Source organism: Pseudodesulfovibrio tunisiensis, assembly GCF_022809775.1.
Classification (GTDB): Bacteria; Desulfobacterota; Desulfovibrionia; order Desulfovibrionales; family Desulfovibrionaceae; genus Pseudodesulfovibrio; species Pseudodesulfovibrio tunisiensis.
The window spans coordinates 113,415-167,609 of the sequence record NZ_CP094380.1 but is presented as its reverse complement, the minus strand read 5'-3'; the positions used below and the strand labels follow the sequence as shown (position 1 = coordinate 167,609).

The window sequence follows — 54,195 nt, the reverse complement described above, 5'->3', positions numbered from 1 at the left end:
CGAACAGCAGATTGGCCGTGGTGCGCTTTCCGGGAATGGCAACGGTACTGCCGTCCAGTTCATCCAGACTCCGAACGTCGCGCGTCACCAGAATCGGGCCGACACCGTACCCCATGGCCCCGCCTGCCCGCAGCAGAATGTAGTCGTCCAGAATTCGCGCAGCCGCAGCCACGGACACCTTGACCACGTCCAAGGTACCGGCCTCCGCCTGACCGTTGAGTTCCTCGACATCGGCCAAAGTCACGTCGAGACCACCGGGCCAATCCACCATGCCGCAGGCCAGCGCACCGAAAATGAACGTGTCGTTGGGGCAGGGGGAAAAACCTATCTTCATGGATTTGGTCATGATAATACTCTGATATACTGATATTTTTTAAGCATGTTGACACAAACATCCGTGGCCCGTACAAGAAGTGACCACCTGGTCACCATACAGGGAACCCATGGAAAAACGCAAGGCAAGACAATGAGCCATTCCAATACGACATTTGATAACCTGCCCGACGAAAAACAACAACGCATCATTGATGAAGCCACGCGCGAATTCGCGGAATACGGCTACCATCAGGCCAGCGTCAACCGCATCGTGACGCGGCTGGGCATCGCCAAGGGCTCGCTGTTCAAGTATTTCGGCACGAAACAGGGATTGTTCGAGCACCTTTTCGACCGCGCAGTCGCCCAGTTCAAGGGGCCGCTCAAGGCGGCCCGGGGCGCCTCCCCGGACCGGGATGTCTTCAGGGGCATTGAGCAAAGCCTGCTGGCCGGAGTGAATTTCATCGAATCCCATCCCATGATCTACCGCATCTACCTGAAGATGCTGTTTCAGGAAAACTTTCCCATGCGCGAAAAATTCCTGACCGAAGTGCGCAAGGCATCGGCAAAATACCTGCGTCCCATGGTGGAACAGGGCATTGCCTCGGGCCAGCTTCGGCCCGATCTCGACACGGACATGGCGATTCACCTTCTGGATTCGGTCATGGACCGGTTCCTTCAATCCTGGTCCGTACCGCATCTGGACGGTGGTATCGGGCTGTATCAGGCCTCGCGCGAGGACGTCATCAACAAGGCCGCAGCCGTGACCGACATGCTCCGTTGCGGCCTGGGCAATACCGCCTCAGCAGGAGACAAGGCATGACAATTCTGAACACGGACTATTACGACACGCTTGATCTTGGCGACATCCGGGACAAGGTGCTGGCCGGGGAACGGCTTTCCTTCGAGGACGGCATGCGCCTTTTCCACTGCCCTGAGCCACTGGCCGTGGGCGCGCTGGCCCATCAGCGCAAGCAGGCCCTGCACGGAGACAAGGCGTACTATGTCCTGAACCAGCATATCAACTACACCAACATCTGCGTGAACGGCTGCACCTTCTGCGCCTACCAGCGCGAGGAAGGTCAGGAAGGCGGCTTCGTGCTCACCCGGGAAGACGTGCTGGCGCGCATCGACGCGAATCCGGTCACACCCCGGGAAATCCACATTGTTGGGGGCTGCCATCCCCGACTTGGCCTGAGCTACTTCGAGGATGTTCTGATCGCAATCCGGGAACGTCTGCCCCACGCCGTACTCAAATGTTTCACGGCCGTTGAAATTGCACATTTTGCCAATATCGAAGGCATCTCCCCCCGCGAAGTGCTCACCCGCCTGCAAAAGGCCGGACTGGCCATGCTGCCCGGCGGCGGCGCGGAAATATTCGATCAGGCAATCCGCCAGCAGGTCTGCCCGCGCAAATCCACGGCCGAAGAATGACTGGCCGTACACGAGGAAGCGCATGCACTGGGCATGAAAACCAACTGCACCATGCTCTACGGCCATATCGAATCCCTTGAGCAGCGACTGGACCACCTGATCCGACTGCGGGAAAGTCAGGACCGCGCTCCGGGCTATACCTGCTTCATTCCTCTGCCCTTTCTCCCGGAAAACAGCGCTCTCAGGATCGACAATCCCCTGACCGGGCTGGACAAGCTTCGCACCACGGCCATCTGCCGCCTCATGCTGGACAACATCCCGCACATCAAGGCCTACTGGGTCATGCTCGGAGTCAAGGAAGCTCAGGCCGCGCTCAAGTTCGGTGCGGACGATTTCGACGGCACCGTAATCGAGGAAAAAATCGGGCACGAGGCAGGAGCCACCTCCCAGCAGGCTCTGGCACGCGCCGACCTTGAAGCCATGCTTCGCGGCTGCGGCTGCACGCCCGTGGAGCGCGACGCGTTCTTCAACGAAATCAACGACCGGGACGCGTCCTAGATTTCCGGACGACAAGGACATATCCATGAATTCCGTCAATTCCGTTTTGGACAAGGTTCTCGCCGGAGAACGCATCGACTTTGCCGAGGCAGAACTTCTGTATGCCAAAGCCGACTTCCATGATCTCGGCCGCGTTGCCCATGCCGTGCGCATGCGCAAGCATCCGGAACGCGTGGTCACCTACGTGGTGGACCGCAACATCAACTATTCCAACATCTGCGTCTGCTGCTGCAAGTTCTGCGCGTTCTACCGCGAACCGGATCAGGACGGCGGCTACGTGCTCTCCTTCGAGGAAATCGGCAGGAAAATCGATGAGACGCTGGCCTTGGGTGGCACGCAGATTCTCATGCAGGGCGGGCACCACCCCGACCTGCCCCTGTCGTGGTACGAGGACATGCTCCGCTACATCAAGACCAGCCATCCGGTCCACATCCATGCATTCTCGCCACCGGAAATCGTGTTTTTCAGCGAACTGTTCAAACTGCCCGTTGCCGAAGTGATCCGCAGACTGCGACAGGCCGGACTCGACTCCATCCCGGGCGGAGGCGCGGAAATTCTCGTGGACGAGGTCCGCTCCAGAGTCGCGCCGAACAAATGCCCGGCCGGGCAGTGGCTGGACGTGATGAAAGAAGCCCACAATCAGGGCATGCGCACCACGGCCACCATGATGTTCGGACACGTGGAAACCCCGGCGCAACGGCTGGAACACCTGTTCGCGGTGCGCGAGGTGCAGGACCGCACCCATGGATTCACCGCGTTCATCCCCTGGACCTTCCAGCCCGACCACACGCAGCTTTCCCACTGCCGCAAGCAGACCAGCGTGGAATACCTGCGGCTTCTGGCCATGTCGCGCATCGTGCTCGACAACGTGGACAACGTGCAGGTCTCCTGGGTCACCATGGGACCAGACATCGCCCAGCTCGCCCTGTATTTCGGCGGCAACGACTTCGGCTCCACCATGATCGAGGAAAACGTGGTCCGGGCCGCAGGCGTGTCATTCCGCTTATCGCGCAAGGAAATCAATCGGCTGGTTTCCGCTGCCGGATTCCAGCCCAGACAGCGTCTCATGGACTACACACTCGTGGAGGGAAAATAATGTCGATCCGTCTTGGAAAAATCGGGTATCTCAATGTCCTGCCCATCTACCATCCTCTGGAACAGAAGCTGATCGACAATGATTTCGAGATCGTTTCCGGCCCTCCGGCGGCGCTGAACCGGCTCATGGACAATGACGAGCTCGCCCTTTCTGCCGCGTCCAGCATCGAATACGCCCGGCACCCGGAAAAATACTATCTGATCCCGAACCTCTCGATCGGCAGTTGCGGCCCGGTGCAAAGCGTGCTCCTGCTGTCCCGATATCCGGTGGAAGAACTCGGAGGCAAGACCATTCTCGTCAGCTCCCAGTCCCATACATCGGCAGCATTGCTCAAGGTGCTGCTCTCCGAGCATTGGCGTGTTGATGTCGAATTCAGAACCGGAGACGCGACCAGCATGCTCGAATCCGGAAAACGCCCGGCCGCAATTCTGGCCATCGGCGACGAAGCCCTGAATCTGCGCCGTCATCCGGACTACCCCATACGCATCGACATGGGCGAGGCATGGCGAAATCTCACGGGCCTGCCCTTCATCTTCGGCGTCTGGATCGTGCAGCGAAACAAGGCCGAAAGCCTCGGTCCCGTCATGCTCGACGCATGCGCAAAGCTCATTCAGGCCAAGGTGTGGGGTGTGCAAAACATGCCCAAGATGTGCGCGCTCGCCGCCGCGTCCAGTATTCTCAATCCCAAGGAAATGTGTTCGTATTTCGGCGGTCTGGTCTATGACCTCGGGCCGGAGGAGCAGAAGGGGCTTCACCTTTTCTACGAAAACCTGCACAAGACCGGCATGATCCCGGCCGTGCCGGAGCTGAAGTTTGTCCCGGGATGCGGTGAATAGCCTCAGCCCTCGTCAATGAGAAAAAGGCCGCCCGGTTTTACCCGGACGGCCTTTTTCTCAGACATTTCGAAGTATTCGTTCACTGTGCTTTATTGCGAATTCCACGAAGGATCGCAATGCCGGAAGCATTTGTCGCGCTTCATTGTACACGAGGTAGAAGGAGCGCTTGGAAACCAGCTCGGGCACGTCGAGAAGCACCACATCGCCGGATTCCAATGCCTTGCGAACGGCCAACCGCGAGGTCATTGTCAGGCCAAGACCGTTGGCAACGGATGAGACCGCGGCTCCGGTATCCGCCACGAGTGCCCGGACAAAGACATCGTGGAGCCCGAGTCCGCATTGCTCCAGAACCGCATTGAAATGCTTGCGGGTCGCGGAACCAGGCCTGCGCAATATCCACGGCAGCCCGGCCAATTCGCTGAACGAAAACTTGCCGGTTCGCCGCTTGAGAAACGAAGCCTTGGCCGGAGCGGCCACAACAACGTCATCCTCGAGTAGACGAATGGCAGCCAGCCCGGGCTCCGAAGGTTCGGTCCCGACTATTCCCACGCTGAGCACACCGTCATGAACCCCTTCGACTATGCGGGACGTATCGCCTTCACTCAAGGCATACGTGACCTGAGGATGCCGTTCGCTGAAGGCGGCCAGTACTGGCGGCAGAATGTGCAAGGCCGGAATGGTACTCGCGCCAACAGACAGCTCGCCAACAACCTGATCGCGGATCATTTCGATACTGGCCTTGGCATTCTGCAACTCGCGAAAAATGGTTTCCGTCGACCGAAACAGAACATTCCCGGCCTCAGTGGGCATAATGGTACGCCCGAGACGATCGAAAAGCTTCACGCCCAACCGATCCTCAAGGGTCGCCACATGCGCACTTACCGTGGGCTGGGAAAGATACAGCGCCTCTCCGGCCTTGGAAAAACTCCGCAATTCATAAACCTTGGCAAAGGCTTCCAGCTTGCGTAAATCCATTTTTTCTCTCTCAGCAATCGAAAAAATCTATATTACCGAACAAAAAAGAGGCAGGCCAAAAGCCTGCCTCTTTTTACTATCTATTCAGCCGCGGATTCCTCGGCGGGCTTTTCAGCCTCGACCGGCTTTTCCTCAACCTTTGCGGGCTTGGCTTCCGGCTTGCTTTCAGCAGCCGGAGCAGCCTGAGCAGTCAGTTCGATCACGACCATGGGGGCGCAATCGCCCTTGCGGGGCTGAGCGAGCTTCAGGATGCGGGTGTATCCGCCCTTGCCACCCTCGAAACGGGGGCCGATCTCGTCGAACAGCCTCTGCACCATCTGGTGGCTGCCGAGCACCTTGTAGGCTTCACGGCGAGCGTGCAGGTCATTCTTGAGAGCCAGAGTGATCATCTTTTCAACGATCTTCCTGAGCTCCTTGGCCTTGGCCTCGGTGGTCCGGATGCGCTCGTACGTCAGCAGAGCGCGCGCCATGTTCTTGAACATGGCCTTGCGGTGAGACGCGGACCGATTGAGCTTTCTACCAGCCTTCTTATGCCTCATTTTTCTCTTTCCTCTTCAGCCATTCCTGATATTTCTTGTCAAAATCGTCGATAGTCATACCGAACTTCAAGTTCATCCCATCCAGGACTCGGCGAATTTCGTCCAGAGACTTCCGACCAAAGTTCTTGGTCTTCAGCATCTGATTCTCGGAACGCTGGACGAGTTCACCCACAAGCTGGATGTTGGCGGCCTTGAGGCAATTGGTGGCGCGTACCGACAATTCAAGTTCATCAATGCTCTTGAACATGTTGGGATTCAGGTCGAGACCTTCATCCTCTTCCTCGGGAGCCTCGGAAGACAGTTCGTCGAAATTGATGAACACGGAGAGCTGATCCTTGAGGATTTTGGCACTGTAGGCCACGGCATCCTCGGGCGAAACCGAACCATCGGTCCAGACTTCAAGGAGAAGCTTGTCGTAGTTGGTCATCTGGCCGACACGGGCCTGCTCGACATTGTACGCAACCTTCTTGACGGGCGAAAAGCTGGAATCGAGGATGATCACGCCGATTTCATCGGTGAGCCCCTCGTGCATGTCGGCAGGAACGTAGCCCTTGCCCATGCGAATTTCCAACTCCATCCTCAGAGGCCTGTCCTCGGTCAGGGTGGCAATATGCGAATCCGTGTTCAGAACCGTGACGTTCTGGTTTTCCTGGATCATGCCAGCAGTGACCGGGCCCTTCTTGTCTGCCTCGAGAATGAGCTTCTGCGGCTCGTCTGTGGTCATGGCCAGGCGGACCTGCTTGAGGTTCAGGACGACCTCGGTCATGTCCTCCAAAATGCCGGGCACCGTAGTGAACTCGTGCTGCACGCCTTCAATCTTGGCGGCCACGACCGCACATCCCTGCAGGGAGGAAAGCAGAACCCGACGCATGGCGTTGCCGATGGTAGTGGCATAGCCGCGCTCAAGGGGCTCACAAATGAACTTCCCGTAGTTGGCAGAGGATTTGGGATCGCGCACGAGCCTCTCGGGCTTGACCAGAACACCCCAGTTGCGGGTGTTGATGAGCTTGTCGCCGTTCTCGATAAGCATGAAGTTCACCTACTTACTTGGAGTACAACTCGACGATGAGCTGCTCGTTGATCGGGAACTGAATGTCCTCGCGGGTCGGCATGGCCTTGACAACGCCCTTGAAATTGGCGCCGTCGGATTCCAGCCACTCGGGGCAGCCGCGACGGGCGATCACTTCCTGGGCCTCGTTGATGACGGGAATCTTGCGGCTCTCTTCGCGAACCACGATCTCGTCACCCTCATGCACCTGCATGGACGGCACGTTCACGCGACGGCCATTGAGCATGAACACGCCATGACGAACGAGCTGCCGGGCCTGATCGCGGGAATTCGCGTAACCAAGGCGGTAGATAACGTTGTCCAGGCGGCGCTCAAGCAGGAAAAGCAGATTGTGACCCGCAACGCCCTTCATGCCTTCAGCACGCTGGTAATACATGCGGAACTGGCCTTCGAGGACGCCATACATGCGGCGGACCTTCTGCTTTTCACGGAGCTGAATAGCGTAATCGCTCATCTTGCGGCGCAGACGACCGGCCATTCCCGGAGGATAGGGCCGTTTCTCGTACGCGCACTTGTCGGTGTAGCAGCGATCACCCTTCAGGAACAGCTTGGTCCCCTCACGGCGGCACAGCTTGCACTTAGCTTCTGTATATCTTGCCACGACTATTCTCCTTAATTAGACACGGCGGCGCTTGGGCGGACGGCAGCCGTTATGCGGAATGGGAGTGATGTCACGAATGAAGGTGACCTTGAAACCGGCAGCGTTGATGGCGCGCATGGCGGCCTCACGCCCGGAACCGGGGCCCTTCACGTAGATACCCACTGTGCGCATACCATGGTCCTGGGCGCGCTTGGCAGCGGCCTCGGCAGCAACCTGGGCAGCGAACGGGGTGCTCTTGCGGGAGCCCTTGAAATGGGCGCCAGCACTGGCCCAGCTCACGACATTTCCCTTTACGTCGGTAAAGGTAATTATCGTGTTGTTGAAGGTAGCCTTCACGTGGGCAAGACCTACAGGAATACTTTTCTTTTCCTTCTTTTTCCCGATGCGACGGGGTCTAGCCATTGCCTTGATCTCCGTTGTAAATTTCAGTTATCGCACGAAAGGCCGGTGCTGTAACACCTGCCTCCCTGCGTCAATATCTTTGCGGGGAAGAAGCTATTTCTTCTTCTTGCGACCCATCACGGACCGACGCGGACCCTTGCGGGTACGAGCGTTGGTCTTGGTCTTCTGTCCACGGACAGTGAGACCACGACGATGGCGCAGGCCGCGGTAGCAGCCAATATCCATCAGACGCTTGATATTCTGGGTCACATCACGGCGCAGGTCGCCCTCAACCTTGTGATTCTGTTCGATCTCGATACGAATCTTGTTCACTTCTTCCGCATCGAGGTCATCAGAACTCTTCTGCCAATCGATATTGACAGATTCCAGGATCTGGAGGGCCGTGGTGCGGCCAATGCCGTAAATATACGTCAGCGCGATATCCATGCGCTTGCTTTTCGGCAGGTCAACGCCAGCTATACGAGCCACTTTGATACCCCTTGTTTATCCTTGACGCTGCTTGTGGCGAGGATTCTCACAAATCACCCGCAACACGCCGTTACGCCTAATGATTTTGCACTTAGAACACATCTTCTTAACAGAAGGTCTAACTTTCATGACCGTTCTCCAACTGTCTAATTGACATGACGGCAAGACCCTATTCGGGTCGGCCATTTAACGAAGCTGTGATTTCTACAGCTTTTTGCGACAAAGAGCAAGCCCTTAATTCATGGGTTCCTGGCTCAGTCGGACAAGCTCAATATCATGGGTCCATCCGAGGTCACGGCCACGGTATGCTCGAAGTGAGCTGAAAGCTTACGGTCTTTCGTTACCGAGGTCCATTTGTCCTCCAGGACTTCGACTTCGTGGGTTCCAAGGGTGACCATCGGCTCGATGGCCAGGGCCATTCCGGCTTTGAGAGGAACGCCGGGCAGACCTTTGGGCACGAAGTTGGGGACTTCGGGCTTCTCATGGAGATGGCTCCCGATCCCGTGTCCGACGAAACGCCGAACGATGCCAAAGCCAAACCCTTCGACATATTTCTCAATTGCCGCGGAAATGTCGTAAAGGTTGTTACCGGGTCTGGCTTGTTCGATGCCCTTGTGCAGCGCCTCTCTGGTGACATCCATGAGCCGCCGGGCATCCTCGGACACCTGCCCCACACCGAAGGTCCGGGCAGAATCTCCGAAAAATCCCTGGTACACGACGCCCATGTCGAAACTGACAATGTCTCCTTCTTCCAGAAAACGCTCGGAAGAGGGAAAGCCGTGCACAATTTCGTCATTGACGGAGCAACAAAGAGCATAGGGAAATCCCTGGTACCCCTGGAAGGCCGGACGAACGCCGTATTCCTTGCACCGTTTCTGACAAATTTCCTCAAAGAGCATGGTGGGAACGCCGGGTTTGACGTTCTCACCAAGCTCATCGAGAATTCTCGAGACAATGCGATTGGCCTCACGCATGAGGCCAATCTCCTTATCATTCTTGAGGAATACTCCTCTGAATTTCTTCAAAACCTAACGCCTGCCTTTCAGTTTGCCGGCCTTGCCCATCAAGCCTTCGTACTGACGCGAAATCAGGTGAGACTCGATCTGGCTCATGAAGTCCATGGCAACGCCCACGACGATCAGCAGAGAAGTGCCGCCGAAATAGAACGGCACGTTGAACTGCGCAATCAGGAACATGGGCAGCACGCAGACCGCCGACACGTACAGGGAACCCCAGAGCGTGATCCTGGTCAGGACCCGATCAATGTATTCGCAGGTGCGAGCACCGGGACGAATACCGGGGATAAAACCGCCCTGTTTCTGAATGTTCTCGGCAATCCCCTTGGGATCAAACATGATCGCCGTATAGAAGTAGCAGAAAAATATGATAATTCCAACATAAAGAATGTTATAAATGATGGAATCCGGACTCAGGAAAGTCGACACATCTTTCAGCCACTGGACATTCGAGAACTGGGCAATGGTCGCAGGGAACATCAGAATGGAGGACGCGAAGATCGGGGGAATGACACCCGCGGTATTCACGCGCAACGGCAGATGCGTAGTCTGGCCGCCAACCATTCTGCGTCCCATCTGACGCTTGGCATAATGGATCGGAATCCTTCTCTGGCCGCGCTCCATGAACACGATGAACGCCAAGGTGACGATCATCACGGCAGCAATGACCAGAAGAAGGAAAAGGGTGATCTCGCCCACGGTCATGAGCTGCACGGTATTGACCACAGCGGCCGGAAGGCCTGCGATGATACCGGCATAGATAATGAGCGAGATGCCGTTTCCGATACCCTTTTCAGTCATTTTTTCGCCCAGCCACATCAGGAACACCGTTCCCGCGGTCAGGGTCAGGACGGTCATCATCCTGAATCCCCAACCCGAAAACAGCACCACGGGAGCCCCGGTGGGACTGCTCATGGTTTCCAGGCCCACGGCAATGCCAAAGCCCTGGACAAAAGTGATGAGCACGGTCCCGTATCGAGTGTACTGGGTGATCTTCTTTCTGCCGGCCTCCCCTTCCTCCTTCTGCAAACGCTTCAGCTCCGGGCTGACAACGGTAAGCAGCTGCAGGATGATGGATGCCGAGATGTAGGGCATGATGCCCAAGGCGAAGATGGAAAGGTTCTTGAGACCTCCACCCGAGAACATGTCAAAGAGCCCGAACAAGGTGTTCTGCGCATTGGCGAAAAAATCGGCCAATGCGGCACTGTCAACGCCGGGAACCGGGATATGAATACCCATGCGGTAAACAGCCAACAGTGCGAACGTCCAGAGCAGTTTTTTCTTCAGCTCTGGGAGACGGGCAAGATTTTCAACTCCAGAAAGCGCCACGGTATTCCTTCCGATGCTGGTCAGTTACCCTTCAATGGCCTTGGCGGTTCCGCCGGCCTTCGCGATCTTCTCGGCAGCAGACGCGCTGAAGCGGTGCGCCTCGATAGTCACGGCCTTGGTCACGTCGCCCATGCCGAGCACCTTGATGGGCTCGCCATTCTTGGCGAGACCGCGATCATAGATGTCGACCAGGGTGATTTCGTCCTTGTCCGCAAACACGGCAAGAAGCTGTCCGACGTTAACCGGAGCATAGACTTCGCGGAAGGGATAGTTCTTGAAGCCGCGCTTGGGCAGACGGCGGGCCAGAGGCATCTGGCCGCCCTCGAAGCCGGGACGAACACCACCGCCGGAGCGGCTGTTCTGTCCCTTGTGGCCCTTGCCGGAGGTCTTGCCCCAGCCCGAGCCGGAACCGCGCCCAATACGCTTGCGGTTCTTGTATTCTTCCGGGAACGGATAGAGTTCGTGAAGCCTCATGATTCAGTCACCTCCACCAGGTGATTAACACGCTTGATCATGCCCCGGACAACCGGGGTGTCCTCAAAGGTCTTTTCCTGGCGGATCTTGCGCAATCCCAGAGCCACAAGCGTCTTGCGCTGGGCGGGATTGCACCCGATCTTGCTTTTGATGAGCTTAACCTTCAACACGGCCGGTCCTCCTTACTTTCTGGGCGTGGACACCTGGACACCGCGCATCTCGGAAACTTCCTTGGAGCTACGCAGGGAGGCCAAGCCAGCCATGGTCGCGCGCAGGACGTTGTGCGGGTTGTTGGTGCCGATAGCCTTGGTCAGGATGTCGTTGACACCCAGGGCTTCCATGATGGCGCGGACAGGACCGCCGGCGATGATGCCGGTACCACGGCTGGCGGGCTTGAGCATAACGCGGCCCGCGCCGAAGCGACCCAGAACCTCGTACGGCAGAGTGCCGTCAAGGATGGGAATTGCAATCATGTCCTTCTTGGCCCGTTCCGATGCCTTGCGAATGGCTTCGGGAACTTCATTGGCCTTGCCCAGTCCATAACCGACCTTACCCTCACCGTCGCCGACTACCACGAGGCAGCTAAAGCTGAAGCGGCGGCCGCCCTTAACGACCTTGGCGACTCGGTTGAGGTAGACGATCTTTTCAATCAGTCCAGATTCATTCTGTTCCATGGTCTTTCCTCAAACCTAGAATTTCAGGCCGCCTTCGCGAGCGCCGTCGGCGAGGGCCTTGATTTTACCATGATAGATATAACCGTTGCGGTCGAAAACGACAGCTTCGATTTTCTTCTCCAGCGCCTTGGCCGCGATGTCCTTGCCCACGACGGTGGCGGACTCGCAATTGGCCTTCAGACTCTGACCAGCCTTGTTCAGCACCAGGGTGCTGGAGCTGGCCAGGGTGACGCCGTTCACATCATCCACAATCTGAGCGTACAGATGCAAATTGGAACGGAACACCACGAGCCTGGGACGGCTTTCGGTACCGGAGACCTTTTTGCGTATGCGAGGCTTTCTGCGAAGCCGCGCTTCGTTCTTGCTTACTTTCATGACTCTTATACCCCGCTATTTGGCGCCGGACTTACCAGCCTTGCGCCGGATATGCTCGTCAATGTACTTGATTCCCTTGCCCTTGTACGGTTCCGGCGGACGGACGCGGCGAATCTTGGCCGCAACCTCGCCGACAAGCTGCTTGTCGGAGCCGGAAATGATCAGCTTGGAGCCTTCGTTCTTGGCTTCAATGCCAGCGGGCAGCTCGAACTCGACGGGATGGGAGAACCCAACCGTGAGAACGACCTTCTTGCCCTGGACCGAAACCTTGTAACCAACGCCGATGACCTCGAGGGTCTTTTCATAGCCCTTCTCAACGCCTTCAATGCAGTTGGCGAGAAGGGTGCGGCGAAGGCCGTGCTGGCTACGGGCTTCACGGGAGTCGTCGGTACGGTTGACGACAACCTGGTTGCCTTCAACAGCATAAACAACGGCGGGGTGAACAGGAGTCTTCAAGGTGCCCTTGGGACCCTTGACCTGGATCTCGGAGGCTCCGACTGTCACCTCTACACCGGAGGGGATATCGATAGGTTTTTTACCAATTCGAGACATTTTGGAACCTCACTACCAGATTTCGCAGACGAGTTCGCCACCAACGTTGGCGTCCTTGGCCTTGGAGCCTTCAAGGACCCCCTTGGACGTGGACATGATGCAGATGCCGAGGCCGTTCTGCACACGAGGGATATCATGAACGCCCACGTACACGCGGCGGCCGGGCTTGCTGATCTTCTTGAGACCGGCGATCAGGCCCTTGCCGTCGTGGTACTTGAGGGTGATTTTGATGTCCCTGTCCTCGACAGCGTAGTCAGTGATATAACCTTCCTCTTTGAGGATACCCGCAATGGCCGTCTTCATTTTGGAGACGGGAACGACGACACCCTGGTGGTACGCCTGGTGAGCGTTCCGAATACGGGTCAACATGTCGGCTACAGGATCAACCATTTTCTTATTCTCCTTGAATTACCAGCTCGCCTTGCGCACACCGGGCAGTTCGCCGGCCAAAGCCTTATTGCGGAAGCAGACACGGCAGATGCCGTAGCGCCGCAGGAAAGCCCTGGGGCGGCCGCAGATGGGGCAGCGATTGTAGGCGCGAACCTTAAACTTGGGTTTGCGGCGGGCCTTTACTCGTAAACTCGTTCTGGCCATGTTGTAACTCCTACTTCTTGAAGGGCATGCCAAGGAGGTCAAGAAGCATCTTGCCTTCCTTGTCGGTTTTGGCAGAGGTGCAAATAGTCACGTTCATGCCCTTCACCTTTTCGACTTTGTCGATTTCCAGCTCAGGGAAGATCGTGTGCTCCTTGATGCCCATGGTGAAGTTGCCACGGCCGTCGAAACCACGGTCAGGAATGCCGCGGAAGTCGCGCACACGCGGGAGCGCGAAGCTCACGAGCTTGTCGAAGAAATCCCACATGTCGTCGTGGCGCAGCGTGACGCGGATGCCGACAGGCATGCCTTCACGCAGCTTGAACGCGGCGATGGATTTCTTGGCCCGAGTCACCACGGCCTTGCGGCCGGAGATCTTGGTCAGTTCGTTGACGGCGTCCTCAATGAGCTTGTTGTTCTGGGAACCTTCGCCGAGACCGATGTTCAGCGAGATTTTTTCCAGGCTGGGAAGCTCCATGGGGCTCTTGTACCCGAATTCCTTCTGCAGGGCCGGGACAACCTTTTCCTCATATATTTTCTGGAGACGAGTCATAGCATCCACCTACTTGAAGATCTCGTTGCATTTCTTGCAGTAGCGGACCTTCTTCCCGTCGTCCGTCTTCTTGTAGCCGACCCTGGTGGGCTTGGTGCAGGCATCGCACACAATGGCCACGTTGGAGACATGGATCGGGGCTTCCTTCTCGATGATACCGCCCGGCTGGTTGGCATAGGGGTTGGCCTTGGTGTGGCGCTTGACCATGTTCACCTTTTCGACCAGGACCTTGTCGTGCTTCTTCAGAATCTTCAGCACTTTGCCGATCTTACCCTTATCCTTCCCGGACAGCACCATGACTTTATCGTCTTTACGGATTTTAGTCTTCATGGCACACCTCTTTAGAGGACCTCGGGAGCGAGGGATACGATCTTCATGAACCCGGCTGCACGAAGCTCACGGGCAACTGGTCCGAAGATACGGGTGCCCACGGGCTCCATCGAGTTGTTGAGCAGCACGGCGGAGTTGTTGTCGAACTTGATGAAGGAACCGTCGGGACGACCGATTTCCTTCTTGGTGCGAACAACAACCGCCTTCATAACAGCACCCTTCTTCACCTTGGAATGGGGCATTGCTTCCTTAACCGTGACGACGATGATGTCGCCGACGCTGGCGTACCGGCGCTTCGAGCCTCCCAGCACCTTAATGCAGGAGACTTTCTTGGCCCCGGAGTTGTCCGCCACGTCAAGATTGGATTCAACCTGAATCATTTCTGCAATTCCTCAGATTAAACGTTAGACGGCTTTCTCGAGGACCTTCACCAGATGCCAGCTTGCTTGCGGCGGCTGATGGGCCTGGACTCAACAATCTGTACCTTGTCACCGACACCGCATTCGTTGGCCGGATCATGGGCCATGAACTTTTTGCGGCGACGAACGTACTTCTTCAGCAACGGATGCTTGACCAGAGTCTCGACGCGGACGACGATGGTCTTGTCGGCCTTGTCGGAGATGACCAAACCGGTCAGCACACGGCGATTGCCTTCGTATTTGAACTCAGCCATGAGTTACGCTCCCTGTCTTTCCCGCTGGATGGTCAAGATGCGGGCGATGGTCTTCTTGACGCCGCCGAGCTTACGCACGTCTTCCAGCTGCGCGGTGGCATGCTGGAAACGCAGTTTGAAGAGTTCCTGACGGGACTCGTTCAGCTTTTCGGACAGCTCGGCATCATTCATTTCACGAAGTTCCTTGGCAGTCACTTACATACCCTCCTTGACCACGATGGCGGTCTTGATGGGCAGCTTGTAGGCAGCCCTCTTCAGGGCTTCCTTCATGAGCTCCATGTCTGCGCCCTTGACTTCGTACATGATACGACCCGGTCTCACCGGAGCCACCCAACCTTCGGGGGCGCCTTTACCCTTACCCATGCGGACTTCCGCGGGCTTGGAGGTGACGGGATAATCAGGGAAGATGCGAATCCAGACCTTGCCGCCGCGCTTGATGTGACGCATGATCGCGACACGGGCGGCTTCAATCTGCTGGCTGGTGATCTTTCCGTGCTCCAAGGCTTTCAGACCAATTTCTCCGAAAGCCACGCTGTTACCCCGTTGGGCCTTGCCTCTGACGCGGCCTTTCTGCCGCTTCCTGTACTTAACTTTCTTTGGAGCAAGCATTACTGTTCTACCTCTTTGTCCAGAATCTCACCCTTGAAGATCCAGACCTTGACACCGATCACGCCGTAGGTCGTACGAGCAACCGCGTAACCGTAGTCAATGTCGGCACGAAGCGTGTGAAGAGGCACACGGCCATCGCGGTACCACTCGCTGCGGGCGATTTCAGCCCCGGCCAGACGGCCAGCGCAGCTGACCTTGATACCCTCGGCGCCGAATTTCCTGGCAAGGCCCACCGTGCGTTTCATGGCACGGCGGAAGGCAACGCGGCGTTCGAGTTGTTGAGCGATGTTCTCAGCTACGAGCTGAGCTTCAGTTTCAGGCCGACGGATTTCGTTGACCTCAATGGCGAATTCGGTTTGGAACTTTTTCCTCAGCTCCTCACGAAGCTTTTCGATCTCCACGCCCTTGCGGCCGATCACGATGCCCGGACGCGCAGTGTGGATGATCAGACGAAGCTTGCCACCGGCACGCTCGATCTCGATGCGAGCAACGCCAGCCTGGTAAAGCCTCTTCTTGACAAACTTCCGAACCTGGTCGTCCTGCAGCACAAAGGCAGGATAATCCTTCTTGCTGTACCAGCGGGAAAGCCAGTTCTTGTTGTATCCCAGACGAAAACCGTAAGGATGTACTTTCTGACCCATATCTACATCTCCTTCACAACGACGGTGATGTGGCTGGTACGTTTCCGGATGCGATAGGCGCGGCCCATTGCGCGCGGCTGAATCCGTTTCCAGGTCGGACCCTCGTTCACGATGATATTATCGACGATCAAGGAATCCACATCCACTCCGGGCATCTGTTCCGCGTTGGAAACAGCGGAGAACAGAACCTTGCTCAGAATCTTGGCAGGTTTCTTCGGGGTGAACCGAAGAATGTTGAGAGCTTCCTCAACAGGCTTGCCCTTCACGTTCTGGGCAACAAGGCGCGTCTTGCGCGGAGAAACCCGTATGAACTTGGCTACTGCTTTAGCTTCCATTGTCATCACCCCTATTTGCCCTTGCTCTTCTTGTCGGCAGCGTGACCGAAGTAGGTACGAGTGGGAGAAAACTCACCCAGCTTGTGGCCTACCATGTTCTCGGTAACGAACACCGGGATGAACTTGCGGCCATTGTGAACCGCGAAGGTCATTCCCACCATTTCAGGGATGATGGTAGAGCGGCGGGACCAGGTCTTGATGACCCTGCGGTCCTGGGATTCCGAGGCTCTTTCCACCTTCTTCACCAGATGGTCGTCGAGAAACGGACCTTTTTTCAGCGATCTAGGCATTTCTTAAACTCCTACTTCTGTCCGCGACGTTTGACGATAAGCTTGGAAGAAGCCTTCTTCCTGTTGCGGGTCTTGTAACCCTTCGCAGGCATACCCCACGGGGAACAAGGATGACGGCCTCCAGAGCTGCGACCTTCACCACCACCGAGCGGATGATCGATGGGGTTCATGGCCACGCCACGGACCTGGGGACGGCGACCCAGCCAGCGATTGCGGCCAGCTTTGCCCAAAGTGATACCTTCGTGATGCACGTTGCCAACCTGGCCGATGGTGGCGCAGCAGCTGGCAAGCACCTTGCGCACTTCGCCGGAGGGCATGCGCAGAAGCGCGTACTTGCCTTCCTTGGCCACGAGCTGGGCATAAGTGCCGGCGGCGCGGCAAAACTGACCGCCCTTGCCGGGATACAGCTCGATATTGTGCACGACGGTACCGGTCGGAATCTTTGCAAGCAGCAGAGCGTTGCCGGGTTTGATGTCGGCACCCTCGCCAGCCATGATGGAGTCGCCCTGGTTCAGGCCGACAGGCGCGAGGATGTAACGCTTTTCGCCGTCCGCATAATGCAGGAGCGCAATGCGGGCGCTGCGGTTCGGATCATATTCAATATGGGCGACCTTGGCCGGAACACCGACCTTGTCGCGCCTGAAGTCAATTATACGGTAAAGGCGCTTCACACCACCGCCGCGGCGGCGGGAGGTGACACGACCGTTGTTGTTACGGCCAGCCTTCTTGGTCAAACCTTTGGTCAGAGACTTCTCGGAAGTGGTTCTGGTGATCTCGGCGAAATCGGAGACCGTCTGGAACCGGCGGCCCGGAGAAGTCGGCTTCAGCTTACGGGTAGCCATTGTTACACTCCCTCGAAGAACTCGATTTTGTCGCCAGCGGCCAGCTTGACGTAGGCCTTCTTGTACCCGGAGATTCTCCCACCGGTAGTACGGCCGAAACGCTTGCGGGCCAGAGGTTTCCTTTTCACGATATTGACGGACTCAACCTTGACGTCAAACGCTGCCTCGACGGCCTTTTTCACTTCGATCTTGTTGGCATCGCAGTGAACGTAGAAGGAGACGTGATTCGCCTGCTCCTTGATGTCGTTGGCCTTTTCGGAGACAACGGGCTTGAGCAAAATCTTGGAATAATCCATGGCTATTTCAACCTCTCCTGAACGTCATTGGCCGCACCTTCGAGCAGAATCAGCTCGGGGTACAGCAGCACGTCGTAAACATTGAGCCTGTCAGCCTCAAGAACCTTGACGCCCGGAATGTTACGGGCAGAGAGCAGCAGGTTCTTATCAGCATCCTTGGCAACAATCAAGGTCTTGCCACCCATGCCGAGCTTGTCGGCAACGTCGGCGAAGGCCTTGGTCTTGATCTCGGAGAGCTCAATGCCCTTGACGACCCGCAGTTTGTCCTCGCTCAACCGGGAGGACAGAGCCATCTTCAGAGCCAGACGGCGAATCTTCTTGTTCACCTTGAAGGAGTAGTCACGGGGCTGGGGACCGAAAACGATCGCACCGCCGCGCCACAGAGGCGAACGCATGGAACCGGCGCGAGCGCGACCGGTGCCCTTCTGGCGCCAGGGCTTGCGGCCACCACCACGAACGGTGGTACGAGTCTTGGTGGCATGGGTGCCACTGCGACGGGCCGCGAGCTGAGACCGGACAACGAGCTGCAGGATTTCGGGACGAATCTCGACCTCGAAAATCTCCGGAGCGAGCTCGATGTCGCCCACTTTCGTATTATTCTGGTCAACAACTTGTATCTTTGCCATGATCTTAACCTCTCGTCGGCCTAGCTGTTCTTGCGAATCATCACCAGGCCGTTCTTGGGGCCGGGCACCTGACCCTTAACGATGATGACGTTGTCCTCGGGACGAACGTCAACGATTTCCACGTTGTTGTAGGTCACACGCTCATTGCCCATCTGGCCGGGCATCTTCTTGCCCTTCCAGACGCGGCCCGGGAAGGTGGCATTACCGACGGAACCGGGAACACGGTGAACCTTTTCAGCACCGTGGGAGGCACGCTGACCGGAAAAGTTCCAGCGCTTCATGACGCCCTGGAAACCTTTACCCTTGCTCGTGCCAGTCACCTTGATGGAGTCGCCGGTGGCGAACATGTCGACGGTGAGCTCCTGGCCCAACTCGAACTCTTCCACTGCATCAAGGGGAAATTCCTTGAGGTGGCGGAAGCAGCCCTTGCCGATCTTGGCAAAGTGGCCCTTCATGGGCTTGTTGACTTTGCGTTCAGCAATTTCGTCGTAGCCGACCTGGAGGGCGTTGTAGCCTTCCTTTTCAACAGTCTTGATCTGAGTAACAGGGCACGGACCGGCTTCAATAACAGTCACGGGGCACACAGTGCCGTCGTCCTGGAATATCCGGGTCATACCCAGCTTCTTTCCGAGAAGTCCAAGCGTTTTAGCCATGATGACACCTCTCGCTTAAAGCTTGATTTCAACGTCAACGCCGGCGGGAAGCGACAGCTTGCCCAAGGAGTCGACGGTCTGCTGGGTCGGCTCGAGAATGTCCAGCAAACGTTTATGGATGCGCATTTCGAACTGTTCACGGGACTTCTTGTCCACGTGAACCGACTTCTGTACCGTGGTACGGTGCATTTCAGTCGGAAGCGGGATGGGACCGGCAATCGCCGCACCGGTATTCCGGGCAGTATCGACGATCTCAGTCACCGCTTTGTCGAGAATGCGGTAGTCATAAGCCTTCAGTTTAATTCTGATGCGATCACTCGCCATCGAAGTAGCAGTCATTATGCTCTCCTCAGCAGAATTTCCCTTCGGGTGGATTCCGCAAGTTAATAATAATACGCCGAAATGAAGCGGTCCGAGGGTTTACTCCCTCGGGACCACTTCTGTCAAGTGAGATTCCCCAAATGAGAATCGGCGAAGCCCTACTTCTTTTTCACAATCTCTTCAGCCAAGCTGGCGGGAACCTGTTCGTAATGGTCGAACTGCATGGTGAAGGTTGCCCTGCCCTGGGTCTTGGAACGAAGATCCGTGGCATAACCGAACATCTCGGACAGCGGCACAAAGGCGCGGATGGCCTGGACGCCCACGCGGGCTTCCATTTCGCCAACCCGGCCACGACGGCCGTTCAGGTCGCCCATGACGTCGCCGAGATAATCCTCGGGGGTAACAACTTCAACAGACATGATCGGCTCGAGCAGAACCGCTTTTGCCTGACGGCAGGCTTCCTTGACCGCCATGGAACCGGCGATGTAGAAGGCCTGCTCGCTGGAGTCGACTTCGTGATAGGAGCCGAAGACCAGCTTCACTTTGAGGTCCACGATCGGGTATCCGGCCATGACGCCGTTCTTCATGGCGTCCTGGATGCCCTTGTCAACGGAGGGAATGTATTCCTTGGGAATAACTCCGCCCTTGATCTCGTCGTCGAACTCGTAACCCTTTTCCGGGTTGGGTTCGACTTCCAGAACCACGTGGCCGTACTGGCCACGGCCACCGGACTGCTTGGCGTGCTTGACGTCAACCTTGGTCGCCTGGGTGATGGTTTCCCGGTACGCAACGCGGGGAGCGCCCACGTTGGCGTTCACGTTGAACTCGCGCAGAAGGCGGTCAACGATGATTTCGAGATGCAACTCTCCCATACCCGCGATCAGGGTCTGGCCGGTCTCGTCGTCGGACTTGACACGGAAGGAGGGATCCTCCTTGGCCAGCTTGGTCAGCGCGTTGGTCAGCGTGTCGCGGTCAGCCTTGGTCTTGGGCTCGATGGCCACTTCAATGACCGGCTCCGGAATATCCAGGGACTCGAGAACCACCGGGTTCTTGAGTTCGGCCATGGTATCACCGGTGGACACGTTCTTGAGGCCGACGGCGGCAACGATGTCGCCGGCAAAAGCCTCTTTTATTTCTTCACGCTTGTTGGCGTGCATTTTCAACAGACGGCCGATGCGTTCCTTTTTCCCGGTGGCACCGTTCATCACGGTGGCACCACTTTCGATCTTGCCGGAGTAGATGCGAAGGAAGGTCAGGTGACCCACAAAGGGATCGGTGGCAAGCTTGAACGCGAGAGCAGCCAGGGGCATGTCGTCGTCGCAGGGGCAGGGAACCTCTTCGCCGTTGTCGGGATTCATGCCCTTCATCACCTCGATGTCGAGGGGGGAAGGCAGGTAGTCCACGACAGCGTCGAGCAGAGGCTGAATGCCCTTGTTGCGGAACGCAGTGCCGCACATGACCGGGCAGAGGGTCAGGTTGTTGGTGGCCTTGCGGACACCGGCCCGAAGCTCGTCAGCGGTCAGCTCTTCGCCGCCCAGGTACTTTTCCAAAAGCGTTTCGTCTTCCTCGGCAACGGCTTCGATCATTTCGGCGCGCATTTCCTCATACTTGTCCATGAGGTCGGCCGGCACTTCTTCAACCCGAAGGTTGGTGCCAGCGTCCTGCGAATCGAAATAATAGGCCTTGCCCTCGATGAGGTCGACCATACCCTGGAATTCGTCTTCCGCGCCGATGGGCAGCTGAAGGGGCACGGGCTTGGCGCCCAGCCGGGTCCTCATCATGTCCACGCAACGGAAGAAGTTGGCGCCCACGCGGTCCATCTTGTTGACGAACGCAATGCGAGGCACGCTATACCTGTCGGCCTGCCGCCACACGGTCTCGGACTGGGGCTCAACGCCGGCGACAGAGTCGAAAACGGCTACGGCACCGTCGAGCACGCGCAGGGCACGCTCGACTTCCATGGTGAAGTCGACGTGGCCGGGCGTATCGATGATGTTGACACGAAAATCGCGCCAGAAGCACGTGGTTGCCGCAGAGGTAATGGTGATACCGCGTTCCTGCTCCTGAACCATCCAGTCCATGGTGGCTTCGCCGTCATGAACTTCACCAATCTTGTGGGACACGCCCGTGTAAAAGAGGATACGCTCGGTAGTGGTAGTCTTGCCCGCATCAATGTGGGCCATGATACCAATATTGCGCTGTCTCTCTCTAGGAACCATTCTTGGCACAGCTCTACTCCGGTACTACCAACGGTAGTGAGCGAAGGCCTTGTTGGCCTCAGCCATCTTGTGGGTATCTTCCCGTTTCTTCACGGCGCCGCCACGATTGTTGTAGGCGTCAAGCAGCTCACCGGTGAGACGGGCAACCATGCCCTTCTCGCCGCGGCCGCGAGCATAAGCAATGACCCAGCGAATCGCCAGAGCGAGCTGACGGTCGGGGCGGACTTCCATGGGCACCTGGTAGGTGGCGCCGCCAACGCGCCTGGACTTGACTTCCAGGGCGGGCTTCACATTGTCCAGGCATTTCTCGAAAGCCTTCAAGGGCTCTTCCTTGGTCTTTTCGGCCAAGGTCTCGAGAGCCTGATAAAAAATTCTTTCGGCAGTGCTCTTCTTACCGTCGAGCATCAGCCTGTTGATGAATCTGGTGATGAGCTTGCTGCCGTACACCGGATCCGGCAGAATCTGCCGCTTGGCAACAGGACCTTTACGAGGCATTTTCTTCTCCTTGTTCTGGCCGGGGGGACATTATTTCAGGCAGCCTCCGCGCCCTACTTTGTCATCACACCCAGGCATTAAGAAACGGTCAACCTATTTGGGACGCTTGGCGCCGTACTTGGAACGAGCCTGACGACGATCGTCGACACCGGCGGTATCCAGGGTGCCACGGATGATGTGATAACGCACACCGGGCAAGTCCTTGACACGGCCGCCGCGAATCAGAACGACGGAGTGTTCCTGCAGGTTGTGACCTTCACCGGGAATGTAGGAAGTTACCTCAATCCCATTGGTCAGACGAACACGAGCGACCTTGCGGAGCGCGGAGTTCGGCTTTTTCGGAGTGGTGGTGTACACTCTGGTGCACACGCCGCGACGCTGCGGGCACTCATGCAAAGCCGGAGTCTTCTTCCGCTTCAGGACAGCCTTCCTCCGTTTCCGGATCAGCTGGTTGATGGTAGGCATGAATCCTCCAATTGTTTGGTTCAGCCCCAATAGAACAATCTAAATAGGGCAAAGAGGGCAGGGTGTAGTCTGAAACGCCGATGCTTGTCAAGATTTTTCCCTGACAGCCCCGGCTCCCCTGCCCTGACCTTTCCGGCAAAAAATTGGAGAGGGAGCTCCCTCTCCAATTTTTTCAATATGTTAAACTCCGGCACAACCGGGGTTCATTACATTATATTATTCCTGCACCAGCAGAGGGCTGTCCTCAAGTTCCTCAAGAAACTTGTCGGCGCGCTCCTCTTGCTCAGGCACCACGATATCGGATTCCTCGTACTTGCGGAAACCGGTACCGGCAGGTACCAGACGCCCCACGATGACGTTCTCCTTGAGGCCGTGCAGCCCGTCGATCTTGCCGCGCATGGAGGCTTCAGTCAGAACCTTGGTGGTTTCCTGAAAGCTCGCCGCGGAGATGAAGGAGTCCGTGGACAGGGATGCCTGAGTGATGCCCAGAACCAGCGGTTCGGCAACAGCCGGGGTCAAGCCCTCGGCAATGGCCTTGCGGTTTTCATCCATGAACCGCAGCTTGTCCACCTGCTCGCCGATGAGAAACGTGGTTTCGCCCGGGTCCACGATGGTGATCTTCTTGAGCATCTGACGAACAATGACTTCGATGTGCTTGTCATTGATGTTGACGCCCTGGAACCGGTACACGTCCTGAATTTCTTCGACCAGATAGCGGGCAAGGAACTTCTCGCCCTTGATCTTGAGCATCTGCTGCAACTCGGGGTTGCCTTCGGTGAGCAGGTCGCCCGCTTCCACGAAGTCGGCTTCCTGCACCGTGATGTGGCGGCCCTTGGGAATGAGGTATTCCCTGGTTTCGCCCACTTCCGGAGTCACGATGACCTTCCGCTTGCCCTTGGTGTCCGGACCGTAGGAAACGATGCCGTCAATCTCGGAAACAACGCCGAGATCCTTGGGCTTGCGCACTTCGAAGAGCTCGGCGACTCGCGGCAGACCACCGACGATATCCTTGGTCTTGGAGGATTCACGCGGCTTACGGGCGAGAACGTCGCCTGCGGTAACCACGGTGCCTTCCTTGACCATGAGAATCGCGCCCACCGGCATGGGGAAGGTGGCCGGGATGCTGGTACCCGGACGCATGACCGGGTTGCCGTTCTCGTCCACGATGGAGATGGCGGGCTTGTAGTTGGTGGTGCGGTATTCCATGATCGTGTAGGACGCCTTCGAAGAACGATCCTCCTGCACGGTCTGGCCTTCAATGATGTCATGGAAGACGACAGTACCACTGACGTCAACGATGAAGGGCTCGATGAACGGTTCCCATTCGGCAAGAACGGTTCCCTTCTTGATGTCCACGTTTTCGTCAACCAGCAGTCGGGCACCGGAAGGCAGAACGTACTTTTCACGCTCGCGCCCCTGTTCGTCCACGATTCCCACCTGGCAGCTCTTGCCGAGCACCATGGTGTTGCCTTCCTTGTTCACGACGGTACGCATGCGCGAGAACACAGTGCAACCATTGTGCTGGGCTTCGATGGACGACTGCTCGATTTCCTTGGATGCAGTACCGCCGATGTGGAAGGTACGCATGGTCAGCTGGGTGCCGGGCTCGCCAATGGACTGGGCAGCGATGATGCCGACGGTTTCGCCCACGTTGACCAGATGACCGCGGGCAAGGTCGCGACCGTAACAGGTCGCGCAAATGCCGTGCGGGCTTTTGCAGGTCAATGCGGAACGGATGGTAAGCGTGTTGATGCCAGCCTTGTCGATCTTGGCCGCGCCGGCCTCGTCGATCAGGGTATTGGCCGGAACCAGCAGTTCGCCAGTGTCCTCATCGTGGACGTCAAACATGGTCACGCGGCCGAGAACACGCTCGGCAAGACGCTGCTTGATTTCGCCGCCCTTGATGTAATGGCCGATCTCCAGACCGTCCACAGTGCCGCAATCGATATCGCCCACGGTCACGTCCTGGACTACGTCCACGAGACGACGAGTCAGATAACCGGAGTTTGCGGTCTTCAACGCGGTATCGGCGAGACCCTTACGAGCGCCGTGCGTGGAGATGAAGTACTGGAGCACGGACAGACCTTCACGGAAGCTCGCGGTGATCGGCGTCTCGATGATCTCGCCGGAAGGCTTGGCCATGAGGCCGCGCATGCCCGCGAGCTGACGCATCTGATCCTGGTTGCCTCGAGCGCCCGAGGTGGCCATCATGTAGATGGAGTTGAAGCTGGAGTTGACCTCGGTCTTACCGGTCCTGGGATCGGTCAGCACGTCAACGGAAATCTCCTGCATCATCTGATTGGAGATATCGTTGGTGGTCTTGGTCCAGACGTCAACGACCTTGTTGTATTTCTCGGTGCGGGTAATGATGCCGTCCTCGAACTGCTGCTCGATGTTCTCGACTTCCGCATACGCGGTTTCGAGCATCTTGGGCTTGCTGTCGGGAAGCTTCAGGTCCTTGACCGCAATGGTCACGCCCGCACGGGTGGCATATTCGTAACCAAGGTTCTTGATCCTGTCGCACAGAATGACGGTGGCCTTGGTACCGGCCGAACGGTATGTGCCGCTGACCAGCTTGGAGATGTTCTTCTTGTTCAGAACGCAGTTGACCAGTTCAAAGGGCACGCCCTCGGGCAGAAGCTGGCTCACGATGACGCGACCGCAGGTGGTCTCCACCATATCACCATTCATGCGGACCTTGCAGCGCGCATGAAGACCGGCAACACCGGCATCAATGGCGGCCACGACCTCGTCCGGATCGGAGAAGATCATGCCCTCGCCCGCCTCGAAGGAACGCGGCGTGGTCAGGTAGTACAGACCAAGCACCATGTCCTGCGACGGGTTGATGATGGGCGAGCCGTTGGACGGGCTCAGAATGTTGTTGGAGCTCATCATGAGCACGCGGCACTCGATCTGCGCCTCCACGGAAAGGGGCACGTGCACGGCCATCTGGTCACCGTCAAAGTCCGCGTTGTATGCGGAGCAGACCAGAGGATGCAGCTGAAGAGCCTTGCCCTCGATCAGCAACGGCTCGAAGGCCTGAATGCCGAGACGGTGCAGCGTGGGAGCGCGGTTGAGCATGATGGGATATTCCTGGACAACGTTTTCCAGAATGTCCCACACCACCAGTTCCTCACGTTCCACCATTTTCTTGGCGGACTTGATGGTGGTGGCCAGACCGCGCTTTTCCAGTTCGGAATAGATGAACGGCTTGAACAGCTCCAGAGCCATCTTCTTGGGCAGACCGCACTGGTGCAGCTTGAGCTTGGGACCAACTGTGATGACCGAACGGCCGGAGTAGTCCACGCGCTTGCCCAGCAGGTTCTGACGGAAGCGGCCCTGCTTGCCCTTGATCATGTCGGACAAGGACTTGAGCGGACGACCGTTGGTGCCGGTAATGGCCCGGCCACGGCGGCCGTTGTCGAACAGGGCGTCAACCGATTCCTGCAACATGCGCTTTTCGTTGCGGATGATGATCTCGGGAGCGCCGAGTTCCAGCAGCCGCTTCAGGCGGTTGTTGCGATTGATGACGCGGCGGTACAGGTCGTTGAGGTCGGAAGTGGCAAAACGGCCGCCGTCCAGAGGGACGAGCGGACGCAGTTCGGGCGGAATGACCGGAACAACTTCCATGATCATCCACTCGGGCTTGTTGCCGGACTCCAGAAAAGCCTCGACGATCTTGAGTCGCTTGGTAAGCTTTTTCTTCTTGGTCTGGGAACGGGTGCTCTGGGATTCCTCGCGCAGTTCCACGCGAAGGGTGTCCAGATCAAGCGCTTCCAGCAGCTTGCGGATGGTCTCCGCGCCCATGCCCACTTCCACGGCGCTTTCGCCGAAATGGTCGATGACCTGAAGGTACTGGTCCTCGGAAACGATCTGCAAGCGCTTGAGCGGAGTATCGCCCGGATCAAGCACGATGTAGGAATCGAAGTACAGGACCTTTTCCAGGTCGGCCATGGTGATATCAAGCAAGGTGCCGATCTTGGACGGCAGCGTCTTCAGAAACCAGATATGCGCAACCGGCGCGGCCAGCTCGATGTGTCCCATGCGCTCGCGGCGAACCTTGGAGGCAATGACCTCGACACCGCACTTTTCGCAGACGATGCCGCGATGCTTCATGCGCTTGTACTTGCCGCAATTGCACTCGTAGTCCTTGACCGGGCCGAAGATCTTGGCGCAGAAAAGGCCGTCACGTTCAGGCTTGAACGTGCGGTAGTTGATGGTTTCCGGTTTCTTCACCTCGCCGTAAGACCACTCGCGGATCTTCTCGGGCGAAGCGATGGATATCTGGATGGCCTTGAGGCCGCGCCCCTGAACGGCGGCATTCGGGGCTCCACGCAGGGTGAACAGATCGTCCAACGTCATGGATGATATCCTCGTAAGTAAAAAGTTATCTGATGCCCGACCGGCCTACGGACCGGCCGGGCTTTTCAACATTTTGATCGAACCTAGGCCTGAACGAACGTCGGCTTGCCCACAGGACGTTTCTTCTCGTCCTGATGCAAGGTCACGTCGAGGCCAAGGGACATGAGTTCCTTGACGAGAACGTTGAACGACTCGGGAAGACCGGCTTCCAGGAAGTTGTCGCCCTTGACGATCTTCTCGTACATCTTGACGCGGCCCTGAACATCGTCGGACTTGACGGTCAGGAACTCCTGCAGGAGATAGGCTGCGCCGTAGGCCTCAAGGGCCCAGACTTCCATCTCGCCCAGACGCTGGCCGCCGAACTGGGCCTTACCGCCCAGAGGCTGCTGCGTGACCAGGGAGTAGGGGCCGGTGGAACGGGCGTGGATCTTTTCGTCAACCAGGTGGTGCAGCTTCAGGTAGTACATGATGCCCACCGTGACCCGGTTGTGGAAAGGTTCGCCGGTACGGCCGTCGTACAGGATGACCTTGCCGTCGTTCGGAACCTCGGCCTTGTCCAGCCAATCCCAGATTTCCTCTTCCTCGGCACCGTCAAAGACCGGAGTCTTGGCCACGATGCCCCGCTTCACCTTGCGTACGGCATCGGCCAGTTCCTCGTCGGACAGACTGTCCACGAGCTGGTCGATTTCGGGGGAGGTAAACACGTTCTTGACACCGGCACGCAATTGCTCGAACGGCTTCTGCTCCTCAACCATCTGATTGAGGCGCTCGCCAAGGTTGCGGCAGGCCCAGCCCAGATGGACTTCCATGATCTGCCCGATGTTCATTCGGGAGGGAACGCCCAGCGGGTTGAGCACGATGTCCATGGGCGTACCGTTGGCAAAGAACGGCATGTCCTCTTCAGGCAGGATGCAGGACACGACACCCTTGTTGCCGTGGCGACCCGCCATCTTATCGCCCACCGAGAGCTTGCGCTTCACGGCGATATATACTTTCACCATCTTGATGACACCCGGAGGCAGATCGTCTCCCTCGGTCACCTTTTCGCGTTTCACGTCGTAAACATTCTTGATGAACCGAATCTGGTCCTCGTAACCGGCCAGAACCAGCTTGATCTGGTCGTTGACCTCGCGGTCCCAGATGCCGAGCAGCTTCTTGACCGGAACATCGCCCAGCGCCTCGCGCGTCGCAATGCTTCCGGCCTCGGCCACGACTTCCCTTTTGGAATTGATCAGGTCCCTCTTGAGCGGAGCCTCGCCCGCAACAGCGAAGACCTGGTCGCGAATCGTGTCGCCCAGAGCCGCGATGTGACGCTGCTCCTTCAGATCGAAAGCGCTCAGTTCGAAGTCCTCGATGGCCCGGGTACGATCATCCTTGTCACCGGAGCGGCGGTTGAAGACCTTGACGTCCACGACCGTTCCCTCGATTCCCGGTGGAACCTTGAGGGAGGTATTCTTCACGTCGCGGGCCTTGTCGCCGAAGATGGCGCGCAGCAGCTTTTCTTCCGGAGTCAGCTGGGTCTCGCCCTTGGGCGTGATCTTGCCGACCATGATGTCGTCCGGCTTGACGCGCGCACCGAGGCGGATGATGCCGCACTCGTCCAGATTGCGAAGCATTTCCTCGGAAACGTTGGAAATGTCGCGGGTGATCTCTTCGGGTCCGAGCTTGGTATCACGGGCCACAACCTCGAATTCCTCGATATGGATGGAGGTGTAGATATCCTCCTTGACCATGCGTTCGGAAATGAGAATGGAGTCCTCGTAGTTGAAACCGCACCAGGGCATGAACGCCACCAGCAGGTTCTTGCCAAGAGCAAGTTCGCCCTGATCGATGCCGGGACCGTCAGCGATCACGTCGCCCTTCTTCACTCGCTGGCCGACCTGCACGCAAGGGCGCTGGCCGAAGCAGGAGTTCTGGTTGGACTTGTGCCACTTCTGGAATTCGTAATGCTTGGTGCCACCGGAGTCCGGGTAGATGCCGTTCTCGTAGTTGACGACCACGCGCTCGGCGTCCACATAGTGGATCAGACCGTCTTCCTCGGCCAGCACACAGGCGCCGGAATCGCGGGCAACAGGGCCTTCCATGCCGGTTCCGACCAAAGGCATCTCGGAACGCAGCAGGGGCACGGCCTGGCGCTGCATGTTGGAACCCATGAGTGCGCGGTTCGCGTCATCGTGTTCCAGAAACGGAATCAGGGCGGCGGAAATGGACACGATCTGGCTCGGGCTGATGTCCATGTATTCGACATCATCGGCCAGAGCGAGCTGAACGTCACCGGAAATGCGCGCGTTGACACGCTGATTCACGAAAACGCCGGATTCGTCCACAGGCGCGTTTGCCTGGGCAATGACCTTGCCCGCCTCCACGGAAGCGTCCATGTAGATGATCTCGTCGGTCATCTTCTTGTCGTCGATCTTCCGGTACGGCGTCTCGATGAAGCCGTACTCGTTGACCTTTGCATAGGTGGTCAACGACACGATCAGACCGATGTTCGGTCCTTCCGGAGTCTCAATGGGGCAGATGCGACCGTAGTGCGAAGTGTGCACGTCGCGGACTTCGAAGCCCGCGCGCTCACGAGTCAGACCGCCGGGGCCGAGAGCCGAAAGACGACGCTTGTGCGTCACTTCGGACAGCGCGTTGGTCTGGTCCATGAACTGCGAGAGCTGGGAAGTTCCGAAGAACTCCTTGAGCACTGCGGCAACCGGCTTGGGGTTGATCAGGTCGTGCGGCATGAGCGTGGCCACTTCCTGGAGGCTCATGCGCTCCTTGATGGCGCGCTCCATGCGGACCAGACCGATGCGGTACTGGTTCTCCACGAGTTCGCCCACGGGACGGACGCGACGGTTGCCCAGATGGTCGATATCATCGGCCGGGCCGTGGCTGTCCTTGAGGCGCATCAGTTCCTTGAGGGCCTGAAGAATATCCTCGTTGGTCAGGGTGCGGGTATTGGTGTCCACATCCAGGCCCAGACGGGAATTCAGCTTGTAGCGGCCGACAACGGAGAGATCGTAGTAATCGGAGCTGCGGAACAGGTTCTCGAAAAAGCTGGCCGCGATTTCCGGAGTCGGCGGGGAGCTGGGACGAAGTCTGCGGTAGATTTCGACCTGAGCGGATTCGGTATCCGTGGTCTTGTCGAGCAGCAGGGTGTCGCGCAGGGACGAAGACACTTCCGCGCCGCGAGTGTACAGGCACGGAATGTCGGAAATGCCTGCAGCAAGGCACTTGTCCAGAATGTCGACGGTCACCTCTTCGGCTGCCGTGGCAATGACCTCGCCGTTCTTGTCCACGATATCGCGAGCAAGGAACAGGCCGAGGATGGAATCCGGGTCCACCTGCAGGGTTTCAACACCGGCGCGCACAAGGCGCTTCCAGCGGCCCTTGGTGATGACCTCGCCCTTTTTCAGCAGCTGCTTGTCGCCGTCCATGACGTCGACATAAGCGGTTTCCTTGCCGTAGTGGTCCGCCTTGACCACACGATGCAGGCTGCCCTTCTTGAGGACGAAATCCTCGATATCGTAGTAGTAGTCGAGAATATCCTGGCTGGTCAGGCCCATGGCCTTGAGAAGGATTGTGGCGGGCATCTTCCGGCGCCGGTCGATGCGCACGTAAAGAATGTCCTTGTGATCGAAGTCGAAGTCGAGCCAGGAGCCGCGCATGGGAATGATGCGGCTGGAGTACAGGACCTTGCGGCTGGAGTGCGTCTTGCCGGAATCATGTTCGAAGATGATGCCCGGAGAACGCTGGAGCTGGTTCACGATGACCCGCTCGGTTCCATTGATGAGGAACGTGCCCTTCTCGGTCATGAGAGGGATCACGCCAAAGTAGATGTCCTGTTCCTTGATGTCGCGGATCGTGCGGTTTTCCGTCTCTTCATCAACGTCGAAAACCACGAGGCGAACCTTGATCCGGACAGGAGTCTCATAAGTGAGACCCTTGGAAATGCATTCGTCAACGTCGTACTTGGGCTCGCCGATTTCGTAACTGACGAAATCAAGGCTTGCCGTCTTATTGAAGTCCTCAATGGGAAAAACGGAACGAAAAACGCCTTCCAGGCCGTAATCCCCTCTGCTGGCAGGCGGAATATCCGTCTGGAGGAAGCGCTTGTAGGAGTCCACCTGGAGCTCCAGCAAATGCGGAATGGGCAACGTGGTGACGATTTTGCCAAATTTCTTTCTGAGCTGACCCATTGTACCCTCACGTGTGAGCGGTTGGATGGTTGGGGCGCATGACTCGGAACGAGACCCTGACCCTCTGCGGCCACATGTTCGGCAAGCAGCCGATCATATACGAGATGCGGATTAATTGAAAGCCGGTGCCGAAATTTCTCACCTGTGCGTCGGGATCGGCCGAGGATATGACGACGAGTGCATTCCGACCAAGCCCTTTCGACACCCCTGTTTCAAAGCGAATAGATAACTATATACATAGACAGAACAAAGAGCGCAACTATCCCCGCAAAGGGCTTGCGCTCTTTGTTCTGAAATTGCTGAAGTGCTGAAGTTACTTAACTTCAACCTCGGCGCCAGCCTCTTCAAGCTGCTTCTTGGCTTCTTCGGCCTCTTCCTTGGCAATGCCTTCCTTGAGAGCCTTGGGAGCTTCGTCGACGATAGCCTTGGCTTCCTTGAGGCCCAGGCCGGTCAGGGCGCGGACAACCTTGATGACGGCGATCTTGTTGCCGCCGACAGCCTTCAGGATCACGTCAAACTCGGTCTTTTCCTCTTCGGCCGGAGCAGCGCCACCAGCGGCGGGGGCAGCAACAACGGCAGCGGCGGGAGCAGCAGCCTCAACGCCGAACTTATCTTCCAGTTCCTTGATGAACTCGGAGAGTTCCAGGACGGTCATATTGCCGATGAATTCGACAACCTGTTCTTTGGTGATGTCAGCCATTTGATTTTCCTCCTAGGAAATGATTCGCTCTGAACCTTTTGCTTACGCAGCGTCTTTCTGGTCTTTGATAGCGACCAGAGCATACAGGAACTTACGCTGCAAGTTGGCGAACAGACTCACGAAATTGCGAGGGACAGCCTGCATGGTGCCAAGTACGGAGCTAAGCAGCTCGGGCTTGCTCGGCATCTTGGACAGCTCTTTCAGGCCATCGGTGTCAAGATACTTGCCCTCAAGGGAGCCGAATTTCATGTTGAAGACCTTGGAGGTCTTGTCGAAATCGGCGAGCACCTTTGCCAGGGCTACGGGGTCTTCGTAGCCGAAAGCAATGGCGCAGTTGTCCTTGAGATGTTCGCCCAACGAACCGTGATCAGTGTCGTTGAGAGCCAACCGGGCCAGGGTATTCTTGACGACCTGGAAATCCACGCCAGCTTCAAAGCATTTCGCGCGGAGTTGGGTCATCTCCTCCACGGTCATGCCTTTGAAGTCGGAAACGGCGGCGATGGACGCCTTAGCCGCTTTCTCGTGAAGCTGTTCGATGATCTGGGCTTTTTCTTGCCTGTTCATCCAACACTCCTCGTCGTTCGGCCCGGAAAGCAGGTCAAAGCGTGTCTCGGCAGGATATTGAGGGACACAGTCCCACCTGCTGTCTCTGACGCAACTTCCCGTGCGATTATATACAGGGCGGTCCCCCGAAAGGAACCGCCCGGTATGCCTATATTCTTCTAAACGTCAAGAAATCTGCGGATAGACAGGGGATCCAGCTTGACGCCGGGACCCATGGTGGTCGCCACGGCCACGGCCTTCACGTACGTGCCCTTGGCAGCGGAAGGCTTGAGGCGCATGATGGTGTCCAGCAGAGACTTGAGGTTTTCCAGCAACTTGTCAGCACCGAAGGAGACCTTGCCGATGGGTGCATGCAGCACGCCGGCCTTGTCCACCTTGAACTCGACCTTACCGGCCTTGAGTTCCTTGACCGCGGTGGCGATATCAAAGGTGACGGTGCCGGTCTTGGCGTTCGGCATCATGCCGCGGGGACCGAGCACGCGGCCGATCTTGCCGACCTGTGCCATCATGTCCGGGGTGGCGATGGCCTTGTCGAAATCGAGCCAGCCGCCCTGCACCTTTTCGACCAGATCCTCGGCACCGACGAAATCGGCACCAGCTTCGCGAGCTTCGGTTTCCTTGTCGCCCTTACAGAAGGCAGCAACACGGACATCCTTGCCCAGCCCGTTGGGCAGGGTCACTGCGCCACGGACCATCTGGTCGGAGTATTTGGGATCGACACCCAGATTGATGGCGACATCCACGGTCTCGTCAAACTTGGCGTAGGCCTTGTCCACGGCGAATTTCACGCCTTCCGCAATATCGAAGCGCTGGGAAAGATCGGTGCCCTCGACAGCGTTGCGGTAATTTTTTCCATGCTTAGGCATAATTATCGTACCTCGCTAGCCGATGACTTCGAGGCCCATGCTCCGGGCAGTGCCCTGGATGGACTGCATCGCGGCTTCGATATCGTGGCAGTTCAAGTCAGGCATCTTGAGCTCGGCAATCTCCCGAACCTGATCAAGGGTCACCTTGCCCACCTTGTTCTTGTTGGGCTCGCCGGAACCCTTTTCCAGCTTGGCGGCCTTCTTCAGAAGGATAGCCGCCGGCGGAGTCTTGGTGATGAAGGTGAAAGAACGATCCTGGTAAACGGTGATGATCACCGGGATGATCATTCCCTTCTGGTCCTGCGTCTTGGCGTTGAACGCCTTGCAGAACTCCATGATGTTCACGCCATGCTGGCCCAGAGCCGGACCGACCGGCGGGGACGGATTCGCGGCACCAGCGGGAATCTGCAGTTTTATCTTTCCAATCTCTTTCTTGGCCATGATATTCCTCGATGAGAAAATTCGCGTTAATGCGTCGTTTCCGGACTACCTAGCCCTTGTCAACCTGGACGAAATCCAGTTCGACAGGAGTCTGCCGCCCGAAAATGGAGACGGAAACCTTGAGTTTCCCCTTGTCATAATTGACTTCCTCGACAACACCATTGAAACCACTGAAAGGCCCGTCGATGACGCGAACATCATCGCCCCGTTCGAAGTTGAACTTGGGTCTGGGCTTTTCCTGGCGGCTTTCCATCATGTTGAGGATGTTTTCCGCCTCACTGTCGCGCATGGGGGTCGGACGATTCTTGCCGCCGACAAACCCGGTCACGCGGGGGATGGACTGAATCAGATGCCAGCTGTCATCGGTCAAAATCATCTTGACCATGACATACCCCGGGTAGAATTTCCGGGTAGAGGTCTTCCGCTCCCCCTTGACCATCTCCACGACCTTTTCGGTGGGCATGACCACCTCTTCGACAAGACCCTTGTCCTGTCCGGTCCTCATCATCTCTCTGATGGTCTGCTCCACACGCTGTTCGAACCCGGAGTACGTGTGAACGATGTACCAGCGTGCACGGGGCGCTTTCTGATCAATATTGGCATCCATGGTAATTCAGCCTTCAGCTAACAGGGACTAGGACAGAATTGCCTCGACGGCCTTGGACAGCGCCAAGTCAACTATGCCCAGATACAACGCTATGACCAAGCTCACGACAACGACGGCCGCACACGTGGCTATGGTCTCCTTGCGGGAGGGCCAGACAACCTTCTTGATCTCAACCTTGGATTCCTCGAAGAACTCAAGCAACTGCTTGATCTTGCCTTCGGCTCCGTGAGGATTGACATCCTTTGCGGCTGCGCCCTTTGCTTTCTTCCTGGCCATAACTATATCCCGGGTTATTTAGCGGTTTCGGGGTTCCGCCCTGGGAAGGACAGAACCCCAAGCACCGCTTAAAGACTTTGATGGCAGGGGTGGAGGGATTCGAACCCCCAACCTCCGGTTTTGGAGACCGGCACTCTAGCCGTTGGAGTTACACCCCTGCTCTATCGAATCTACCTACTTGCACTCTTTGTGGACGGTGTGCTTCTTGTCCCAGGGACAATACTTGCTCACCTCGAGGCGACCGGTAGTATTCTTCTTGTTTTTCTGCGTAGCGTAGTTCTTACGCTTGCACTCGGTGCACTGCAACTGGATGTTGACACGCATGTCTTACTCCACGATTTCGGTCACCACGCCGGCGCCGACAGTGCGGCCGCCTTCGCGGATGGCGAAACGGAGGCCAGCTTCCATGGCGATCGGGGCGATCAGCTCAACATTGAAGGTGGCGTTGTCGCCGGGCATGACCATTTCCACGCCTTCCGCCAGGGTAACGACACCGGTGATGTCGGTGGTGCGGAAGTAGAACTGCGGACGGTATCCGGAGAAGAACGGAGTGTGACGGCCACCTTCATCCTTGGACAGGACGTACACCTCGGCCTTGAACTTGGTGTGCGGGGTGATGGACTTGGGCTTGGCAGCAACCTGGCCACGCTCGACGTCCTCACGCTTGATGCCGCGGAGCAGCAGACCAACGTTGTCGCCAGCCTGACCCTGATCCAGGATCTTGCGGAACATTTCAACGCCGGTGCAGGTGGTCTTCATGGTGTCGTGGATACCCACGATCTCGATTTCCTCGCCCACGGTGATGATGCCGCGCTCGACACGACCGGTGATAACGGTACCACGGCCGGAGATGGAGAACACGTCCTCGACGGGCATGAGGAAAGGCTGATCGATGTCGCGCTGCGGCTCGGGAATGTAGGAGTCACAAGCGTCGAGCAGATCGAAAATCGGCTTGGCCCACTCGTCTTCGATGGTCTCGGCTTCGAGAGCCTTCAGAGCGGAACCCTGGATGACCGGAAGGTCGTCGCCGGGGAAATCGTACTTGGACAGCAGCTCGCGAACTTCGAGCTCAACCAGCTCGAGCAGTTCTTCGTCGTCCACCATGTCGCACTTGTTCATGAACACGACCATGGCGGGAACGCCGACCTGACGACCGAGCAGGATGTGCTCACGGGTCTGCGGCATGGGACCGTCAGTGGCGGCCACAACCAGGATAGCGCCGTCCATCTGGGCAGCACCAGTGATCATGTTCTTGATGTAGTCGGCGTGACCGGGGCAGTCCACGTGTGCATAGTGGCGGTTCTCGGTCTCGTACTCGACGTGCGAGGTGGCGATGGTGATGCCGCGTTCCTTCTCTTCAGGAGCCTTGTCGATCTCGTCGAAGGCAACGAAGTCGCCGTGGCCCTTCATGGCGGCCAGGCGGGTGATGGCGGCGGTCAGAGTGGTCTTGCCATGGTCAATGTGACCGATGGTGCCGACGTTGACATGCGGCTTGCTGCGCTCAAACTTTGCTTTACCCATTTGTAATTCCCCCTAACTAAAAGTTCTGTGAAGGTTTACGTTCTTTTTAGTTCTAAATCAATATGGAGCCCACGAGCAGAATTGAACTGCTGACCTCATCCTTACCAAGGATGCGCTCTACCTACTGAGCTACGTGGGCCCATCTTGTCGCTGCAGGGGGAATGATAGCGGAGGCTGAGTGGAGCGGGAAACGGGACTCGAACCCGCAACCCTCAGCTTGGAAGGCTGATGCTCTAGCCAATTGAGCTATTCCCGCTCACTTCCCTGTAGTCCATCAGCAGGCTACCTGCCTCCTACAGCGCGGTTGAAAAATTTGGTGGTGGGGGGAGGATTTGAACCTCCGAAGGCGAATGCCGACAGATTTACAGTCTGTTCCCTTTGGCCACTCGGGAACCCCACCTATTTCACTTTGGAGCTGGCGATGGGACTTGAACCCGCAACCTGCTGATTACAAATCAGCTGCTCTACCAATTGAGCTACGCCAGCTCAGGAAGGAACCCTTCTAATCGCTTACCTCGTTGTTTGCAAGGATTTTTTTGCGATTCTTTTGCGATTCCCTTGGCAGACAGCGTCTCGCCGTTCGCTCGAAGCGAGGGAGGGTTTAAGCGTTTCCCCGCCATCTTGTCAACCCGTTTTTCCAGAATTTCTCATTTTTCCCTCTTTTTCCCGATTTCAGCCCGAATCTTTCCTTTGACCTGCATACTCTTTATATATAAGAGCACCGCTCATGAACCCGTTCTCCATCAAACCCGACCTTCCCTGGCTGGCCCCGCTGGCCGGGTATTCCGATCTGCCCTTTCGCATGCTTTCCCTGCGGCACGGCTGCGCCGTGGCCTGCTCCGAAATGGTCAGCGTCAAGGGCATGGCCTTCAAGAACGCCGGAACCCGGCGACTGCTCGCCACCTGCCCGGAAGACGATCCCATGGTTCTCCAGCTTTTCGGCTCGGAGCCCGGCCTTTACGAACCCGTCATGGAAAAGCTCGTGGGCATGGGATTCCGCAATTTCGATCTGAACGCGGGCTGTCCGGTTCGCAAGGTGCTCAAGTCCGGCAGTGGCGTGGCCCTGATGCAGGACCCGGACCTGCTGGTGCAACTGGCATCCATCATGGTGCGCAAGGCAGCGGAACACCCCGAAGGAGGACGTGTCGGCGTCAAGTTCCGACTGGGCTTTCTTTCCGGGGACGACACCTACATCGAACTGGCCAAACGTCTCGAACAGGTCGGTGTGGACTGGGTGACCATGCATCCGCGCTACGGCAAGCAGATGTTCATGGGAAGTGCGGACTGGAGCAAACTCGCCCTGCTCAAGCAGGCCGTCTCCATTCCGGTAGTCGGTTCGGGCGACCTGTTCACGGCGGAAGCCGGGATACGCTGCATCCGGGAAACCGGAATCGACGCGGTCATGTTCGCGCGCGGTGCACTCTATGACCCCGGCATATTTGACAGATTCCGTGCACTCATGGCCGGAAAGACGCCTCCGATCAAGGATGGCCGCAATCTGGCCGCCATTGTGGCCGAGCACATCCGCCTGACCAGGGAATATGATGGAACCGACCGATCTTTCAGAAAAATTCGTTCCATCATTCCCCGCTATGCCAAGGGGCTGGACGGCATCCGCGCTCTGCGGGCCCAGCTTCTGGCCTGCGAGAGCTGGGACAAACTTGCCGAGGTCGCCACGCACATCGCGGACCTTGCCCCGGCGCGGGGCGGGGAAAACGATGCCGATGTTGACGAGATTCAGGCCTAGCGTTTACTAACACCACTAAGACGCTGCATATACCAAAAGGACCGGTGAATATGGTCAAGACTACGGATATCCTGCTTGAGGCCGGAACCAACGAACTGGAAATCGTCGAATTCTACATCGAGGAGGAGCCCAAGGTCGAAGGCGAAGCCCCGTACAAAGCCTATTACGGGGTCAACGTGGCCAAAGTGCTGGAAATCATCCGCATGCCCGAGGTCACGGAAATGCCCGAAGTCTCGCACGAAGCGGTTCTCGGGGCCTTCAACCTGCGCTCGCGGATCATCCCGCTCATCGACCTGTGCCGCTGGCTCAAGAAAAAACGCGTGGAACACGAACCGCCCAAGGTCATTGTCACGGAATTCAACGGCGTGACCTCGGCCTTCATGGTTTCGGGCGTGACCCGCATCCACCGCATCAGTTGGGAAGACGTGGAAGCACCGAACAAGTACGTGTCCGCCCTTTCCAGCGACTCCATCACCGGCGTGGTCAAGTTCAACAAACGCATCGTGTTCATCCTCGATCTGGAGCGCATTGTTGCGGAGCTCAACCCGGAAATGCGTCTCAAGCTCGACGACAACATGACCTGGGACAGCACCACGAAGTACCGCGCCCTGATTGCGGACGACTCCCCGCTGATCCGGGAAATGATCCGGGACATGCTGCGTCAGGCCGGTTTTCAGGTGGAAAAGACCAACAACGGCAAGGAATGCTGGGACCGTCTTCAGGCAATCAAGGCCACGGCCAGAGAGGAAGGCGAACCCATCACCAACTACGTGCAGGTCATTGTCTCGGATATCGAAATGCCCATGATGGACGGACACAACCTGACCAAACGCATCAAGGAGGACCCGGAGCTCAGGGACATTCCGGTCATCCTCTTTTCCTCGCTCATCACGGACAAGCTCCGCCACAAGGGTGAATCCGTGGGCGCCGACGACCAGATATCCAAGCCGGAAATCACGCAGCTCGCCATGCGCGCGGTTTCCCTGATCCGGGGCAGCGAGGACTAGACTCCCTGCAACCGTTTTCCAGAATGAAAAAAAGGCCCGACATGACAACATGCCGGGCCTTTTTCGATGAATTGACAAATCAAACTAGCAGATGCGGGGCAGTTGCTCCCCTTCCAGCATGTTGAGCAGCCGCTTGCCGCCAAGCTGGGTCACGAGCACGACCTTGCCGGGGTTGGCATCCGTGACCACACCGATGCGGCAGGCATCCTGTCCAATGGCATCGGCGCGCATGATCTCCAGCGCCTGTTCCTCGTATTCGCCCGGAACGATGCACAGGAACTTGCCTTCATTGGCCAGATACAAGGGGTCAAGACCGAGGATGGAACACCCGCCGCTCACCTCGGGACGGATGGGCAGGGCATTCTCGTCAAGCTCGACGCATACGTCGGAGCTGCCCGCGATCTCGTTCAGGGTGGTGGCAACGCCGCCGCGAGTCGGATCGCGCAGCACGTGCACGTCCGGCAATTCCTGAACCAGCTTGACCAGCAGATGATTCAGGGCTGCGGAATCGCTCTGCACACCGGCCTCGAACTCCAGACCTTCGCGAGTGCCGAGAATGGTCAGACCATGATCGCCAATGGTGCCGCTGATGAGCACCACGTCACCGGGTCTGGCGCGATCACCACTCGGAGACGGATCAACGATGATTTCACCGATGCCCGTGGTGTTGATGAAAATCTTGTCCACGGCTCCCTTGGGCACGACCTTGGTGTCGCCGGTGACCACGTTCACGCCCGCATGGCGCGCAGCCTCGCCCATGGCCGCCACGATCCTTTCCAGATCGCTCATGGGCAGTCCTTCCTCGATGATGTAGCCGCAGGTGATATAGCGCGGGATCGCGCCCATCATGGCCACGTCATTGACCGTGCCGTGCACGGCCAGGGAACCGATGTTGCCGCCCGGAAAAAAGATGGGGTCCACGGTAAAGGAGTCCGTGCTCATGGCGACCCGCCCCTTGAGATCGAGTTCGGCCGCATCATTGAGACGGTTGAGTTCGTCGTTGCCGAGGTACTTGAGAAAGAGTTCGGATACCAGCCGCTGGGAAGCGCGGCCTCCACTGCCGTAATCGAGAAGAACCTTGTCGCTCATGTCTAATCCACTTGGTATTTGAAGTAAGCCGCACAACTGCCCTCGGTGGAAACCATGCACGGGCCGACCGGCTTGGCCGGGGTACAGACCTTCTTGAACAGGGGACATTCGTCGGGCCGGATAACGCCCTTGAGCACCTGACCGCAACGGCAGCCCGGCAGCGGCGGCGTTTCCGAAATGGTGACGCCGAAGGACTTCTTGGCGTCAAAGGATTCCCACTCGGGCCGAATCTCCAGACCACTGCCCGGAATTTCACCCAAACCGCGCCACAGGGCGTCCGCAGGCTCGAACACCTCGTACATGACCGACATGGCCGTGGGATTGCCCTGGTCCGGCACGATGCGGGTGTAATAGTTCTCCACCCGGGCCACTCCCTGATTGCGCCACTCCACCATGCTGACCAGAGCCTGAAGAATGTCCACGGGCTCGAACCCGGTGACAACCGCGCTCCTGGCGTACCGGTCGGCGATGAACCTGTAGGGTTCAAGACCGATGATGGCGGAAACGTGTCCGGGCAGGATGAACCCGTCGATTCGGGTGTCGGGGTCGTCCATGAGCGCGATGAGCGCCTGGGGAACGGTCTTGTGGAAACACAGGACCTGGAGATTGTCGATGCCCTGCTCCCGGGCCATCTTCATGGTGGCCGCAATGGTCGGGGCCGTGGTCTCGAAGCCCACGCCGATGAACACCACGGTGTCCCCGGGGTTCTCCTTGGCCAGTTTCAGGGTGTCGAAGGGAGAATACACGACCTTGACCCGCGCGCCGTCGGCCTGAGCCTGCTTGAGGTTTCGGCCATTGTTTCCGGGAACGCGCATCAGGTCGCCAAAAGTGGCGAGAATCACGTTGTCCCGCCCGGCAAGGTCGAGAAAGGCATTGACTTCGGACTCGTGGGTCACGCAGACCGGGCAGCCCGGACCGCTGAGATGCACCACGCCTTCCGGCAGCAGGGAACGCAACCCGCTCTGAAAAATGGCCACGGTGTGCGTGCCGCACACTTCCATGAACCGGAGCTCGCCGTCGAGTTCGTCGCCCAGTCGGTCGAGCAGCTTTCGGCTGAGATTCGGGTCCCGAAATTTGTTCAACAATTCGAAGCTCAAAGCATACCCCTTGTCGTGCGGTAAAGAGTGATTTTTCAAGATCAGGGGTCTTCATATACCGATTGTGCGCAAGGAGCAAATGAAACAGACAACGAATTCACCCCTTTTCGCTTTTTTCCCCGGACGAAAAAAGCACAAAAAAAGAGCGGAAGCCGAAGCTTCCGCTCTGAATATCCCAAAGAATCTGCGGCTTAGACGCAGCCGGTGGGCTTGGGCAGGCCAGCCATCTTACAGGCTCCCTTGCCGGGTCCGGACGGGAACAGTTCGTAAATCTGCTTCAGCTTGAAGCCGGTGACCTTGGAAAGGATGCGCACCATCGGAGCGATGCCGTTCTTCTTGTAGTAGTCCTGCAGGAAGTCGATGACCTTCTGATGGTCGTCGGTGATTTCCTTGATACCTTCGGTTTCCTTGACGTAGTCAACCCATTCCGGGGTCCAATCGTCAAAGCGCTGCAGGAAACCGTCTTCGTCAACTTCAAAGGATTTGCCCTGGAATTCAACAACAGCCATTGTTTTCCTCCTCACGGTATTGGGAAAAAGCGTAGTCGCTCTACCTAGCCGCACCGACGGCGCCGGTGCGTCGGCAATCAAGCCGGTTGGAAAAAATCCATAAATCCATACTGGAATTAGATCAAGGAAAATCTCAAATTTCATGCCGCTTCCGCACATTTTTTCATGAACGGCAAAAGTTTTACCTTGCCATCGCGCTTTATTTTTCGCGCCCGGGCTGATAAAAATACTTTTCGACCCGGCATGTTCCGCCGGGCCGCAACCCGAACCCTCCGTATTCATCATGCAAGAAAGGAAACAGCCGACCAGCACGGACCAGCCCCCGTTGGTCATGCTCCCTCCGCCGCCGCCCATCAGATCGGCCCCGGCATGGGACATACCTGACGACAGGCGTTGCGCCGAATACTGGCTGAAATTCGGGATGGCCGAACACATCATGGAGCACAGCCTGACCGTGGCCAGAGTGGCAACACGTCTGGCGCAGGCAGCCGAAGACATGGGCCTGTCCGTGAACGTGGCCGCGGTTCGCGCCTCGGCCCTGCTGCACGACATCGCCAAGACATACTGCATCCTGCACGGCGGCGACCACAGCCAGGTCGGCGGAGCCTGGGCCCTGTCCCTGACCCGCAACCCGGCCATAGCCTCTGGTGTACTGCATCACGTCTACTGGCCTTGGGAAATGGACCTCAAGTCGCATTTCCTGCCCCTTGCCGTGCAATACGCGGACAAGCGTGTGCGCCACGATACCGTGGTGACCATGGACTCCCGGTTCGACGATCTGTACGAACGCTACGGTGCCACCCCCTACATCCGGTCCCGCATCCGCGAGACCCACGATCAGGCCCATCATCTGGAATCTTTACTCAGCACAACCCTCAAGGTGGATTTGAATGCATGTGATTTTACTGGCGGGCGGCTGGTCTGACGAACGGGAAGTTTCACTCTCCGGTGCCAGAAACATTGCCGCCGCCCTGGAAAGACTCGGGCACGAAGTCCGACTCATCGACCCTGCCCTGAATTTCCAGGACCTGATGCGCGAAGCCGCCAAGGCGGACTTCGCCTTCATGAACCTGCATGGCACCCCGGGGGAAGACGGCCTGTTCCAGGCCATGCTCGACGCGGCGGGCTGTCCGTATCAGGGGTCCTCGCCCACGCCTTCCTATCTGGCCCTGAACAAGGCGGCATCCAAGGAAGTGTTCGAGGCAAACGACATCCCCACTCCGGAATGGCAATTCATCAGCCGCGTGCACGGATTGGCCCCGGACCTCCGCCTCGACTATCCGGTCTTTGTCAAGCCGAACAAGGGCGGTTCCAGTCTGGGCATGGCTCTGGTGCGCGCCGGAGACAGACTCGGCCCGGCTCTGGAAACCATATTCGCCATGAACCAGTCGGCTCTGGTGGAGCGCTACATCCCGGGCATGGAGCTGACCTGCGGCATTCTGGACGAAACGCCGCTGCCCCTGATCATGATTCGCCCGCGCAACAACGCGGAATATTTCGACTACGACAACAAGTACGCCCAGAACGGCGCCGAGGAGATATGCCCCGCGCCCGTGGACGAATCCGTAACCCGCATGATTCAGGAACATTCCCTGCGAGCGCACAAGGCGCTGGGACTGACCGGCTATTCCCGGGCGGATTTCATTCTTGGCCCGGACGGTACGCCGTACCTGCTGGAACTCAACACCCTGCCCGGCATGACCGCGACAAGCCTGCTGCCTCAGGCGGCGGCACAGGTCGGATACGATTTCGACGGTCTGATCGCGGAACTCATCCGCCTCGGGCTTGAACAAAGAGGTCGCTGATGTCCGCATCCCTTGTCCGGGCGCTCCTGCCCGTCTACGACCTCGGCTGGAAGGCTGCCATGCCGCTGCTCCGGTTCAACCACCGTCTGAAGCAGGGCTGGAACCAGCGCACCCTGAAGAGCGGCTATCCGGCCCATGCCGATGTCTGGGTACAGGCGGCCAGCGGTGGCGAGGCGTTCCTAGCGTGGGAAGTGCTGCGCAAGCTCAAGGCCCCGGCCAAGGCACCTTTGCGCGTACTGGTCACCACCAACACGCTTCAGGGCATGGAAATCCTTGAGCGAGCAGCAGCCGAGATCAACGGCAAGCGCAACGGACTGGCCGTGCAGCCCTGGTATTTTCCGTTCGACGCTCCTTCCCTGATGGATGACATGACTGCGCATGTCCGGCCCAGGCTGGCCGTAATTCTGGAAACCGAAATATGGCCGGGCTTCCTGTCTGCCTGCAAGAAACGCCATGTTCCGGTTCTTCTGGCCAACGGCCGCATGACGCCCAAGAGCCTCGGCGGGTATCTGGCGGTTCCCGGTCTGTTCCGCGAGCTTGCCCCGGCCCTGACTCTGGCCGTATCCGAGGCGGACGCAAGCCGGTTCGCCACCCTGTTCGGCAGGAATCGGGTTGCGACCATGCCGAACATCAAGTTCGACCGCATGGTTTCCGCCGGTCCCATGGCCCGGAAGGACAATCCACTCAGGGACCTGCTTCCGCCCGAGACCGACTTCGTGGTATTCGGATCGGTACGCAAGGAGGAAGAAGAGGAGGTCGCGGCCATGGCGCGCGGTCTGATGCGCAGTGTCCCGGGAACCGTGCTCGGCCTGTTTCCGCGGCACATGCACCGCGTGGACAGCTGGAAAACGCTTCTGGACGGCGCGGGACTGAACTGGAAACTCCGGTCCGAACTCTCGGGCCCGGCCACTCCGGGCACCGTGATCATCTGGGATGTTTTCGGCGAGATGCTCCCGGCATACGGGCTTGCCAAGGCCGCATTCGTGGGCGGCAGTCTGGCTCCGCTCGGAGGACAGAACTTTCTTGAACCCATGACCTGCGGCGTGATCCCGGTCATCGGTCCGCATTGGAAGAATTTCGCCTGGGTCGGGCGGGAAGTGATTGATCAGGGCCTTGCCGTGGAAGCACGAGACCATGAATCCGCCCTGTCCGAACTCCTCGAAATCCTGAAGAATCCAACTCAGCGAACCACGATTTCGACCCGGGCCCGAGCCTATATCGGCGACAGGCTGGGCGGCGCGGAAACCGTCTGCAAACATATTGCCCAATTCCTTGATAACGTATAGGAGACCAGAGCGCGCGACCATGAACACATTTCCCGAATGCCACGGCATCATCCCCGCAAGGTACGAATCCTCGCGGTTTCCCGGCAAACCCCTGGCGAATCTTCTGGGCAAGCCCATGTTCTGGCACGTCCACAGCCGGGCCAGCCAATGCCCTCTGCTCAAGAGCGTAACGCTGGCCACCGACGACCAGCGCATCCATGATGCGGCCGTCGAACTCGGCGTGCCCGTGGTCATGACCTCAAGCGATCACACCAGCGGCACGGACCGCGTCCTTGAGGCGGCCCGCAAACTGAAACTGGACAACGACGCGGTCGTGGTGAACATTCAGGGCGATGAACCCTGTCTGGAACCGACCATGCTCGAAGACCTGCTCAGCCCCTTCGAGTCGCCCAAGGTCAAGGTCGCCACTCTGGCCTCGGCCATTGGCCCGGAAGAAGCCATGTCCCCGGACAGGGTCAAGGTTGTTCGCGCGCAAAACGGGCGGGCGCTGTATTTTTCACGCGCACCCATTCCCTTTGACAGGGACGGCAAAATGCACAGCTATCTGCTGCATATCGGGCTGTACGCCTTTCGCATGGAGGCTCTGGTCCGGTTCGGGCATCTGGACCCAAGCCCTCTCGAGCAGCGGGAAAAGCTGGAGCAGCTCAGGCTGCTCGAAGACGGCATCGACATTTACGTCACCGAAACGAATCACGCCTGCCACGGCGTGGACCGCCCTGCGGACCTCGAATCGGTGAAGACCATTCTGGAGAAGAACCAATGAAAGCGATCCTGGCCCTTGAGGACGGAACACTTTTTCACGGTACCTGCTTCACCGGCGGCGGCGAGGCTGGCGGCGAGGTCATTTTCAACACGGGCATGACCGGGTATCAGGAGATTCTCACGGACCCGTCCTATACCGGACAGCTCGTGACCATGACCTATCCCCTGATCGGCAACTACGGCGTGAATCCCGAGGACCTCGAATCCCGCAAGGTTCAGGCCGCAGGCTTCATCGTCAAGGAATGCTGCAAGCAGCCGAGCAACTGGCGAGCCTCCATGTCCCTGCCCGACTACCTGACACAGGCCGGGGTCATGGGCATCGAAGGCATCGACACGCGCGCCCTGACCCGCCACCTGCGCCTGAACGGCGCCATGCGCGGCTACATCGGCACGGGTGACGGTCTTTCCACGGACGACCTCATCGCCAGAGCCAAGGGCCTCCCTTCCATGGAAGGTCTCAACCTTGCGGACCGCGTGTCCACGGAACGTCCCTACGTCTGGAACGGCAAGACCCCGGACTTCATCACGGACATGGCCGACTTCGCATGGAAGGACAACGGTCCCCGGCTCGTGGTCTACGACTTCGGCATCAAATGGAGCATCCTGCGCCTGCTTCAGGCCGAGGGATTCGACATGATCGTGGTCCCCTCCAATTTCGACCCCGACGCGGTCAGGACCCTTGCCCCGGACGCGATCTTCCTCTCCAACGGTCCCGGAGACCCCGCAGCCGTGGAAACCGGGGTTCGCGCCGCCCGTGAACTGTCCGAGGAATTCCCGACTGCCGGCATCTGCCTCGGCCACCAGATTCTGGGACTGGCTCTGGGCGGCAAGACCTACAAACTCAAGTTCGGACATCACGGCTGCAACCACCCGGTCATGGACCTGGCTACCGAGAAAATCGAAATCTCGTCCCAGAACCACGGCTTCTGTGTGGACATTGAGGGCTTGAACTTTCTGGAATCCACGCATATTAACTTGAATGACCGGACTCTCGAAGGATTCCGGCACAAGGAAAAACCCATTCTGGCCATCCAGCACCATCCCGAGGCTGGCCCGGGTCCCCACGACAGCCGCTACTTCTTCGCGCGGTTCAGGGAGATGGTCAGGACGAATACGGGCAAATAACGGCGGATCCTCACCTCAACCAAGAGCAACATCATGTCCACGAAGCTCATAAGCGCCAGAAAGAAGCTCAACTCCATCGGCTCCCTGCTCAAGAAGGGCAAGTACATGCCCGCTGTGCAGGCTGTACACGATTCCCTGATCATCATCCTCAAGAACCCGGTGATGAAAAACGAGAAGACCGAATTCGAGGAGCTGCTTCAGAAGGTGACCTATACCCTGAATTCGGACGCGAGCCTGCGCAAGATATACCCGCTGGTGATCAGTTACGATCCCGGTCAGGAACGCAAGCTGCTGGACCAGATGCGTGCCCTGCTTCAGGAATTGCAGAGTCTGGTCAACGACGAGGTGCAGGAAGACATTCAGGCCATGGCAGCAAGGAAGACCACCGAACTCGCCAAGGCCCAATCGCTTCTGGACGGCCAGGAATGGGACAAGGCCAAGTCCGTGTTCGACCAGCTCATCGCGGATTTCGGCGGTGATACGGACCTCAAGGCCGACATCGCCGATCGGTACATCAATTCCGCACGCTATCAGGAAGCCTTCTCCCTGCTTGAGGAAGCTCTTCAGGACGATCCCGGGGCCATACACCTGTACAACCGCATCGGCATGGTCCTGCGCAAGATGCAGGACTTCGCAACAGCGGAAAAGTACTATCTCAAGGCGCTTTCCCTGTCCTCGGATGACGAATATCTGCTGTTCAACATCGGACGGCTCTACTACGACTGGCGCAAATGGCCCAAGATGGCGCAGGCTGCCGAGCGCGCCGTGGAAATCAATCCCGGCTTCGCCGAGGCCGTGAAGATGCTCAAGTTCGCCAAGAAGAAAATGAGCCAGTAGACGCCAATGCATGAAGACGAAAAGAGCGGTCCCTTGCGGGGCTGCTCTTTTTTTGGGTTTTCGGCACCCCTCCCGGGGGGCTTGGCGCTGCCCGGACCCGCCAAGGAGCAAGGCCTCTTCAAATTCCAGAAACGGATATATCCCCAAAAACATCTGACAGTAAAAACAGGTTCCCCAAGCTGCCAGCGGCACAAAAAAAGCCCACCTGACGGCGGGCTTGTTCTTTTGCGAACCGGAACCGCTTACCAGCGGGGGCGGCGTTCGCGGGGGCGCGCTTCGTTCACACGAAGGTCGCGACCCATGAAGTTGGAGCCGTTCAGGGCCTCGATGGCCTTAGTGGCGCCGTCGTCGTCCATCTCCACGAAACCGAAACCACGGGAGCGGCCGGTTTCGCGGTCTTCGATGACACGAGCAGAAGTCACGTCGCCGTATTCGGCGAACAGGGAATGAAGATCCTCGTTGGTGGTGGACCAGGACAAATTGCCGACATAGATGTTCTTAGCCAAAGGAACACTCCGAAAGATAAAAAAACAAAAACACTGTGCCCGCAGCCAATGATTCAAGGCAGATACGGACACGACGACGCATTATGGCCCTTGCTGCACGGCAGCGACCTCCGCCGTCCTCTCAACAAATTCCCCCTATATGCAAACACCGAATCTCGTCAACATATTTCAGTGTGAATCAGCCCTCAAAAAACGGTTTCCAGCGTTGGATTTACGCCTTACCAATTGAAATAAAATGAAAAAACTTTGTGAAAAAAAATTTAAGCAGCCATCTTGACAGCATAGGCGACTTGAACGAACGAACCGCTCATGCTATGGCCGAGAACAGAACAGAGGAGCCCATCACTGTTTTTCTCCAGAAAGAAAGGTATGGAATGAAAAAATTTATTCTTGTTTTCTGGGCCATTGCAATCATGTTTTCCACGACGGCTTTTTGCGGAGAGCCGTTCGACACCATGTATCCGCCCTTTGGCGCGGACATCCGGGACCTGAACACGCAGGGATACTTTGTGAAATACAGGAGTAGCGGCGATGTGGACTACTACAATTACATCGGACCATGCAAACCGCACCGCATTTACGAGACAACCGCGCCGCTGATTGTCTTCGCCTTTGCCAAGGGCAGGCTGTACGCCAGAATCATCCGGGAATGGGGTCGGACCAAGGAGGTGCTGCTGTCCAGTCTGCTGCAGGGCTTGCAACGCGAACCGGATCAGGCCTATGCCGAGGACGGATGGTCGGTCTATGTCTGGGACTTCCCGGAGCGCGATTTCCGCTACAAGCTCAAGTACAACGACGCCACGGGCGAGGCCAAGTCCATACGGTACCATCTCCCCCTGCACAGGGAACTTGACGCACGGAAAAACGGGAAATCGCTTCTGGAGGCGTGGTAGGGCGAAACCGGGGCAAACGAAGCAACGCAACCGCCGCTCCGTTTGCCCGGTCAGGTCAGATGACCTTGAAAAGCATGCGCATGCCCAAAACAAGGACTGCGACAGCCAGAAATCGTTTGACCGCCATCGGAGAAAGACGGGTATGCATGACATGCGAGCCCAGATAACCTCCGAGACAGGCGGCAATGCCCACAGGCAGGGCCATGCCGGGATTGAAATGTCCCATGGACCAATAGGCCGCGAATCCGGTCAGCGAAGAAAATGGCACCACAAGGGCCGTAACCACGGCAATGCGTTTCGGATTGAATCCCGCCATGACCATGAGGGGCGAAATCAGCCCGCCGCCTCCGACGCCAAGCAGGCCGGAAACGAATCCGGCTGCGGCTCCGATGCTCGTCAGCACAGTCAGAGGCCGATCCTCCCGATACTGGTTCGCATATCTGGCCCGCTTGAAAAACAGCATCATGGTGCCGGAAAAGAACAGAAAGGCCACGAAACAGCCAAGCACGAACCGTTCCTCAAGCAGTGTCGAAACATAGGCTCCGACAGGAGCAAGAAACACGGACCCGCCGATCATGGGCAGACACAGGGCCAAATCCAGCTTGCCCTTCCTGAAATTGGACACGCTGGCACCGATCAGGCTGACCGTGTTGACGAACAGCCCGGTAGGGCGCGCCTCCACAAGAGGCACGCCGAACCAGTGCATGACAGGAACCAGCACCAGAGCCGATCCCACACCGCCCAGAGCAAAAACGAAACTCAGCCCAAAGGCGAGCGCGGAAAGCGAATATGCGTCCATGTCCGAAATCCGAATCAGCCGAGCTTGTACAACGGGCCGGGCTTGAACTGCGTGGCAAGCGCTTCCGTGGGAGCGGAAACGCCCTTTACCTCGTCGAATCCCTTGTGCAGGAGATACGTGTAGGCCATTGCGCCACGGAAAATGGCAGCACAGAAAACCACGATCAGCTTGTCCTTGGGCAGTTCGTCAATCCGCGCCGGCAATTCGTGCAGGGGAATGTTCACGGCAAAGGGGAACTCCAGGCAGGCGACTTCCTCGCGGGTGCGAACATCCAGAAAGAACGCCTTGCCTTCCTTGGCCAGCTTGGCCGCAACATCCGCAGGGACAGCGTGTTCTCCAGTGCCGAAGAAATCAAAATCCATCTCAGAAAGAATTTCGTCAATCCGTTCCATTTCAGTCTCTCCAATGGTCTATTTGGCAAAATCACCAAATATCAATATAAAAAAAGACGGCGCCTGCCGTGCCCGAAAACACACATCATTCAACAAAAAGCCGAATGCGGACTACGTGTTACGCCCGGAGAAACATTGCGTCAATGCATTTGCGCGATTGCAGCGGGCAGGCACGATGATTTTGCCCGACCTGCTTCCGACAGATTCAGCGTGTTGCCATACCCGCGGTTTCCTGAAATAATTCGCCGCATGAGTGACAGCAAACCATATCTCACGGAAGACGGCACATTGGTCATCCCTTTCGAATGCGCCGACAACACCGACAAGTACTGGAAAAAGGAAGGCCACAAGATGGCGGAAATCCTGACAGAGCTGAATGCTCCAAAGGAAATCTGGGAAAAATACACGCATGTCCCCTATCCCGAGGACAAGGACGAATAGGAAGCAGCGCCCGCAGACCAGCGGCCTGCGGGCGGGATCATTCTAGTCGAAAGCCATCGAAACCTTCCACTCCTCCCAGACCTTGCCGACCAGATCGGTGCCGGGCTTGAGCACGGACTTGCCGGGCCGCCACCCCGACGGCGTGGCCTGACTCCCCTCGCTGGCCCGAACAAGCTGAAACGCCTGAATCTGGCGCAGGGTTTCGCCCACATTCCTGCCCACGGGCGGCGAAAGCACCTCGAAGCCCTGAATCACGCCATCCGGATCGATCAAAAATCGACCGCGCACATCCACTCCGGCCTCCTCGTCATGGACGCCGTAGGCCTTGCCCACATTGCCTCCCCCATCGGAAAGCATGGGGAACGGCACGGTGCCTGCCGTGATCATTTTGGACAATTCGTGATCCACCCACATCTTGTGTACGAACATGCTGTCCACGCTCATGGAAAGCACCTGTACGCCCAACTTCTCGAATTCGGCATTCTTTTCAGCGACCGCTGAAATCTCGGTCGCTCAGACAAAGGTGAAGTCACCGGGATAGAAGCACAACGCCACCCAGCTCCCGAGATATTCGGAAAGCGTGACCGAGGAAAACTCCCCATCAACATATGCGGGCGCGGAAAAATCCGGCGCCTTCCTGCCTACCTGAATCATCGGCGTTCCTCCTTGCGCTGGCCGAGGTGCATTCTCCACGGAATCGCCCCAGGGGGCGGACTCTCCCACCAGACCGCCCGTGGGTCTGGCGCATCCGATCTTCTTTTCCGGCATGGCTATCCCTCCGGATATTGATTTTTCCCGAACAAGAACTGCCGCAACCAAAGATTTCGTCCATGACGCATATCACATCATTCCCGATCACGCATGGTTATAATCCTCGAAAAAAGACTGACGGCCTATGATACCGAAAAATGCTTCACGGATCGACAGGGCGCGACCGTGAGGCCCCACCTACGCCCCACACGGAGACCAGCCATGACCGCCGATCCCGGAAAACTGGAAATGAAGATTCGCGAAATGTATCCGGAAATAGACAAGCACGGCATAGAAATGTCCGTCGATTTCGACAATCCCAAGGATTGCTGGATCATTACCTTCAACAAGGACGGCAACGTCATGTCCACGCATCTGGAACGCGCGGACGCGAACGATTGTCTCGACGGCAAACGATGCGTGTATCTGGGCAATCAGCTCAGCGGCTTCGTGGATGCCTACTGTCTGGAAAGCGGCAAGTGCCCGGCACGGAAGCCGTCCTGCTGACCGGGGGCCCTCTCGGCACTTGCCGGACAGCGCATGATGGCCTACAAACGCCTTCATGCATTGCATCCGCCACATCAAGCATTGGTTGATCATGTCCGCACCGCTCCTCGCGGTGCTGGGCGTGATCCATTTCCAGATAGGTTCCGAAGCGGACATCGTCCAATTCTTTCAGGCTGAACGAGTCCAAAGCCCGCAACTCGCATCGTGGCTCGCCTGGTTCACCAGCTGGGGCAACAGCCTGTTCTACGTCATCTATGCGGTCATGGTCTTTCGCGCCTTCCGTTCCCGGGACACGTCGCGCAAGCGGTTCGTGTTCGTCTGGCTCGGCGCGCAGCTGGTCATAGCCCTGCTCGCCGTACATTTCACCAAAATGACCATTGGCCGCCCCCGCCCCGGACAGGGAGAGTGGTTCGAACCGCTGACCACCCGCGGCGCACAGCATTCCCTGCCCTCGGGCCATACCACGGAATTCACGGGCTGGACCCTGCCGCTCGGCCTCCGATACTGCCTGCCCTGGCTGTCCGTACTGCTCGGCATTCTGCTGGCAGTCATGGGCTTTTCCCGCGTCTATCTCGGCTGGCACCACCCGTCCGACGTCTTTTTCGGCTGGCTGCTCGGTTCCGTGACCGGCCTCGCCGTCACCCTGCTTGCCCCAAGGAAATCCTGATGAAACGAATCGCCGACACCCTCTGGAACATTTTCGAGCGCCACCCCTGGCTTTCCATGACCGCCGTGGTCATTGCACAGACATGGTTCACGCTGAACAACCGCGCCCTCTGGTTCTCGGACGAAGTCCGGTACGCCAACGCCTACCAGAATCTCGTGCAGCACGGAAAATGGCTGGTGCTCTCCCTGAACGGCCAGCCCTACCCGGACAAGCCGCCGGTCTATTTCTGGTTTCTGTGGCTCATCGACAAGCTCACACCCGCAGACATGCCCACCGTATTCTTCATCGGTTCGGCCCTGTCCGGCCTGCTGTTCCTGTTTGCGGCCCATGCTCTGGCCCGCGCCCTGAAATTTTCCCGATCCGTTTGCGCGGGCTCGTCACTGGTCCTGCTCTCCACGTTCTTTCTCACCGCCCTGTTCCACTATTCGCGCATGGACCTGCTCTTTGCAGCCTGCATCATTCTGGCTCACGCCTGCTTCTACAAGGCGTTCACCAATGACAGGCAGGGGCGCTGGCCCGTCATCGCCTTTGCCCTGTGCGGTCTGGGAACCCTCATCAAGGGACCGCTCGCCATCATCTTTCCCCTGCTCACGTCCGGCCTGTTCCTCGCGTGGAAGGGACAATTCAAAAAGCTGTTCACGCGCCCCATGCTCCTTGGTCTGCTCGCCATGCTGGGCATGATCCTGCTCTGGATCGCAGGCGTGATGATCGCGGAAGGTCCGTCCTTTCTTCTGGACACCGTACTTGGCAAGCACGTGATCCAGCGCGCCACGAACACGTTCCACCACAAGGAATCCCTGGCCTACTATTTCATCGCATTCCCGCTGGCATGGCTTCCGTGGACCCTGTTCGCCGGCGCCGTGAACTTCCGTCCGATGGGCACTGCCGACTTCTGGACCGGATTGTTCGCGGACCGCAAATACGCCGGCCCGAACACCTTCCTCTGGATCATGTTTCTGAGCGGCTTCGCGTTCCTGTCCAGCCTGAGCGGCAAGGTGCTGGTCTACATCCTGCCCCTGTTCCCGCCTCTGGCCATTCTCACGGCCCTGGCTCTGACAGAACTTCCCGCCAAGCGCGCAGCCCGATGGTGGACACTGGCCGCCGGACTGTTCTGCCTGCTCGGCGCGGGCCTGCTTCTGGGCGGAGACTTTCTGCCTTTTCCGGTCCCGGTGCGCGGACTCGGCATTGCCGCAGCCCTGCTCATCACCTTGGGCGTAGGCTTTTTCCTGCTGCGCAGGTCGGGCCACAGGACCGGCCTCATCTTCGCGGCTCTGGCCCTCACGGTCTGGCTCTATCCCGTAGGCTCTCTGGTTGCCCCGTCACTGGACAACGCCATGAGTCCCAAACTCACGGGCCAGACCATGAAACGCTACATCGATGACGGACACACTCCGTTCGCCTACAAGATATATTCCGGCATCTTCACCTATTATGCGGGAAGCGACATCGCGGAATCCTCGGACCTGAACCACATTGCCGCCCGCATCAGGGGGCTGGACAGGGCGATACTGGTCATCCGCGAAAAGCACTGGACGCCATGGAAGAACAGACCCGAAGGGCTGCTCCCGGTGCTCAGGCAGGAAATCTCCGGGCAGAGCTACATCCTTGCCGTGAAGAACTGACTCGAAGAGATGCCGTAGACAATCTCTAGACCAATGGGTATATATTGGAGATGATCAAAACCGCATTCCGCACTCTGGCTCTGTTCGGCCTTGTCGTGATGCTTCCGGCCTGCGCCGCGTATCCCGTGGTGCAGGTGGCTGGCGGCGCCATGACCGCGTATGATGCGGTCATCTGGGCCGAGGGCAACATTCCTGCGGACAGCATCGACCCGAACTGCCGGTACGCCCTGCCGGACAAGGT

Annotated in this window: 67 protein-coding genes, 5 tRNA genes and 2 pseudogenes (2 of these 74 running past the window's edge); 18 read left to right on the top strand and 56 right to left on the bottom strand. The window is 57.9% G+C overall.

What is annotated here, in order from left to right; all coding sequences use genetic code 11:
• Nucleotides 1–346: the start of a 1,4-dihydroxy-6-naphtoate synthase gene (locus MPN23_RS00930; RefSeq protein WP_243545594.1), read on the bottom strand. 506 nt of this gene lie to the left of the window's left edge; 346 of the gene's 852 nt are visible here — the first part of the coding sequence; the start codon lies at nt 344–346; its stop codon lies beyond the left edge, outside the window.
• Between the two features lie 120 nt (nt 347–466).
• On the opposite strand from MPN23_RS00930, the gene MPN23_RS00925 reads away from it, so the two are divergent.
• The 4 genes and pseudogenes from MPN23_RS00925 (at nt 467) to MPN23_RS00910 (ending at nt 4,176) form a co-directional block, all read left to right on the top strand.
• Entirely contained in the window at nt 467–1,135 is a 669-nt protein-coding gene (locus MPN23_RS00925) for a TetR/AcrR family transcriptional regulator (protein ID WP_243545593.1), read from the top strand.
• Nucleotides 1,132–2,244, top strand: a pseudogene (gene mqnE / locus MPN23_RS00920) (aminofutalosine synthase MqnE). The gene MPN23_RS00925 and the pseudogene mqnE overlap by 4 nt, the downstream one beginning before the upstream one ends.
• A gap of 25 nt (nt 2,245–2,269) precedes the next feature.
• A complete protein-coding gene (mqnC, locus tag MPN23_RS00915) occupies nt 2,270–3,340 on the top strand; it encodes a cyclic dehypoxanthinyl futalosine synthase (protein WP_243545592.1) in 1,071 nt (356 codons plus the stop codon).
• The gene (locus MPN23_RS00910) at nt 3,340–4,176 is read left to right on the top strand and encodes a menaquinone biosynthetic enzyme MqnA/MqnD family protein (RefSeq protein WP_243545591.1); all 837 of its coding nucleotides are present in this window, start codon (nt 3,340–3,342) and stop codon (nt 4,174–4,176) included. Before mqnC ends, MPN23_RS00910 begins: the two co-directional genes overlap by 1 nt.
• A 57-nt stretch (nt 4,177–4,233) precedes the next feature.
• On the opposite strand, the gene MPN23_RS00905 is transcribed toward MPN23_RS00910, so the two are convergent.
• The 48 genes and pseudogenes from MPN23_RS00905 to MPN23_RS00670 form a co-directional block, all read right to left on the bottom strand.
• Nucleotides 4,234–5,151 carry a selenium metabolism-associated LysR family transcriptional regulator gene (locus tag MPN23_RS00905; RefSeq protein WP_243545590.1) on the bottom strand — a complete coding sequence of 306 codons (918 nt, stop codon included), beginning with the start codon at nt 5,149–5,151 and terminating at the stop codon, nt 4,234–4,236.
• Between the two features lie 80 nt (nt 5,152–5,231).
• On the bottom strand, nt 5,232–5,690 hold the full coding sequence (gene rplQ, locus MPN23_RS00900) for a 50S ribosomal protein L17 (RefSeq protein ID WP_243545589.1): 459 nt from the start codon (nt 5,688–5,690) through the stop codon (nt 5,232–5,234).
• Nucleotides 5,680–6,720, bottom strand: a complete 1,041-nt coding sequence (locus tag MPN23_RS00895; protein WP_243545588.1) for a DNA-directed RNA polymerase subunit alpha — start codon at nt 6,718–6,720, stop codon at nt 5,680–5,682. Before MPN23_RS00895 ends, rplQ begins: the two co-directional genes overlap by 11 nt.
• Nucleotides 6,721–6,733: 13 nt before the next feature.
• Entirely contained in the window at nt 6,734–7,360 is a 627-nt protein-coding gene (gene rpsD, locus MPN23_RS00890; RefSeq protein WP_243545587.1) for a 30S ribosomal protein S4, read from the bottom strand.
• 15 nt (nt 7,361–7,375) lie between these two features.
• Nucleotides 7,376–7,762 (bottom strand): 30S ribosomal protein S11, encoded by a 387-nt coding sequence (gene rpsK / locus MPN23_RS00885; protein WP_243545586.1) that lies wholly within the window; start codon nt 7,760–7,762, stop codon nt 7,376–7,378.
• A 93-nt stretch (nt 7,763–7,855) separates the two neighbouring features.
• Entirely contained in the window at nt 7,856–8,230 is a 375-nt protein-coding gene (gene rpsM, locus MPN23_RS00880; RefSeq protein ID WP_243545585.1) for a 30S ribosomal protein S13, read from the bottom strand.
• Nucleotides 8,231–8,245: 15 nt separating this feature from the next.
• Nucleotides 8,246–8,359 carry a 50S ribosomal protein L36 gene (rpmJ, locus tag MPN23_RS00875; protein ID WP_013515150.1) on the bottom strand — a complete coding sequence of 38 codons (114 nt, stop codon included), beginning with the start codon at nt 8,357–8,359 and terminating at the stop codon, nt 8,246–8,248.
• Between the two features lie 125 nt (nt 8,360–8,484).
• Nucleotides 8,485–9,255 (bottom strand): type I methionyl aminopeptidase, encoded by a 771-nt coding sequence (gene map, locus MPN23_RS00870; protein WP_243545584.1) that lies wholly within the window; start codon nt 9,253–9,255, stop codon nt 8,485–8,487.
• A gap of 3 nt (nt 9,256–9,258) precedes the next feature.
• The gene (gene secY, locus MPN23_RS00865) at nt 9,259–10,575 is read right to left on the bottom strand and encodes a preprotein translocase subunit SecY (protein WP_243545583.1); all 1,317 of its coding nucleotides are present in this window, start codon (nt 10,573–10,575) and stop codon (nt 9,259–9,261) included.
• 24 nt (nt 10,576–10,599) lie between these two features.
• Nucleotides 10,600–11,049: a 50S ribosomal protein L15 gene (rplO, locus tag MPN23_RS00860; RefSeq protein WP_243545582.1), complete on the bottom strand. Its 450-nt coding sequence runs from the start codon at nt 11,047–11,049 to the stop codon at nt 10,600–10,602.
• Nucleotides 11,046–11,219 (bottom strand): 50S ribosomal protein L30, encoded by a 174-nt coding sequence (gene rpmD / locus MPN23_RS00855; RefSeq protein ID WP_243545581.1) that lies wholly within the window; start codon nt 11,217–11,219, stop codon nt 11,046–11,048. The genes rplO and rpmD overlap by 4 nt, the downstream gene beginning before the upstream one ends.
• A gap of 12 nt (nt 11,220–11,231) precedes the next feature.
• Entirely contained in the window at nt 11,232–11,723 is a 492-nt protein-coding gene (rpsE, locus tag MPN23_RS00850) for a 30S ribosomal protein S5 (RefSeq protein ID WP_243545580.1), read from the bottom strand.
• A 15-nt stretch (nt 11,724–11,738) separates the two neighbouring features.
• The gene (rplR, locus tag MPN23_RS00845) at nt 11,739–12,098 is read right to left on the bottom strand and encodes a 50S ribosomal protein L18 (RefSeq protein WP_243545579.1); all 360 of its coding nucleotides are present in this window, start codon (nt 12,096–12,098) and stop codon (nt 11,739–11,741) included.
• A gap of 15 nt (nt 12,099–12,113) precedes the next feature.
• Nucleotides 12,114–12,650 (bottom strand): 50S ribosomal protein L6, encoded by a 537-nt coding sequence (rplF, locus tag MPN23_RS00840; RefSeq protein WP_243545578.1) that lies wholly within the window; start codon nt 12,648–12,650, stop codon nt 12,114–12,116.
• A 12-nt stretch (nt 12,651–12,662) separates the two neighbouring features.
• On the bottom strand, nt 12,663–13,040 hold the full coding sequence (gene rpsH, locus MPN23_RS00835; protein ID WP_243545577.1) for a 30S ribosomal protein S8: 378 nt from the start codon (nt 13,038–13,040) through the stop codon (nt 12,663–12,665).
• A gap of 18 nt (nt 13,041–13,058) precedes the next feature.
• A complete protein-coding gene (locus MPN23_RS00830; protein ID WP_243545576.1) occupies nt 13,059–13,244 on the bottom strand; it encodes a type Z 30S ribosomal protein S14 in 186 nt (61 codons plus the stop codon).
• 10 nt (nt 13,245–13,254) lie between these two features.
• Nucleotides 13,255–13,794: a 50S ribosomal protein L5 gene (gene rplE / locus MPN23_RS00825; RefSeq protein ID WP_243545575.1), complete on the bottom strand. Its 540-nt coding sequence runs from the start codon at nt 13,792–13,794 to the stop codon at nt 13,255–13,257.
• A gap of 9 nt (nt 13,795–13,803) precedes the next feature.
• The gene (gene rplX, locus MPN23_RS00820; protein WP_243545574.1) at nt 13,804–14,124 is read right to left on the bottom strand and encodes a 50S ribosomal protein L24; all 321 of its coding nucleotides are present in this window, start codon (nt 14,122–14,124) and stop codon (nt 13,804–13,806) included.
• Nucleotides 14,125–14,135: 11 nt separating this feature from the next.
• The gene (gene rplN / locus MPN23_RS00815) at nt 14,136–14,504 is read right to left on the bottom strand and encodes a 50S ribosomal protein L14 (protein WP_243545573.1); all 369 of its coding nucleotides are present in this window, start codon (nt 14,502–14,504) and stop codon (nt 14,136–14,138) included.
• Between the two features lie 24 nt (nt 14,505–14,528).
• A pseudogene (gene rpsQ / locus MPN23_RS00810) lies at nt 14,529–14,797 on the bottom strand (30S ribosomal protein S17).
• A gap of 3 nt (nt 14,798–14,800) precedes the next feature.
• Nucleotides 14,801–14,992, bottom strand: a complete 192-nt coding sequence (gene rpmC, locus MPN23_RS00805; RefSeq protein ID WP_243545572.1) for a 50S ribosomal protein L29 — start codon at nt 14,990–14,992, stop codon at nt 14,801–14,803.
• Nucleotides 14,993–15,406 (bottom strand): 50S ribosomal protein L16, encoded by a 414-nt coding sequence (gene rplP / locus MPN23_RS00800; RefSeq protein ID WP_243545571.1) that lies wholly within the window; start codon nt 15,404–15,406, stop codon nt 14,993–14,995.
• Nucleotides 15,406–16,047, bottom strand: coding sequence for a 30S ribosomal protein S3 (gene rpsC, locus MPN23_RS00795; RefSeq protein ID WP_243545570.1), 642 nt, complete (start codon nt 16,045–16,047; stop codon nt 15,406–15,408). The genes rplP and rpsC overlap by 1 nt, the downstream gene beginning before the upstream one ends.
• A 2-nt stretch (nt 16,048–16,049) precedes the next feature.
• Nucleotides 16,050–16,382: a 50S ribosomal protein L22 gene (gene rplV, locus MPN23_RS00790; RefSeq protein WP_243545569.1), complete on the bottom strand. Its 333-nt coding sequence runs from the start codon at nt 16,380–16,382 to the stop codon at nt 16,050–16,052.
• 11 nt (nt 16,383–16,393) lie between these two features.
• Nucleotides 16,394–16,672, bottom strand: coding sequence for a 30S ribosomal protein S19 (rpsS, locus tag MPN23_RS00785; protein WP_243545568.1), 279 nt, complete (start codon nt 16,670–16,672; stop codon nt 16,394–16,396).
• Nucleotides 16,673–16,683: 11 nt separating this feature from the next.
• Nucleotides 16,684–17,514 carry a 50S ribosomal protein L2 gene (rplB, locus tag MPN23_RS00780; RefSeq protein WP_243545567.1) on the bottom strand — a complete coding sequence of 277 codons (831 nt, stop codon included), beginning with the start codon at nt 17,512–17,514 and terminating at the stop codon, nt 16,684–16,686.
• A gap of 2 nt (nt 17,515–17,516) precedes the next feature.
• Nucleotides 17,517–17,810: a 50S ribosomal protein L23 gene (gene rplW / locus MPN23_RS00775; RefSeq protein ID WP_243545566.1), complete on the bottom strand. Its 294-nt coding sequence runs from the start codon at nt 17,808–17,810 to the stop codon at nt 17,517–17,519.
• A 2-nt stretch (nt 17,811–17,812) separates the two neighbouring features.
• Nucleotides 17,813–18,436 carry a 50S ribosomal protein L4 gene (gene rplD / locus MPN23_RS00770; RefSeq protein WP_243545565.1) on the bottom strand — a complete coding sequence of 208 codons (624 nt, stop codon included), beginning with the start codon at nt 18,434–18,436 and terminating at the stop codon, nt 17,813–17,815.
• Between the two features lie 20 nt (nt 18,437–18,456).
• Nucleotides 18,457–19,089, bottom strand: coding sequence for a 50S ribosomal protein L3 (rplC, locus tag MPN23_RS00765; RefSeq protein ID WP_243545564.1), 633 nt, complete (start codon nt 19,087–19,089; stop codon nt 18,457–18,459).
• 15 nt (nt 19,090–19,104) lie between these two features.
• Nucleotides 19,105–19,428, bottom strand: a complete 324-nt coding sequence (gene rpsJ, locus MPN23_RS00760) for a 30S ribosomal protein S10 (RefSeq protein ID WP_243545563.1) — start codon at nt 19,426–19,428, stop codon at nt 19,105–19,107.
• A gap of 140 nt (nt 19,429–19,568) precedes the next feature.
• Nucleotides 19,569–21,638 carry an elongation factor G gene (gene fusA, locus MPN23_RS00755; RefSeq protein ID WP_279388682.1) on the bottom strand — a complete coding sequence of 690 codons (2,070 nt, stop codon included), beginning with the start codon at nt 21,636–21,638 and terminating at the stop codon, nt 19,569–19,571.
• Between the two features lie 15 nt (nt 21,639–21,653).
• Nucleotides 21,654–22,124: a 30S ribosomal protein S7 gene (rpsG, locus tag MPN23_RS00750; RefSeq protein WP_243545561.1), complete on the bottom strand. Its 471-nt coding sequence runs from the start codon at nt 22,122–22,124 to the stop codon at nt 21,654–21,656.
• Between the two features lie 93 nt (nt 22,125–22,217).
• A complete protein-coding gene (gene rpsL / locus MPN23_RS00745) occupies nt 22,218–22,589 on the bottom strand; it encodes a 30S ribosomal protein S12 (protein WP_243545560.1) in 372 nt (123 codons plus the stop codon).
• A 216-nt stretch (nt 22,590–22,805) separates the two neighbouring features.
• Entirely contained in the window at nt 22,806–26,951 is a 4,146-nt protein-coding gene (rpoC, locus tag MPN23_RS00740; protein ID WP_243545559.1) for a DNA-directed RNA polymerase subunit beta', read from the bottom strand.
• Between the two features lie 83 nt (nt 26,952–27,034).
• Complete coding sequence (rpoB, locus tag MPN23_RS00735; protein ID WP_243545558.1) at nt 27,035–31,138, bottom strand: DNA-directed RNA polymerase subunit beta; 4,104 nt, start codon at nt 31,136–31,138, stop codon at nt 27,035–27,037.
• Between the two features lie 313 nt (nt 31,139–31,451).
• Nucleotides 31,452–31,838: a 50S ribosomal protein L7/L12 gene (rplL, locus tag MPN23_RS00730; protein WP_243545557.1), complete on the bottom strand. Its 387-nt coding sequence runs from the start codon at nt 31,836–31,838 to the stop codon at nt 31,452–31,454.
• A gap of 42 nt (nt 31,839–31,880) precedes the next feature.
• A complete protein-coding gene (gene rplJ / locus MPN23_RS00725; protein WP_243545556.1) occupies nt 31,881–32,402 on the bottom strand; it encodes a 50S ribosomal protein L10 in 522 nt (173 codons plus the stop codon).
• A 158-nt stretch (nt 32,403–32,560) separates the two neighbouring features.
• Nucleotides 32,561–33,268, bottom strand: coding sequence for a 50S ribosomal protein L1 (rplA, locus tag MPN23_RS00720; RefSeq protein WP_243545555.1), 708 nt, complete (start codon nt 33,266–33,268; stop codon nt 32,561–32,563).
• A 15-nt stretch (nt 33,269–33,283) separates the two neighbouring features.
• Nucleotides 33,284–33,709 (bottom strand): 50S ribosomal protein L11, encoded by a 426-nt coding sequence (rplK, locus tag MPN23_RS00715; RefSeq protein ID WP_243545554.1) that lies wholly within the window; start codon nt 33,707–33,709, stop codon nt 33,284–33,286.
• A 49-nt stretch (nt 33,710–33,758) separates the two neighbouring features.
• On the bottom strand, nt 33,759–34,316 hold the full coding sequence (gene nusG, locus MPN23_RS00710) for a transcription termination/antitermination protein NusG (RefSeq protein ID WP_243545553.1): 558 nt from the start codon (nt 34,314–34,316) through the stop codon (nt 33,759–33,761).
• A 27-nt stretch (nt 34,317–34,343) separates the two neighbouring features.
• Nucleotides 34,344–34,592 carry a preprotein translocase subunit SecE gene (gene secE / locus MPN23_RS00705; RefSeq protein WP_243545552.1) on the bottom strand — a complete coding sequence of 83 codons (249 nt, stop codon included), beginning with the start codon at nt 34,590–34,592 and terminating at the stop codon, nt 34,344–34,346.
• An 81-nt stretch (nt 34,593–34,673) separates the two neighbouring features.
• A tRNA-Trp gene (locus tag MPN23_RS00700) sits at nt 34,674–34,750 on the bottom strand.
• Nucleotides 34,751–34,766: 16 nt separating this feature from the next.
• Complete coding sequence (gene rpmG, locus MPN23_RS00695) at nt 34,767–34,916, bottom strand: 50S ribosomal protein L33 (protein ID WP_243545551.1); 150 nt, start codon at nt 34,914–34,916, stop codon at nt 34,767–34,769.
• 3 nt (nt 34,917–34,919) lie between these two features.
• Complete coding sequence (gene tuf, locus MPN23_RS00690) at nt 34,920–36,113, bottom strand: elongation factor Tu (RefSeq protein WP_243545550.1); 1,194 nt, start codon at nt 36,111–36,113, stop codon at nt 34,920–34,922.
• A 63-nt stretch (nt 36,114–36,176) separates the two neighbouring features.
• A tRNA-Thr gene (locus MPN23_RS00685) sits at nt 36,177–36,252 on the bottom strand.
• 40 nt (nt 36,253–36,292) lie between these two features.
• Nucleotides 36,293–36,369, bottom strand: a tRNA-Gly gene (locus tag MPN23_RS00680).
• Nucleotides 36,370–36,427: 58 nt separating this feature from the next.
• Nucleotides 36,428–36,513, bottom strand: a tRNA-Tyr gene (locus MPN23_RS00675).
• A 10-nt stretch (nt 36,514–36,523) separates the two neighbouring features.
• Nucleotides 36,524–36,599: transfer RNA gene (locus MPN23_RS00670), tRNA-Thr, on the bottom strand.
• 241 nt (nt 36,600–36,840) lie between these two features.
• Between MPN23_RS00670 and MPN23_RS00665 the strand changes: the two genes are divergently transcribed.
• On the top strand, nt 36,841–37,860 hold the full coding sequence (locus tag MPN23_RS00665) for a tRNA dihydrouridine synthase (protein ID WP_243545549.1): 1,020 nt from the start codon (nt 36,841–36,843) through the stop codon (nt 37,858–37,860).
• A 50-nt stretch (nt 37,861–37,910) separates the two neighbouring features.
• Nucleotides 37,911–38,867 carry a chemotaxis protein gene (locus MPN23_RS00660; protein WP_243545548.1) on the top strand — a complete coding sequence of 319 codons (957 nt, stop codon included), beginning with the start codon at nt 37,911–37,913 and terminating at the stop codon, nt 38,865–38,867.
• 84 nt (nt 38,868–38,951) lie between these two features.
• Here the strand turns inward: MPN23_RS00660 and hypE are convergent, their stop codons facing one another.
• The 3 genes from hypE to MPN23_RS00645 all read right to left on the bottom strand — a co-directional run bounded on the left by hypE (nt 38,952) and on the right by MPN23_RS00645 (nt 41,562).
• Entirely contained in the window at nt 38,952–39,956 is a 1,005-nt protein-coding gene (hypE, locus tag MPN23_RS00655) for a hydrogenase expression/formation protein HypE (protein ID WP_243545547.1), read from the bottom strand.
• 2 nt (nt 39,957–39,958) lie between these two features.
• Nucleotides 39,959–41,041: a hydrogenase formation protein HypD gene (gene hypD, locus MPN23_RS00650; RefSeq protein WP_243545546.1), complete on the bottom strand. Its 1,083-nt coding sequence runs from the start codon at nt 41,039–41,041 to the stop codon at nt 39,959–39,961.
• A 203-nt stretch (nt 41,042–41,244) separates the two neighbouring features.
• A complete protein-coding gene (locus MPN23_RS00645) occupies nt 41,245–41,562 on the bottom strand; it encodes a TusE/DsrC/DsvC family sulfur relay protein (RefSeq protein ID WP_243547416.1) in 318 nt (105 codons plus the stop codon).
• Between the two features lie 421 nt (nt 41,563–41,983).
• Here MPN23_RS00645 and MPN23_RS00640 point away from each other — a divergent pair, with 421 nt between their 5' ends.
• From MPN23_RS00640 to MPN23_RS00615, 6 genes are read left to right on the top strand one after another with little or no spacing between them, the layout of a single operon-like run.
• The gene (locus MPN23_RS00640; protein ID WP_243545545.1) at nt 41,984–42,487 is read left to right on the top strand and encodes an HDIG domain-containing metalloprotein; all 504 of its coding nucleotides are present in this window, start codon (nt 41,984–41,986) and stop codon (nt 42,485–42,487) included.
• A complete protein-coding gene (locus tag MPN23_RS00635) occupies nt 42,453–43,367 on the top strand; it encodes a D-alanine--D-alanine ligase family protein (RefSeq protein ID WP_243545544.1) in 915 nt (304 codons plus the stop codon). Before MPN23_RS00640 ends, MPN23_RS00635 begins: the two co-directional genes overlap by 35 nt.
• Nucleotides 43,367–44,653: a 3-deoxy-D-manno-octulosonic acid transferase gene (locus MPN23_RS00630; protein WP_243545543.1), complete on the top strand. Its 1,287-nt coding sequence runs from the start codon at nt 43,367–43,369 to the stop codon at nt 44,651–44,653. Before MPN23_RS00635 ends, MPN23_RS00630 begins: the two co-directional genes overlap by 1 nt.
• A gap of 19 nt (nt 44,654–44,672) precedes the next feature.
• Nucleotides 44,673–45,416 (top strand): 3-deoxy-manno-octulosonate cytidylyltransferase, encoded by a 744-nt coding sequence (gene kdsB / locus MPN23_RS00625; protein WP_243545542.1) that lies wholly within the window; start codon nt 44,673–44,675, stop codon nt 45,414–45,416.
• Nucleotides 45,413–46,540, top strand: a complete 1,128-nt coding sequence (gene carA / locus MPN23_RS00620; RefSeq protein ID WP_243545541.1) for a glutamine-hydrolyzing carbamoyl-phosphate synthase small subunit — start codon at nt 45,413–45,415, stop codon at nt 46,538–46,540. Before kdsB ends, carA begins: the two co-directional genes overlap by 4 nt.
• A 33-nt stretch (nt 46,541–46,573) precedes the next feature.
• A complete protein-coding gene (locus MPN23_RS00615; RefSeq protein ID WP_243545540.1) occupies nt 46,574–47,377 on the top strand; it encodes a tetratricopeptide repeat protein in 804 nt (267 codons plus the stop codon).
• Nucleotides 47,378–47,619: 242 nt separating this feature from the next.
• Here MPN23_RS00615 and MPN23_RS00610 read toward each other — a convergent pair whose 3' ends face one another.
• Entirely contained in the window at nt 47,620–47,883 is a 264-nt protein-coding gene (locus tag MPN23_RS00610; RefSeq protein ID WP_243545539.1) for an RNA recognition motif domain-containing protein, read from the bottom strand.
• 374 nt (nt 47,884–48,257) lie between these two features.
• Here MPN23_RS00610 and MPN23_RS00605 point away from each other — a divergent pair, with 374 nt between their 5' ends.
• A complete protein-coding gene (locus tag MPN23_RS00605) occupies nt 48,258–48,776 on the top strand; it encodes a hypothetical protein (RefSeq protein ID WP_243545538.1) in 519 nt (172 codons plus the stop codon).
• Nucleotides 48,777–48,831: 55 nt separating this feature from the next.
• Here the strand turns inward: MPN23_RS00605 and MPN23_RS00600 are convergent, their stop codons facing one another.
• Complete coding sequence (locus MPN23_RS00600) at nt 48,832–49,575, bottom strand: sulfite exporter TauE/SafE family protein (RefSeq protein ID WP_243545537.1); 744 nt, start codon at nt 49,573–49,575, stop codon at nt 48,832–48,834.
• Nucleotides 49,576–49,589: 14 nt separating this feature from the next.
• The gene (locus tag MPN23_RS00595) at nt 49,590–49,967 is read right to left on the bottom strand and encodes a rhodanese-like domain-containing protein (protein WP_243545536.1); all 378 of its coding nucleotides are present in this window, start codon (nt 49,965–49,967) and stop codon (nt 49,590–49,592) included.
• 249 nt (nt 49,968–50,216) lie between these two features.
• Between MPN23_RS00595 and MPN23_RS00590 the strand changes: the two genes are divergently transcribed.
• Nucleotides 50,217–50,408, top strand: a complete 192-nt coding sequence (locus tag MPN23_RS00590) for a hypothetical protein (protein ID WP_243545535.1) — start codon at nt 50,217–50,219, stop codon at nt 50,406–50,408.
• A 42-nt stretch (nt 50,409–50,450) separates the two neighbouring features.
• Here the strand turns inward: MPN23_RS00590 and prxU are convergent, their stop codons facing one another.
• On the bottom strand, nt 50,451–51,176 hold the full coding sequence (gene prxU / locus MPN23_RS00585; protein WP_243545534.1) for a thioredoxin-dependent peroxiredoxin: 726 nt from the start codon (nt 51,174–51,176) through the stop codon (nt 50,451–50,453).
• 204 nt (nt 51,177–51,380) lie between these two features.
• Here prxU and MPN23_RS00580 point away from each other — a divergent pair, with 204 nt between their 5' ends.
• The 4 genes from MPN23_RS00580 to MPN23_RS00565 form a co-directional block, all read left to right on the top strand.
• Nucleotides 51,381–51,665, top strand: a complete 285-nt coding sequence (locus MPN23_RS00580; protein ID WP_243545533.1) for a hypothetical protein — start codon at nt 51,381–51,383, stop codon at nt 51,663–51,665.
• A gap of 91 nt (nt 51,666–51,756) precedes the next feature.
• Entirely contained in the window at nt 51,757–52,332 is a 576-nt protein-coding gene (locus tag MPN23_RS00575) for a phosphatase PAP2 family protein (RefSeq protein ID WP_243545532.1), read from the top strand.
• On the top strand, nt 52,332–53,954 hold the full coding sequence (locus MPN23_RS00570) for an ArnT family glycosyltransferase (protein ID WP_243545531.1): 1,623 nt from the start codon (nt 52,332–52,334) through the stop codon (nt 53,952–53,954). Before MPN23_RS00575 ends, MPN23_RS00570 begins: the two co-directional genes overlap by 1 nt.
• Nucleotides 53,955–54,004: 50 nt before the next feature.
• Nucleotides 54,005–54,195: the 5' portion of a BON domain-containing protein gene (locus MPN23_RS00565; RefSeq protein WP_243545530.1), read on the top strand. The gene runs 460 nt beyond the window's last position; 191 of the gene's 651 nt are visible here — the first part of the coding sequence; the start codon lies at nt 54,005–54,007; the stop codon falls past the right edge of the window.

Bases quoted from the DNA above. Each gene is read 5' to 3' on its own strand.
- carA (WP_243545541.1), top strand. From the start codon at position 45,413: ATGAAAGCGATCCTGGCCCTTGAGGACGGAACACTTTTTCACGGTACC.
- MPN23_RS00910 (WP_243545591.1), top strand. From the start codon at position 3,340: ATGTCGATCCGTCTTGGAAAAATCGGGTATCTCAATGTCCTGCCCATC.
- MPN23_RS00905 (WP_243545590.1), bottom strand. From the start codon at position 5,151: ATGGATTTACGCAAGCTGGAAGCCTTTGCCAAGGTTTATGAATTGCGG.
- MPN23_RS00605 (WP_243545538.1), top strand. From the start codon at position 48,258: ATGAAAAAATTTATTCTTGTTTTCTGGGCCATTGCAATCATGTTTTCC.
- rpsE (WP_243545580.1), bottom strand. From the start codon at position 11,723: ATGGAACAGAATGAATCTGGACTGATTGAAAAGATCGTCTACCTCAAC.
- rplB (WP_243545567.1), bottom strand. From the start codon at position 17,514: ATGGCTACCCGTAAGCTGAAGCCGACTTCTCCGGGCCGCCGGTTCCAG.
- rpsL (WP_243545560.1), bottom strand. From the start codon at position 22,589: ATGCCTACCATCAACCAGCTGATCCGGAAACGGAGGAAGGCTGTCCTG.
- rpoB (WP_243545558.1), bottom strand. From the start codon at position 31,138: ATGGGTCAGCTCAGAAAGAAATTTGGCAAAATCGTCACCACGTTGCCC.
- rpsH (WP_243545577.1), bottom strand. From the start codon at position 13,040: ATGGTTGATCCTGTAGCCGACATGTTGACCCGTATTCGGAACGCTCAC.
- MPN23_RS00635 (WP_243545544.1), top strand. From the start codon at position 42,453: ATGCATGTGATTTTACTGGCGGGCGGCTGGTCTGACGAACGGGAAGTT.
- MPN23_RS00645 (WP_243547416.1), bottom strand. From the start codon at position 41,562: ATGGCTGTTGTTGAATTCCAGGGCAAATCCTTTGAAGTTGACGAAGAC.
- MPN23_RS00580 (WP_243545533.1), top strand. From the start codon at position 51,381: ATGACCGCCGATCCCGGAAAACTGGAAATGAAGATTCGCGAAATGTAT.
- MPN23_RS00665 (WP_243545549.1), top strand. From the start codon at position 36,841: ATGAACCCGTTCTCCATCAAACCCGACCTTCCCTGGCTGGCCCCGCTG.
- hypE (WP_243545547.1), bottom strand. From the start codon at position 39,956: ATGAGCGACAAGGTTCTTCTCGATTACGGCAGTGGAGGCCGCGCTTCC.
- rplL (WP_243545557.1), bottom strand. From the start codon at position 31,838: ATGGCTGACATCACCAAAGAACAGGTTGTCGAATTCATCGGCAATATG.
- rplP (WP_243545571.1), bottom strand. From the start codon at position 15,406: ATGCTTGCTCCAAAGAAAGTTAAGTACAGGAAGCGGCAGAAAGGCCGC.
- rpsS (WP_243545568.1), bottom strand. From the start codon at position 16,672: ATGCCTAGATCGCTGAAAAAAGGTCCGTTTCTCGACGACCATCTGGTG.
- tuf (WP_243545550.1), bottom strand. From the start codon at position 36,113: ATGGGTAAAGCAAAGTTTGAGCGCAGCAAGCCGCATGTCAACGTCGGC.
- rpsJ (WP_243545563.1), bottom strand. From the start codon at position 19,428: ATGACTGCTACTTCGATGGCGAGTGATCGCATCAGAATTAAACTGAAG.
- MPN23_RS00895 (WP_243545588.1), bottom strand. From the start codon at position 6,720: ATGCTTATCGAGAACGGCGACAAGCTCATCAACACCCGCAACTGGGGT.
- nusG (WP_243545553.1), bottom strand. From the start codon at position 34,316: ATGGATGCCAATATTGATCAGAAAGCGCCCCGTGCACGCTGGTACATC.
- secE (WP_243545552.1), bottom strand. From the start codon at position 34,592: ATGGCCAGGAAGAAAGCAAAGGGCGCAGCCGCAAAGGATGTCAATCCT.
- rplE (WP_243545575.1), bottom strand. From the start codon at position 13,794: ATGACTCGTCTCCAGAAAATATATGAGGAAAAGGTTGTCCCGGCCCTG.
- rpoC (WP_243545559.1), bottom strand. From the start codon at position 26,951: ATGACGTTGGACGATCTGTTCACCCTGCGTGGAGCCCCGAATGCCGCC.
- rplW (WP_243545566.1), bottom strand. From the start codon at position 17,810: ATGGATTATTCCAAGATTTTGCTCAAGCCCGTTGTCTCCGAAAAGGCC.
- rplO (WP_243545582.1), bottom strand. From the start codon at position 11,049: ATGAGGCTTCACGAACTCTATCCGTTCCCGGAAGAATACAAGAACCGC.
- rplJ (WP_243545556.1), bottom strand. From the start codon at position 32,402: ATGAACAGGCAAGAAAAAGCCCAGATCATCGAACAGCTTCACGAGAAA.
- rplC (WP_243545564.1), bottom strand. From the start codon at position 19,089: ATGGCTAAAACGCTTGGACTTCTCGGAAAGAAGCTGGGTATGACCCGG.
- MPN23_RS00830 (WP_243545576.1), bottom strand. From the start codon at position 13,244: ATGGCCAGAACGAGTTTACGAGTAAAGGCCCGCCGCAAACCCAAGTTT.
- MPN23_RS00590 (WP_243545535.1), top strand. From the start codon at position 50,217: ATGAGTGACAGCAAACCATATCTCACGGAAGACGGCACATTGGTCATC.
- rplA (WP_243545555.1), bottom strand. From the start codon at position 33,268: ATGCCTAAGCATGGAAAAAATTACCGCAACGCTGTCGAGGGCACCGAT.
- rpmJ (WP_013515150.1), bottom strand. From the start codon at position 8,359: ATGAAAGTTAGACCTTCTGTTAAGAAGATGTGTTCTAAGTGCAAAATC.
- kdsB (WP_243545542.1), top strand. From the start codon at position 44,673: ATGAACACATTTCCCGAATGCCACGGCATCATCCCCGCAAGGTACGAA.
- rplD (WP_243545565.1), bottom strand. From the start codon at position 18,436: ATGGCAAAGATACAAGTTGTTGACCAGAATAATACGAAAGTGGGCGAC.
- MPN23_RS00925 (WP_243545593.1), top strand. From the start codon at position 467: ATGAGCCATTCCAATACGACATTTGATAACCTGCCCGACGAAAAACAA.
- rpsG (WP_243545561.1), bottom strand. From the start codon at position 22,124: ATGCCTCGTAAAGGTCCTGTTGCCAAGCGGCAGATTCTGCCGGATCCG.
- rpsK (WP_243545586.1), bottom strand. From the start codon at position 7,762: ATGGCTAGACCCCGTCGCATCGGGAAAAAGAAGGAAAAGAAAAGTATT.
- MPN23_RS00660 (WP_243545548.1), top strand. From the start codon at position 37,911: ATGGTCAAGACTACGGATATCCTGCTTGAGGCCGGAACCAACGAACTG.
- MPN23_RS00630 (WP_243545543.1), top strand. From the start codon at position 43,367: ATGTCCGCATCCCTTGTCCGGGCGCTCCTGCCCGTCTACGACCTCGGC.
- rplN (WP_243545573.1), bottom strand. From the start codon at position 14,504: ATGATTCAGGTTGAATCCAATCTTGACGTGGCGGACAACTCCGGGGCC.
- MPN23_RS00640 (WP_243545545.1), top strand. From the start codon at position 41,984: ATGGCCGAACACATCATGGAGCACAGCCTGACCGTGGCCAGAGTGGCA.
- rplV (WP_243545569.1), bottom strand. From the start codon at position 16,382: ATGGAAGCTAAAGCAGTAGCCAAGTTCATACGGGTTTCTCCGCGCAAG.
- rplK (WP_243545554.1), bottom strand. From the start codon at position 33,709: ATGGCCAAGAAAGAGATTGGAAAGATAAAACTGCAGATTCCCGCTGGT.
- rpsC (WP_243545570.1), bottom strand. From the start codon at position 16,047: ATGGGTCAGAAAGTACATCCTTACGGTTTTCGTCTGGGATACAACAAG.
- MPN23_RS00600 (WP_243545537.1), bottom strand. From the start codon at position 49,575: ATGGACGCATATTCGCTTTCCGCGCTCGCCTTTGGGCTGAGTTTCGTT.
- rplX (WP_243545574.1), bottom strand. From the start codon at position 14,124: ATGAAGACTAAAATCCGTAAAGACGATAAAGTCATGGTGCTGTCCGGG.
- rplQ (WP_243545589.1), bottom strand. From the start codon at position 5,690: ATGAGGCATAAGAAGGCTGGTAGAAAGCTCAATCGGTCCGCGTCTCAC.
- rplF (WP_243545578.1), bottom strand. From the start codon at position 12,650: ATGTCTCGAATTGGTAAAAAACCTATCGATATCCCCTCCGGTGTAGAG.
- MPN23_RS00575 (WP_243545532.1), top strand. From the start codon at position 51,757: ATGTCCGCACCGCTCCTCGCGGTGCTGGGCGTGATCCATTTCCAGATA.
- mqnC (WP_243545592.1), top strand. From the start codon at position 2,270: ATGAATTCCGTCAATTCCGTTTTGGACAAGGTTCTCGCCGGAGAACGC.
- MPN23_RS00595 (WP_243545536.1), bottom strand. From the start codon at position 49,967: ATGGAACGGATTGACGAAATTCTTTCTGAGATGGATTTTGATTTCTTC.
- MPN23_RS00570 (WP_243545531.1), top strand. From the start codon at position 52,332: ATGAAACGAATCGCCGACACCCTCTGGAACATTTTCGAGCGCCACCCC.
- rpmG (WP_243545551.1), bottom strand. From the start codon at position 34,916: ATGCGTGTCAACATCCAGTTGCAGTGCACCGAGTGCAAGCGTAAGAAC.
- rplR (WP_243545579.1), bottom strand. From the start codon at position 12,098: ATGAAAGTAAGCAAGAACGAAGCGCGGCTTCGCAGAAAGCCTCGCATA.
- MPN23_RS00615 (WP_243545540.1), top strand. From the start codon at position 46,574: ATGTCCACGAAGCTCATAAGCGCCAGAAAGAAGCTCAACTCCATCGGC.